Origin of the sequence: Nocardioides sp. InS609-2, from assembly GCF_023208195.1 — a bacterium.
Taxonomy (GTDB): domain Bacteria; phylum Actinomycetota; class Actinomycetes; order Propionibacteriales; family Nocardioidaceae; genus Nocardioides.
This window is the reverse complement of sequence record NZ_CP060034.1, coordinates 1,510,480-1,567,273: the sequence shown is the minus strand read 5'-3', so window position 1 is coordinate 1,567,273 and position 56,794 is coordinate 1,510,480. Positions and strand designations below refer to the sequence as shown.

The window sequence follows — 56,794 nt, the reverse complement described above, 5'->3', positions numbered from 1 at the left end:
GACCGGGTCTCCTCGTCGTCGTCGGGATCAACATCGTTCTCCGCCGGAGCGTCGGCGCCGTCGGCGAGGATGCCGTAGAGGTCACGGCGCGTGGCCACGAGCGTCTCGACGGCCGCCCGGCGCTGCTGGTCGGAGCCCTGTGTGACGATCTGCCAGACCGCGCCCATGACCTGGCCGATCTCGGCCTTCAGGTCGGGGCTCCCGCCGCGGCTCGAGTCGGCGGCGGCGGCCGCGCGCTCACGGCGTTCGAACGGCGCCCACACGGCGGCCAGCTCGTCGAGGTGCTCCGCGGCGTACGTCGCGCCGGCCTCGGTGAGGCGCAGCGTCTTGCGACCGCGCTCGTCGTCGGACTCGACGAGTCCTTCGTCCTGCAACTGCTGGATCGTCGGGTAGACGGAGCCGGGGCTCGGTCGCCACGCGTCGTTGCTGCGCTCGGCGATCTGCTGGATCACCTGGTAGCCGTTGACCGACGCGTCATCGGCGGCGGCCTGCCGGAGCACGTCGATGATCGCCATCCGGACGTCGCCGCGACGCACCTTCGGGCCCGCCTGCTGCGGCGGTGCACCGGGAGGCGTCATCCCGAAGAAGCCCTGCAGCCACGGCGGCGGTCCGCCGGGTCCACCGCGTCGTCCACCCCAGCCGGGGTTGTCGGTCCAGCCCTGCCAGTGGTTGCCGCCTCGCCCGTGCTGGGCGCGGCCCTGGACCACCTCGTTGGCGAGGTCCTGCCACATTCGCTGTCGCCCGTGTCCCATCTCGATCTCCTTGTTTTGTACGACGCATCGCGTCACTGTCGCGATATATCGCGAGCGTACGTCGACTGTTCGGGCAACACAAGGGGAATCTGGACGCTCGTTGGACGACTGGCCGTGGCGGGGCGGGCCCGGTGCGGTTACGCTCGGCCCGTCCTTACGACCAGCCCCTGAGGGAGCCAGCGAGTGCGCGAGATCGTCGTCTTCAGCGGCAGCGCACACCGGCCACTGGCCACCTCGATCTGTGACGCGCTCGGGGTCGAGCTCAGCCCGGTCGAGCTGACCCGGTTCAGCAACGACTGCCTCCAGGCCCAGCTGCTCGCCAACTGTCGCCAGCGCGACGTCTACATCGTGCAGCCGCTGTCGCCGCCCACCCAGGAACACCTGATGGAGCTGCTCTTGATGGTGGACGCGGCGCGCGGCGCCTCCGCCCAGCAGATCACCGCGGTCATCCCGTACTTCGCCTACGCGCGCTCGGACAAGAAGGACGCCTCGCGCATCTCCATCGGCGGTCGCCTGGTCGCCGACATGCTGGTCGCGGCAGGTGTCCACCGGGTGCTCACGATGAGCCTGCACGCCCCTCAGGTGCACGGCTTCTTCTCGGTGCCGGTCGACCACCTCACCGCCTTGGGTGTGCTGGCCGACCATTTCCAGGGCCAGGACCTCACCGACGCCGTCGTGGTCTCACCCGACTTCGGCAACGCCAAGACGGCGACCCAGTTCGCCCGCCTCCTCGGTCTCCCGGTCGCGGCCGGCAGCAAGAAGCGGCTGGCCGACGACCAGGTCGTCATCGACGCGATCGTCGGCGACGTCGAGGGCAAGCGCGCGATCGTCCTCGACGATGAGATCGCCACCGGTGGCTCCATCGTGGAGCTGCTCGACCGGCTCGCCGAGCGGGGCTGCACCGAGGCCGCGGTGGCCTGCACCCACGGCCTCTTCGTCGGCAAGGCGCTCGAGCGACTGCGCGAGCACCCGATGATCTCCGAGGTGATCACCACCGACTCGGTGCCGCCGCCGGCCGACTGGCCGGACCTGAAGATCCGCACCGTCGCGGGTCTCTTCGCCTCGGCCATCGACCGCATCCACGACGGCGAGTCCGTGAGCAACCTCTTCGACGGGGTCGACCCGGCGCACGGCCCTCCCCAGCCCCGCCTGTTCGACTGACGCTCAGCGCAGCCGCGCGTCGACCGACGCGGGAGCCAGCACGCCCTCGATCGCCACTGCGGCGCAGCCGACCAGCCCGGCATGCTCGCCGTGCAGGCTCGGGCGCAGGTCGAGGTCGCGCACGCTGCGTGCGGTGCCGTCGGCGTAGATCGCCTCGCGCACGCCCGCGGCGTACGTGTCGAACGCGATCGCCATGTCCCCGCCGATGACGACGGTCTGCGGGTTGAGCAGGTTGATCGCCACGGCGAGCAGCTCGCCGAGGTCCCGGCCGGCCTGACGCAGCAGCCGCCGGGCCAGGGTGTCGCCCTCGACGGCGTGGGCCGCCAGCTCGCGGATGTGGGCGGCCTCGCCGCCGCCGTCGGCGTACGTCGCGAGCAGCGCCCAGCCGCCGGCGATTGCTTCCAGGCATCCGGTGGCCCCGCACCGGCAGGGCAGCTCGTCGGCTCGCGGGTGCTTGCTGTGGCCGATCTCGCCGCTCGCCCCGGCGGAGCCGGTAAGCACCCGGCCGCCCGAGATGATGCCGAGCCCGAGGCCGGTCGACGCCTTCACGACCAGCGCCTCGCGCGGCGGGTCGGGCCGGCCGAACAGCTCCGACCGCGCCAGCGCCTGCGCGTCGTTGACGAGGAAGAGCGGGGCGTCGGTGATCTCCGCGACGTACGGCGCGAGCTCGACGCCGTCCCAGCCGCGCATGACCGGCGAGTCGACGCTGACCATCCGCACCTGGTCGACCAGCCCCGAGATGCTCATCCCGACGGCGAGGACCGGGGGAGCGACGTCGGCGAGCAGCGACGTGAGCCGGGCGACGAGCGTGGGCATCAGCTCGGCGGCGGTGATGCCGACGGCGTGGTCTCGGGAGTCGCTGGCCAGCTCGCGGCCGGTGAGGTCGAGGACCCCGAGCTGGCTGCGTGAGCGGCCCACCGCGACGGCCAGCACCACCCCGGCCTCGTGGTTGAACACGAGCGAGGCCGCCGGTCGGCCGCCCGTGGAGGTGAGCTCGTCGCCGGGCAGCACGAGCCCGGCGACGACCAGCGCCGAGACGCGGGCCAGCACAGCAGTGCGGGAGAGGCCGGTCAGCTGGCCCACTTCGGTGCGGGTGCGGGCCTGGCCGGTGCGCACCAGCTCGAGCACGTCGCCGGCGGAGGTCTGTCGGACGAGGTCCATCTCGGCTCCTCTTCGCTTACTTGGGTATCGCGGGGGCACTGTACTCGGCCCGATAAGTCTGAAAAAGTTTGAACTTACGCTTGCCAAGAGCGTAAGACCTTTCTAGCGTTGTGCACATGAGTGCTCCGCATCCGGCCCCCGCGCACCCCGAGGTCTGCGACTTCACCGTCTTCGGTGGCTCCGGCGACCTGGCCCTGCGCAAGCTGCTGCCCGCGCTCTACCTGCGCGACCGCGAGGGCCATCTGCCAGACGACACCCGGATCATCGGGGTCACCCGCAGCGACCTGGACGACGACGGCTACCGCGCACTGGTCGCCGACGCGCTCACGACGTACGTCGCGCCGGGTCTGCTCGACGACGAGTCGATCAGCCGGCTGCTGGTGCGGGTGCACCACGTGCGGCTCGACGTCCTCGACCACGACGACTGGCACCACCTGCACGGTCTGCTGAAGGACCGCCCCCGCCACGACGATGCGGTCCGGGTGTTCTACCTCGCGGTGGCACCCGGCCTCTTCGGCCCGATCTGCCGACGCCTCGACGAGATCGGCGCCGCCGACGCCAACGCCCGCGTCGTCATGGAGAAGCCGGTCGGTCACGACCTCGCCTCCGCACAGGCGATCAACGACGCCGTCGGGTCGGTGTTCGAGGAGTCGCAGATCTTCCGCATCGACCACTACCTCGGCAAGGAGAGCGTGCAGAACCTGCTCGTCACCCGCTTCGCCAACACCTTCCTCGAGCCGCTCTGGAACTTCCGCTGGGTCGACCACGTGCAGATCACGGTCGCCGAGTCGCTCGGTGTCGGGGAGCGCGGCGGCTACTACGACCACGCCGGCGCGCTGCGCGACATGGTGCAGAACCACCTGCTCCAGCTGCTCTGCCTTGTCGCCATGGAGCCGCCGACGTACGTCGGTCGCGAGACCGTGCGTGACGAGAAGCTCAAGGTGCTCCAGGCGTTGCGCCCGATGGCGGCCGACGACGTCGACCGCGACACGGTGCGCGGTCGCTACGGGGTCGGCCTGGTCGACGGCCAGCCCGTCGCGTCGTACGCCGAGGAGCTGGGGCACGACGACAGCACGACCGAGACCTTCGTGGCACTGCGTGCCGAGGTGCAGAACTGGCGATGGGCCGGGGTGCCGTTCTACCTGCGCACAGGCAAGCGGATGGACCGGCGTACGTCGGAGATCGTGGTGGTCTTCAAGGAGCCGCCGCACGCGATGTTCCCGCACAGCGAGGGCGTCACGCAGCCCAACAGCCTGCACATCCAGGTGCAGCCCGACGAGGGCATGCGCCTCCACCTGACCGCGAAGGAGCCCGGCCCCGGCGGTTACCGACTGCGGCCGGTCTCGCTCGACCTCAGCTATGCCACGGCCTTCGACCAGGCCTCGCCCGACGCCTACGAGCGGCTGCTCATGGACGTGATGAAGGGCAACCCGACGCTGTTCATGCGCCGCGACGAGGTCGAGGCCGCGTGGACCTGGATCGAGCCGATCCTCACCCGGTGGGCAACGTCGCCCGACCGGCCCTTGCGCTATGCCGCCGGCACGTCCGGCCCCACCGCTGCCGCGACCCTCATCGAGCGCGACGGCCGCACCTGGCAGGAGTCAGACCAGTGAAGACACCCATGAACCCGACGGTCCAGGCCGTCACCGACCGCGTCGTCGAACGCAGCGCGGCCTCGCGCTCGTCGTACCTGCGCCGTATCCGCGCCGCCGCAGACAAGGGCCCCGCGCGCGACAGGCTCGCCTGCGCCAACCTCGCGCACGGCTTCGCAGCCGCCGACGAGCCGGGCAAGCAGACGCTGCGCGGGCGCACCAAGCCCAACCTGGCGATCGTCACCAGCTACAACGACATGCTGTCGGCGCACCAGCCGTTCGAGACGTTCCCGCGGCAGCTCAAGAAGGCCGTCATCAAGGCGGGCGGCATCGCCCAGGTCGCCGGGGGAGTCCCCGCCATGTGCGACGGCATCACCCAGGGCCGCGACGGCATGCAGCTCTCGCTCTACAGCCGCGACGTGATCGCGATGTCGACCGCGATCGCCCTGTCGCACGACATGTTCGACGGCGCCCTGATGCTCGGCGTCTGCGACAAGATCGTGCCCGGGCTACTGATCGGGGCGCTGTCGTTCGGGCACCTGCCGACGATCTTCGTGCCGGCCGGTCCGATGACCTCCGGCCTGCCCAACGGTGAGAAGGCGCGCGTGCGCCAGCTGCACGCCGAGGGCAAGGTCGGCCGGGACGAGCTGCTGGCGGCCGAGTCCGCGTCGTACCACTCGGCAGGCACCTGCACGTTCTACGGCACCGCCAACTCCAACCAGCTGCTGATGGAGGTGCTCGGGCTGCACCTGCCGGGCTCCGCGTTCGTCAACCCGGGTACGCCGCTGCGCGAGGCCCTGACCGACGCCGCCGGGCGACGGGTGACCGAGCTGACTCGTCTCGGCGGCGAGCCCACACCGGTCGGCGAGATCGTCGACGAGCGCGCGATCGTCAACGCGTGCGTGGCGCTCCTGGCCAGTGGTGGGTCGACCAACCACACGATGCACCTGGTCGCGATCGCTCGCGCTGCTGGCGTCCACCTCACCTGGCAGGACCTCTCCGACCTCTCGGCCGTGGTGCCGTCTCTGGCGCGGGTCTACCCCAACGGCTCGGCCGACATCAACCACTTCCACGCCGCCGGCGGGGTGGCGTTCCTCGTGCACACGTTGCTGCGCGCGGGTCTGCTGCACGACGAGGTGCTCACGGTGGCAGGCCGCGGGCTGTGGCACTACACGACGGAGCCGCGTCTGTCCGGTGGCGAGGTGACGTGGGAGGAGGGGCCGAAGGCGAGCCTCGACCTCGACGTGCTCCGCCCGGCCGACGTGCCGTTCGCGCCCGACGGTGGCCTCAAGGTGCTCACCGGGGGACTCGGCACCGGCGTCATCAAGACCTCGGCGGTCAGGTCGGAGCATCGTGCGGTCACCGCACCCGCGATCGTCTTCGACGACCAGGGCGACTTCCTCACGGCCTTCGGCGCCGGTGAGCTCGACGCCCGAGACTTCGTGGCGGTCATCCGCTACCAGGGGCCGGCCGCCAACGGGATGCCCGAGCTGCACAAGCTGACGCCGGCTCTCGGCGTACTCCAGGACCGCGGCCAACGGGTTGCGGTCGTCACCGACGGCCGGATGTCCGGCGCTTCCGGCAAAGTGCCTGCGGCCATCCATGTGACTCCCGAGGCGGCGGTCGGGGGACCGCTGTCCCGGGTCCGCGACGGCGACTGGGTCACCCTCGACGCCGATGCCGGCGTGCTCGAGATCGACGCCGACCTGTCGTCGCGCGAGCCGACCGGTCGCGCCCCGCAGGGTGAGGAGTGGTCGGGCACCGGCCGCGAGCTGTTCGCCGCGTTCCGCGCCACGGTCGGACCGGCCGATGCCGGCGCGAGTGTCTTCCCGGCGTACGGCACGGCTTCTCAGGACGGCATGGAGGTGCGCGTTGTCGAGCACGCCTGAGTCACCGCCTGAGTCGCTGCTCGACCTCACCCCGGTGATCCCGGTCGTGGTGGTCGACGACGTCGCCCACGCCGTACCCCTCGCTCGTGCCCTGGTCGCCGGCGGCGTCCCAGTCATCGAGCTCACCCTGCGCACGCCCGCGGCCCTCGATGCGATCCGCGCGATCGCCGGTGAGGTGCCCGAGATCATCGTCGGCGCCGGCACGGTGCTGAGCCCCGGCCATGCGAAGCGGGCGTACGACGCGGGCGCCCGCTTCCTCGTCTCGCCCGGCGCGACGCCGGGGTTGCTGGCCGCGATGGTCGACACGGGTCTGCCGTGCCTGCCCGGCACGGCCACGGTCTCAGAGGTGCTGGCTGCCCGCGAGGCCGGGCTGACCGAGCTGAAGTTCTTCCCGGCCGAGGCCTCGGGTGGCGCGGCGTACCTCTCTGCGCTCGCCTCGGTGGTGCCCGACGCGCGGTTCTGCCCGACCGGTGGGATCACGCCGGCCACGGCAGCGAGCTACCTGGCGCTGCCCAACGTCGGATGCGTGGGTGGCTCGTGGTTGACGCCCAAGGACGCCGTGGCGGCGGGTGACTGGGAGCTGATCACCGAGCTCGCGAGGGACGCCGCGGCGCTCGTCAGCCGAACGTGACCTTGACCGAGAAGGAGCCGGTGTCGTTGTCGCTGCTCGAGCCGACGGATTTGCCGCGCAGCGTGACCTTGCCGCCCCGGTAACGGAATCCGGTCTTGGCCTGGCCCTTGTCGGTCCTCTTCTTGGCGATCTTCTGCCAGCCCTTCTTCGTCTTCTGCTGGAGCTGGAGGACCGAGGAGTCATCACGGACGAAGCCCGTCGGGGTCTCGACCATCGTCACGAGACGAACCTCGACCTGCTGGCCGGGTCTGGGGGTGTTGTCGGAGACCTCGATGAGAGTCTGGGTCGCGGGCCGGCGGACCGTGAAGGTGTCGGACGTGGTCATGAAGATGGGGCCGGCATCCGCGTTCAGCCTGCCGAAGATCGGGTACGCCCCCAGAGGCGTGCCCGTGTCACAGAACTGGAAGTAGGCGGTGCCCGCAGCGGCATTGTCGCGGCTGTCCACCTGACCATCGGTGATGCCCCACCAGCCGCCCTCGTGGTGATAGGTCGTCATGGTCCAGCGCGTACTGCCTGCCGGGTCGACGGAGTAGGTGTACGGATAGTCGTTGCAGCCGTCCCACAGCACGAAGTCCTCCATGGTGACGACGGCGGTCGGCGTCGCCGCGTGCGCCGATGTCGAGGTGGCCAGTGGGCTGAGGACGGCGAGGAGAACGGTCGACGTGCCGGCGGCGAGGCGGTGTTTCATGGGCTTTCCTTCCGAGAGGGCAGCAAGCCTTCCACAATGGGGTCGTCCCCTCCCGGCTCCTGACGCCGCCTGTGGATAACCGGATATCAGCCACATAGCCATGCGCGCATGGCGACGTACTGGACCCTCGGCTGTGACGCGAACGACCCCCATCGGCTTGCCGCCTTCTGGGCGCTGGCCCTGGGCTATATCGGCGAGCCCGGTACGACGACCCGCACGGCGCATCGCTCGTCGACCAGGAGGGCAACGAGTTCTGCGTCGCGTGACGGTCAGGGGCGGAACGCCTCGACGCTGAGCCGCACCCGTCTGAGGCCCTCGAAGTTGGCGAAGGCGGCGGCCGTGTAGGTGCCCGTGGCCCCGGGAGCGAGGGTGCTCGGGTCGGTGTAGTTGTAGCTCGTTGTGTCGATGCTGATGAGTCGGTCGTCGGCGTCGTACAGGCTCACGGAGACGGCGACGTGCTCGATCGGGAAGCTGTTGTCGTTGCGCACGCTCACCGGCACCTCGAGGGAGCCGTAGGGATCGACCGCGATCTCACCGGTCGTGACGTCGACCTTGCTCGTCACCGCCCGCAGCCTGGTCTTCTTGCTCACGAAGCGCAGCGTGTAGTGGTGCCAGCCGGCGGGGGCGTGCTCGGAGATGTAGAACGAGATCTTCTGCCCCGGCGCGACGGCGAGCTGGTCGGCGTACACCAGACCGTTGTCGATCACCCTTCCGCGCTTGTCGTAGAAGCAGACCTGGCCCCGCACCTGCGTCCGCCAGGTGCGGGTCTTGTTCTTGATGTCGGCGTAGACGCCCATGCTCCCGGACGGCTGATGCCGATAGACGCGCTTGTCGAGGGTCGTGAACGACCCGTCTGCCGGGTTGCAGTCGTACCTCTGGCTCGCCGCCGCGAGCTCCGCGGGCGCGGCCACCAGCAGTGAGGCGACCAGACAGAACAACAGACCCTGGATCGCTCGGCGCATCTCAATATCCCCTCGTGTGAACCGAGCCTAGGAGTCTGGCACAGCCGGCAGGGCTCGAGTCGAGGTCAGCGAGGTGGGAGGCCGGACGGCGTGCACAACTGCTTGGCGATGCCGTCGGTGTCGTCCTCGATGATGTGCTTGAACATCTCCTGCGACCGGTCTTCGTCCCAGTTGACGGCCAGGTCGCTGATCGGGACGCCGCACGTCAGGCCGTTCTTGCCATCGACACGCGTCATCGCGAAGCCGAACCTGCCGAGCGAGAACGCGCTGGTGCCGTCGCTGACGTCGAAGGATCGCGACGCAGCCATCGCGAGTCGGTAGTAGCGCACCGGGTTGATGACGGTCCACGGCGACACCGCCTCGCTGCCGATCGCCGAGACGACCTCGCGCTGGTGCTGGGCGCGCTTGACGTCGCCGAGCTTCTGGGAGGTGTGCCGCGAGCGGGCGTAGCCCAGTGCGGTCTTGCCGTCGGCCTCCTGGCAGCCCTTCTTGATATCCAGGTTGGCCAGCGGGTCCCTCATGGCGTTGTTGGGACAGATCTCGACGCCGCCGAGGGCGTCGACCATGCCGACGAAGCCCCCGAACCCGATTTCGACGTAGTCGTCGACGCGGATGCCGGTGTTCTGCTCGATGGTGCTGATCAGCAGCTTGGGTCCGCCGAACGCGTACGCCGCGTTGATCTTGGTGGTGCCGTGACCGGGGATGTCGACGATCGAGTCGCGCGGGATCGACATCAGCAGGTTGGGGCCGGACCCGGTGTGCAGCAGCATGATCGTGTCGGTGCGCTGGCCGACGTCGCCGCCGGTGCCGAGCTCCTTGCGCTCCGCCGCGGTGAGGTCGGCGCGGGAGTCGCTGCCGACCAGGAGGTACGTCGTGCCCGGCTGGTCCGCGGGACGGTCACCGCCCGGCATCGCGTCGACCTTCGTCACCTTGCTCCACGCCCAGAAGGGCACCGCGATCAGGAAGATCAGCCACAGGATGAGCACATACTTGACCCAGCGCAGCCGGAACCGGGGCAGTCGCCGGCCGGACGACGGTGGCCGCCCACCAGCGCCACGGCTCGTGCCGGGGTCGCGCGGAGGTGGCGGCGGGGAGACGGGGGAGGTCTGGGTGGCGCCGCCCTGCTCGCGGTCACCGCGAGCGCGGTCGCCTCGCGACATCGTCGGCATTACCCGGGTCTCGTCGGTGCGCGGACGAGTCGAGCGGGGTACGGCACGCGTGACATCGTCCGGGGGCGGGCTGTCGTTGCCCTTGCCGTAGAGCCAGTTGTATTCGGGTGTGCCCTCCTCCGGGCCACCCTTCCCCGGGGGACGTTCTGCCATGGCCGAGACGCTACCGTGCGCGCATGAGTGAACCGCGGAGCGCCCTGCCGCCGTCGTACTCCCGTGTCTCGCTGGGCGTCATCACGAGCAGCACCGAGGCCAACCTGCTGGGCAACGTGCACGGCGGCGAGATCATGAAGCTGGCCGACTCGACGGCCGGAGCCGTGGCGCAGCGACACAGTGGTGGGCCCGCCGTGACCGCGGCGCTCGACGAGATGGCGCTGCTCCAGCCGGTGCACGTCGGCGACATCGTGCGTACGTTCGCCCAGGTCAACTGGGCCGGGCGTTCGTCGATGGAGATCGGCGTGCGCGTCGAGGCGCAGCCGTGGGGGAGCGCGACCGACGAGCCGCTGCACGTCGCGTCGGCGTACTTCGTCTTCGTCGCGATCGACGCCGACGGCCGTTCGCGCCCGGTGCCGGAGCTGCTGCCGCAGACGCCGTCGGAGGTACGTCGCCAGCGCGAGGCCGAGATCCGCCGCGCCCACCGGTTGGCTCGCAAGCAGGAGATCGAGCGCGGCCGAGAAGCTTGACTGACTGACTGACGCGCCCGAGACGTATCAAGAAGCACCGTCGGCCCTCTGTATCGTCATGACGACATATCGAAGCCACACCGCCATCCTTGGCAAAGCCGCGTGGAAAGAGTTCGATGGACCCGACCCCCACAGTCTCCGCGCTGGTGGTCGCCGCGCGCGACGGGGACTCCGCCTCGTGGGATGCGCTGGTCGACCGGTTCCTGCCGCTGGTGCACGGGGTCATCTCCCGCTACCGCTTGTCTCCGGCCGATGCCGCTGACGTCAACCAGACGGTCTGGCTGCGATTGGTCGAGCATCTCGCGGATCTTCGCGAGCCCGCAGCCCTGGCCGGGTGGCTCATGACGACCGCGCGACGTGAGTCGCTGCGCCTGCTGGAAGTTCGCAACCGCTCGCTGCCGGTCGATCCGCAGGCCGCGACGCTGGACGTCGTCGACGACGAGGACGTCGCCGAGGCGCTGCTTCGCGACGAGCGCGCCCAGGTGCTGCACGCGGCGCTGTCCGAGCTTCCCGTGGAGCGCCGCGAGCTGCTCACCCTGCTGTCCACCGACCCGCCCACGTCGTACGACGAGATCAGCCGCCGGCTCGGCATCCCGGTCGGCAGCATCGGGCCCACCCGGGCCCGCGCACTGTCCCAGCTGCGCGGCACTCGTGCCTTGCGGTCCTGGACGGACTCCATGGGCTCCGGAGGAACGGGAGGGCACCGCAATGTCACACGATGCTGACGACAGTGGCGATGACGCCCTGATGGACGAGCTACGCGACGCGCTCAGGCAGGACCCTGCCGTCCCGGTGGGCTGGCGAGAGGCCGCTCGCGGTGCCTTCGCCTGGCGCACCATCGACCAGGAGCTGCTCGCCCTGACCTACGACTCCGACACGGAGGCGGGACCCGCCGTCCGCGGGGCCAGCGCCGCCCGCGTGCTGGAGTTCACCGGTGGCGAGCTGAGCCTCGAGGTAGAGCTGGTCAACCGTCAAGTGATGGGTCGGCTCACCGGCCCGGGCGCCGCCGAGGTGGCCTTCGAGTCCGCAGATGGGCGGCTCCGCTCGACCACCCCTGACAAGTCCGGCTTCTTCACCCTCGACGGGGAGGACCACGGGCTCGTGCGCTTCTCCATCGAGTCGGGAGACTCGAGGTACGTCACGGAGTGGTTCGTCCTCTGACGCCGAGTCCTCTGGTGCTCAGCAGTAGGGCTGGCGGAGCGCCTCGATCGGGCCGATCGTGGGGTCGGACATCCTGACGGCGCGGGCCACCACCGTGTCGCGGGCCTCGTGTGCCGAGCACCCGGCGGCGGAGATCTCCGCGGCGACCAGCCCGGCCACGATGGGCGCGGCGAAGGACGTGCCGCTCCAGCGAGCCATGCCGCTGTCGAAGACGCGGACGTCGCCCTTGTGCGGGGTCTCGAAGCACGTGTAGGTGCCGTCGGGGAAGGCGTTGACGATGTTGCGGCCCAGGGCGTAGACGTCGGTGGAGACCCCGTAGTTGGAGAAGTCCGACACCCGCCCGTCACGGTCGAGCGCGCCCACGCCGAGCGCCCACTCGAAGGCGGCCGGCCAGAAGGGCGCCGGTGACGTGTCGTTGCCGGCAGCCGCGACCAGGACGCAGTCGAGACCCTGGAGCTGCGTCTCGTAGAAGACCTCGAAGCTCAGCGGGGGGAGGTCGTCGCGCGTCCGGAGGCCGGCGGACAGGTTGATGACCTGCGGCTTGTGGGTGAGGGCCTCGGTCAGCTGGGTCACCATGGCGGACTCCAGGATGCCTCCGCCTCCGACCCCGCCCACCGCGAAGCCTTCGACGAAGACCCGGGTGGCCGGCGCCAGACAACGGACGACGCCTGCGATGAACGTGCCGTGGCCGGCGTACTCGCGCAGGTCGGGGCCGTTGAGCTCGTCGTCCCCGTCGACGCGCTTGAGCCAGGGAGTCCGGTTGTCGGTCGCCGAGGGCGGGTTCCAACCGGTGTCGACGACGACGACGCTGACGCCCTTGCCCCGGCCGTGGTCGGTGCAGACCGGTGGCCAGGGCTCGACGAGCCCGGTCTCCTCGGGCTCGGTCGCCGGGCAGCACGTGCAGCCCCCCGGCGTGATGTGGATCCAGTGGTCGGGCGTGACCCGGCCGGGCCCGAACCGCTCGTCCAGGTCCAGGAGGTCGAGAATGTCGGGGACTGTCTCGTTCTTGGCACGTGCGGGGAGGCGGTACCGCGCCAGCTCGCCGGGCACCGGGTCCTCACCACGCTCGGCGTTGCCGTCGAAGATCCCCTCGAGGCGCCCGAGTGCGGCTTCGAACTCCTCGACGTCCCGGACCCGGACCAGGACGTGGTCCGGGTCGTAGAGATAGGTGAAGTCCGCCGGGGCCTCGGTGTCCCAGGCCACCCGGTCGTCGTTGGCGCGTCGGAGCGCCTGGAGCTGGTCGGTGGTACGTCGCCGACCGTCGTCGCCGATCTTGAAGTCGCTCATGGCTGTCTCCGGTCACTGTCAGGATGGGCCTCCGGTTCTGGGACCGTAGCCATGTCCGGCCGGTCAGGGAAGGTCTGAGGAGGTGGTCCATGCCAGGCGCAAGTGACGAGGCCGTCGCCGACGCCCTGCTGCTGCTCGCCATCAGCGATCCTGCCGCGGCGCACGCAGCGGCTCGTGAGCTCGCCCAGTCGGCCCGCGGTGCCTGGCTCCAGTCGGTCGCCCACCATGCGGCCGGGCTGGCGCTCCGTCAGCAGGGCGATGTCGAGCAGGCGCTCCCTGAGCTGCGGCGAGCCCTGCGACTGGCGGTCTCCACCCGTGATGCCGACAGGTCCGCCGACGTGCGGGCCACGCTCGGCGCGGCGTACGCGATGGCCGGACGTGGACGCACCGGGCTCGCCCAGCTGGACCGCGCAGTCGCCGAGTCACCGTCCCCGGCGCTGCGGGCTCGGGTGCTGATGCGCCGCGGGTACGTGCTGTCAACCATCCTCGGGCGCCACCGCGAAGCCCTGACCGACCTCGAACGGGCGCTCGAGGGCGTGCAGACCGCGGGTGACCGGGTCTGGGAGGCGCGCACGCTCAACAACGTCTCCGCGCTCCACCAGGCTCTCGGGGATCCGGACGCCGCGGCTCGCGCCGCGACCCGGGCGGAGCGGATGTTCGAGCGGGAGGGCCTCCCGGTCGAGGCCGCCCAGTCGCTGCACAACCGCGCGGGCGTCGCGTTCCTGCGTGGTGACCTGCCGACGTCCCTCCGACTCTTCGACGAGGCCTCCGCCCGCTTCGAACGCTTCGGACTCGACGAGGTCGACCTGACACTTGATCGCGCGGATGTCCTGCTCGTCGCCGGGCTGGCCGAGGAGGCCGCACAAGTGGCCCAGGACCGCCTCGACCGCGGTGGGCTGGCACCGACCCGCGAGGCCGACCTACGGCTGAGACGCGCCGAGGCGCTCCTCGCCGGTGCCGACAACCAGGTGGCACTGGCAGAAGCCCGGACGGCGAGCCGGCTCTTCCGCAAGCACGGTCGGGACTGGTTCGCGATGCGCGCCGAGCTGGTCGAGCTGCGTGCGGGTGAGGCCCTCAACGGTGCCGACCGTCGTACCGCCCGGCGTGCCCTCGACCTGGCCCGTCTTCTGCAGGCCGAGGGTGCTGACGAGGCCGTGCACGCGTGGTTGCTGGTAGCGCGGCTTGCTCCGCACGACTCGGCAGAGGCACTCCGTGCCGGCGCGGCGTACCGGACGGACCATCGCCTGCCTCTGGTTCGCGCCTCCGGATGGCTGGCCCAGGGTCTGGAGTGCGGGCAACGTGGCGATCGGCGAGGTGTTCTCGCCGCGTGCCGGCGCGGGCTCGACGAGCTCGACCGGCATCGGGCCACGCTGGGCAGCTCCGAGCTGCGCGCGCTGGCCAGCAGTCATGGGGTCGACCTTGCCGAGCTCGCACTGCAGACGGCGCTCGACGGAAGTCCTCGACGACTGCTCGGGTGGAGCGAGCGCCTGCGCGCCACGTCGTTGGCGCAGCCGCGGGTCTTCCCGGGCGCGGACGAGGTGGCCGGCCCCGTCGCGGCCCTGCGCGACAACGCCCGACGACTGCGTGCCGCACGCGAGGTCAGTGGCGACATCCAGCAGCTCGAGGTGGAGCGTCGCCGGATCGAGTCGAACCTGCGGTCCCGGCTTCGTCATGCGTCGGGAGCCGACAGCAGCTCTGCCGATGCCTTCGACGCGGAGGCACTCGTTGCCGGCGTGGGCGAGGGCTCGTTCGTCGAGCTGGTGGAGATCGCCGGGACCTTGCACGCGCTCGTCGTCGCAGGTGGTCGCGTACGCCGGCACGTCGTCGGCCCGGTAGCCGATGCGGAGCGGGCCGCCGAGGCAGCGCGGTTCACGCTGCGACAGGCCGCGCGCGGTCGGCCGGCCCCGCTCGGGGAGGCCGGCGCCCGGCTCGAGCACGCCGTGCTGGGGGTCGCCGCCCGTCGACTGCCGGGTCCGGTGGTCGTGTCGCCGACGAGCCGGCTGCACGGCGCCCCGTGGGGACTCATGCCAGTGCTGGCCGACGTGCCGCACGCCGTCGTACCGTCGGGCGCGCTGTGGCTGCGGGCGCGGGAGCGCACGTCAGCGTCTGACAGCCGGGTGTTCGTGGCCGGACCCGGGCTGACCACAGGTGGCTCCGAGATCAGCGTGGTCGCCCCTCGCCACCTCGACGCCGTCGTCCTGCGCGACCAGGAGGCGACGGTCGACGGCGCGCTCGCGGCCCTCGACGGAGCCGGGCTGGCGCATCTCGCCGCGCACGGACACTTCCGTGCCGACTCGCCCCTGTTCTCCTCGCTCGACCTTGCTGACGGGCCGCTGACCGTCTACGACTTCGAGCGGCTGGTCCGGGCACCGCATCGGGTCATCCTCTCCGCGTGCGACTCCGGGGTGCTCGCGCCGGTCGGCGCCGGAGAGCTGCTGGGCCTGGTGTCGGCCCTGCTCGCGATCGGCACCGCCGGAGTCATGGCCAGCGTGGCCGTGGTCAACGACGAGGCGACCGTCGAGGTGATGGTCGACGTCCATGCCGGCCTGGACGTCGGCGAGGATCTGCCCACCGCGCTCCACCGTGCCCGTACGGCGGCGGCCGACGACCCGACGCGCGCCGCGACCGCTGCCGCGTTCCTTGCCCTGGGGGTTTGATTGTGACCGACTGGCGTCACCACCGCACCGAACGGCTCTGGCTCGACGTGGCCGCCGAGGCCGATGTCGACGACCTGCACGCGATCCACGGCGACCCCGGCACCTGGCGGCACTTTCCGCAGGGCCGGCACACCACGCGGGAGCAGTCGGCGCAGATGGTCGGCAAGGGCGAAGCCCAGTGGGACGCGCACGGGCTGGGCAACTGGTCGGTGCGCGAACGTGTCGACGGCCCGGTCATCGGCCGCGGCGGATGTGCGGTGCCCGACCACGGCCTGTGGTGGAACCTCTACTACCGGTTCGCGCCCAGCGCCCAGGGGCAGGGGTACGCCGCCGAGATGGCGCGCACCGCGATCGAGGCGGCGCACGACGTGGCACCCGAGCGGCCGGTCGTCGCCTACCTGCTCGAGCACAACCACGCCTCGGCGGCCGTCGCAGGCAAGGTCGGGCTCGAGCTGGTCTGGCGCGGGCCCGATGCCGGCAACGACGACCCCGACGCCGTACGCCTCGTCTTTGCCGACCGCGAGATAGAGGCTGCCCTGCTGCGGAGCGCGTTCGCCGGCTGACCGTTGCTCGGCGTGCCTGCACGGATGTGACCCGTGTGACTGGTGATACTTGGCCGGACCGCATCTGCCCCCTTCCCCCCAGCAGAGGTGCCCTCGATGCCTTCCGCATCAACCCAGACCCTCGGCGACGACAACCGGGTCGTCGATCGTGCTGCGCGCGTGCGGTTCCGGCGCGCCGTGTCTTTGATGCTGATGACGCTCGTCTTGCCGGGTTCGGCCCAGCTGGTGGCGGGCAACCGTCGGGTGGGGCGCATCGCGCTGCGCATCTGGTTCGCCCTCGTGCTGCTCGGTCTGGTCGCGCTTGTCACGAGCATCACGTCGAGGGACTTCGCCTTCTGGGCGGTCTCCAACACCTTGTTGCTCGGGGTGCTTCGCCTTGCCCTGATGGCGCTGGCCATCGGCTGGGCGGCCCTCTTCGTCGACGCCTGGCGGATCGGTCAGCCACTGAGCCTGCGGCAGAACCACCGGCTCGCCGTGGTCGGCGTCAACGGCGTGCTCTGCTTCTCCGTCGCCGGCACCCTGCTCATGGGCGCCCACATGGTCGGCGTACAACGCGACTTCATGATCACGATGTTCGGCGACGGCGAGGTGGTCGGCGCCCACGACGGACGCTTCAACGTGCTGCTCCTCGGCGGCGACTCCGGAGCCGGCCGGTGGGGCCTGCGCCCCGACTCGATGACGATCGCCAGCGTCGACGCCGAGACCGGCAAGTCGGTCCTGATCAGCCTGCCGCGCAACATGCAGAACTTCCCGTTCAGCCCGGGCTCGGTGATGGCCAAGGAGTTCCCCAAGGGGTTCGACTGTGACGGCTGCTACCTCAACGGCGTGAGCACCTGGGCCGGCGACCACACCGACCTGTTCAAGGGTTCCAAGCAGCCCGGCGTCGACGCCACCATCATGGCCATCGAGGGCATCACGGACCTGAAGATCAACTACTGGGCGATGGTGAACCTCGAGGGCTTCAAGGACCTCGTCGACGCCGTCGGCGGCGTCGAGCTGACGGTGCGCGACCGGATCCCGGTCGGCGGGCTCGGCAGTGACGTGACCGGCTACATCGAACCCGGCACCCGCACGCTTGACGGCCACGACACCCTGTGGTTCGCGCGGTCCCGCGAAGGGTCCGACGACTACTCCCGGATGGCACGGCAGAAGTGCGTGATGGGCGCGATGCTCGAGCAGATCAGCCCGGAGGTCGCCGTACGCAACTTCCAGAAGATCGCCAAGGCCAGCACCCAGATGATCTCGACCAACGTGCCGCAGAGCGAGGTCGACAACTTCATGGGCCTGGCGCTGCGCGCGAAGTCGCAGAAGATCGCGACGCTCTCGCTGGTGCCGCCGATGATCAACACCGCCGAACCCGACATCGCGCTGGTCCAGCAGAAGATCACCGAGGCCATCGACAAGTCCGAGGGCAAGCAGGTCGCTCTCGCTGCCGCCGAGCCCGCGCCGAGCGCTGCCTCCGGAAAGAAGAAGGCGAAGCCGACGACCCCGTCGCTCACCGGTGGCTCGATCGGCTCCCTGCGGGACGGGTACGCCGCCAACGACGCCGAGGACCTTGGCTCCGCCTGCTGACGACCCCGCCTGACGTTCCCGAGAGGCCCCGGCACCTAGGGTGTACGACGTGACGCAGGGACCGACGCAAGCGCGTGATCGACGCATCATCGCGGTCGTCGTCACGTTCAACCGGCTCGAGCTCGTGCAACGGCTGCTGGCCAGGCTGCGCGAGGTCGACGGACTCGCCCAGATCCTGGTGCTCGACAACGCCTCCACCGACGGCACGGGGGAGTGGCTGGCCACGCAGATGATGTCCGGCGCCACACCGGGGCTGCTGGCGCGGTCGTTGCCCACCAACCGTGGTGGCGCGGGCGGATTCCACGACGGCCTGGCGTGGGCGATCGACCTCGACGCCGAGCTGATCTGGCTGATGGACGACGACGGCGTGCCTGCCGCCGACTGCCTCTCCCTGCTTCTGGAGCACGCCGACGGCCTCGACTTCTGGGGTCCGGCGGTGCTGGCCGAGCAGGACACGGCGCGCCTGTGCTTCCCGATCCGGCTGCCCGGTGGCAGCAAGGTGGTGCACGACATGGGCGCCGTCGAGAAGGCTGCCGAGGACGGACTGATCCGCGACGTCGTCATCCCGTTCAACGGCGTCCTCGTCACCACCGAGCTCGTCGACCGCATCGGCCTGCCGCGCGAGGAGTTCTTCATCTGGGGTGACGACGTGGAGTACCTGTGGCGCGCCCGCGAGGCCGGCGCCCGCTGCGCCACCGTCGTCGACGCACACTTCCTGCACCCGGCCACCGACGACCTCGGCACGCCGATGATGTTCGGCCGGACGACGTACAACCACAGCCCAAGCGACCTCAAGCACTACTGCATGGCGCGCAACAACCTGGTCAACCTGCGCGACTACCGCGGCGGCCTGCACGCGACGGCGTTCGTCGTGAAGACGTTCTGGTTCTACACGTTCAGCCGACCGAGCCTGGGCCGGCTCCGCCTCAGCCTGAGTGCGATGCGCGCCGGCCTGCGCAGCGACTTCACCGGCCACGAGAGGTTCCTCGCATGAGCGCGGTCGCCGTCGTCATAGTCACCTTCAACCGTGCCGACCTGCTCACCGGGATGCTCGACGGCCTGGCTGCGCAGACGCACGTACCCGATTGCGTCTTCGTGATCGACAACGCAAGCACCGACCACACCCGCGAGGTGCTCGAGGCCCGCGCCGACCTGCCGCTGCACCTCACCCACTCACCCGACAACCTCGGCGGGGCCGGTGGATTCCACCTCGGTGTGAAGCAGGCCTACGACGCGGGCTTCGACCGCATCTGGCTGATGGACGACGACGTGGTGCCCGCACCCGAGTGCCTGGCGGTCCTGCTGGCGCACGGCGGCCCGTGCCTGATGGCGGTGCGCGAGGACCTGACCGGCACGCTGGTCGAGAAGGCGGCGGTCCGCTTCGACCTGCGCAACCCGCTCGCGATCCGCCCCAAGACGGCCAGTGTGGACTCGACCTGGACCAGCCGGGCCGACCTGCCGGCAGAGGTGCCCATCGAGAACGTCGCCTTCGAGGGGTTCATGGTCGCCCGCGAAGTGGTCGACGCGATCGGGCTGCCCGACTCGTCGTTCTTCATCTTCTACGACGACGTCGACTACGCCATCCGGGCCCGCCGCGCGGGGTTCCCGATCGTGGCCGTGCGCGACGCCGTACTCGTGCGCCAGCTCGACTTCAACCAGCAGCACGACCTCTCGGGCTGGAAGGGGTTCTATATGTACCGCAACCTCTTCGCCGTCCACTTCCGCCACGGCGAGAATGTGCTGGTCCGGCTCAAGCCCTACCTCATCGCGCTCGGTGTGGTGGCTCTCAGCCCGGTGCGTGGGGGACGCGGCGAGGCCGCCAACGTCCTGCGGGCGCTGAGGTCCGCACGCGGGATGCGATCAGTGCCGCGATGACCGGCGACCGGCCGGCGTGCTGCGCGCCCGCCCGTGACGGGGCGCCGCCGCCTGCCCGGACGACGCCCTCTCGGGGCGGCACTCTTCGCGGTGTCCTCGACGTCCCGGCCGGCCGGTTCGCCATGGGCGACGCGTTCGACGAGGGCTACGCCGGCGACGGCGAACAGCCGGTCCACGACGTCGAGCTGCCGGCGTACCGCATCGGCGAGACGGCGGTCACCAACGCCCAGTTCGCCACGTTCGCCAAGGCCACCGGCCACCTCACCGACGCCGAGGAGTTCGGTGTCTCGGCCGTCTTCCACCTCGCGTTCGCGGGCGACCCGGCCGACGTCGTGGGAACGGCTGCCGGCACGCCCTGGTGGCTGGCCGTCCGCGGTGCCGACTGGCGGCACCCCGAGGGCCCCGGCTCCGACGTGTCGAAGCGGCCCCAGCACCCCGTCGTGCACGTCTCGCATCGCGATGCCGAGGCGTACGCCGCCTGGGTCGGCGGTCGGCTGCCGACCGAGGCCGAGTGGGAGCGCGCCGCCCGCGGAGGCCTCGCGGGGGCGCGGTTCCCGTGGGGTGACGAGCTCACGCCGGATGGCCGCTTCCGCTGCAACATCTGGCAGGGCACCTTCCCGACCACCAACACCGGCGACGACGGCTTCGTCACGACCGCGCCGGTCAAGACCTATGCCCCCAACGGCCTCGGCCTCTGGCAGACCTCGGGCAACGTCTGGGAGTGGTGCGCCGACTGGTTCGACCCGCACTGGTACGCCGCGTCGCCGGTGCTCGCCCCTACGGGGCCGGGGGAGGGCACCCACCGCGTGATGCGTGGCGGCTCCTACCTCTGTCACGACTCCTACTGCCATCGCTACCGCGTGGCCGCGCGCTCGGCAAACACCCCGGAGTCGGCGGCAAGCAACGTCGGCTTCCGCGTCGCGGGGTGAACAGGTGGGGTCGACGTGACGAGAACGACGCGCGCGAGGGCTCGGCCGACTCGGAGCCAGCACCCTGCCGCCCGTAGACTGACCGCCGCCCCAGACTCAGGAGAGCCCTGCCTTGACCTCGCCCGAATCCAGCACGACGTCGTCCATGTCCGATAGCACCGACCTCCCCGACCTCGTGGTCGTCGGCTCCGGATTCTTCGGACTGACCATCGCCGAGCGGTGCGCCAACGACCTCGGTCTCAAGGTGCTTGTGCTGGAGCGTCGCCACCACCTCGGCGGCAACGCCTACAGCGAAGCCGACCCCGAGACCGGCATCGAGATGCACGTCTACGGCGCGCACCTCTTCCACACCTCCAACGAGAAGGTCTGGCAGTACGTCAACCGCTTCACCAGTTTCACCAACTACCAGCACCGCGTCTTCGGCCAGTACGACGGCCAGGTCTACTCGCTGCCGATGAACCTCTCGCTCATCAACTCGTTCTTCGGCAAGATGCACACCCCCGACGAGGCGCGCGCGCTGATCGCCGAGCAGGCCAGCGAGTTCGACACCGCTGACGCGGGCAACTTCGAGGAGAAGGCGATCTCGCTGATCGGGCGCCCCCTCTACGAGGCGTTCATCAAGGGCTACACCGCGAAGCAGTGGCAGACCGACCCGACCAAGCTGAGCGCCGACATCATCACGCGCCTCCCGGTCCGCTACAACTTCGACAACCGCTGGTTCAACGACACCTACGAGGGCCTCCCGGTCGACGGCTACACCGCCTGGCTCACCAAGATGGCCGACCACCCCAACATCGAGATTCGCCTCGAGACCGACTTCTTCGACGTGGCCGACCGCTTCAAGGGACAGGTCCCGATCGTCTACACCGGCCCGGTCGACGAGTACTTCTCGCATTCCCAGGGCCGCCTGTCGTGGCGAACCGTGGACTTGGAGGCCGAGGTCAAGGAGGTCGACGACTTCCAGGGCTGCGCGGTGATGAACTACAACGACCAGGACGTGCCCTGGACCCGCATCCACGAGTTCAAGCACTTCCACCCCGAGCGCACCTACATCTCGGGCAAGACCGTGATCGTGCACGAGTACTCCCGTGCGGCCACCGACGACGACGAGCCGTACTACCCGATCAACACCGCCGAGGACCGACAGACGCTGCTCAAGTACCGCGAGCTCGCGAAGCGCGAGCCGAAGGTCCTCTTCGGCGGCCGCCTCGGCACCTACAAGTACCTCGACATGCACATGGCGATCGGCTCGGCGCTGTCGATGTTCGAGAACAAGCTCAAGCCGCACTTCGCTGACGGCGCCGAGCTCAAGAGCGGAGGGGTCGACGAATGACCACAGCACAGACCACCAGGCGGCTTCTCCAGCGGCAGATCCTGCCGATCGACAAGGACACCGACGTCTTCGCCCTGTACGTCGACCCCGAGGAGGCCCGCCTCGACGCCGATCGCTACGAGATCGGCGGCGACCGCGCGGCCAAGGACCTCAACAACGCGGCGATCCGGCAGACCACCTCGACCGGCGCGAGCATCCACCCCGACCAGATCGAGTCGCGTACGTCGCTGCGCATCCCGCAGGGTCGCAAGCTGTCGTTCGGCACCTACTTCAACGCGTTCCCGGCGTCGTACTGGCGCCGCTGGACCATCGTCGACGAGGTCCGGCTCACCGTCGAGCTCACCGGCGCCGGCGCCGGCCTGACGGTCTACAAGTCGATGGCCAACGGCCGTTCGCAGCGCGTCGACTCCGCAACCGTCGGTCGCGAGGGCCAGGCCACGTTCACCTTCGACCTCACCCTGACGCCGTTCGTCGACGGCGGCTGGTACTGGTACGACGTCGTCTCCGGTGAGGAGGACGCAGTCGTCGTCTCGGCCGAGTGGTCCGCCGAGGTCCCCGCCGACCGGGCGGAGCACGGCAGCGTCGACATCGCCATCACGACGATGAACCGCCCCGACTTCTGCGCCAAGCTGATCAGCCAGCTGGCCGACGACGAGACGCTGCGGCCCTACCTCGACCAGGTGCTGGTCATGGAGCAGGGCACCAAGCTCGTCACCGACTCCGAGTTCTTCCCGGCTGCCGAGAAGTCGCTGGGCGACCAGCTGCGGGTCATCGTGCAGGGCAACCTCGGTGGCTCCGGCGGCTACGCCCGCGGGCAGCTCGAGAGCGTCCGCAAGGGCACCGCGACCTACGCAATGATGATGGACGACGACGTCGTCTGCGAGCCCGAGGGTGTCGTCCGCGCTGTCACGTTCGGTGACCTCGCCACGCGCCCGACCATCGTCGGCGGCCACATGTTCAGCCTCTACTCCCGGGCCCGCCTGCACTCGTTCGGCGAGATCGTCCAGCCGTGGCGCTTCTGGTGGATGACGCCGCTCGACGGCTTCAGCGACTGGGACCTCGCCGCCCGCAACCTGCGCTCCTCGCGCTGGCTGCACAAACGGGTCGACGTCGACTTCAACGGCTGGTTCATGTGCCTGATCCCGCGCGTCACCCTCGAGCAGATCGGCCTCTCCCTGCCGCTCTTCATCAAGTGGGACGACTCCGAGTTCGGCCTGCGCGCCAAGGCGGCGGGGTTCCCGACCGTCACGTTCCCCGGCGCGGCCGTGTGGCACGTGCCGTGGACCGACAAGAACGACGCGCTCGACTGGCAGGCCTACTTCCACCACCGCAACCGCTTCGTCGCGGCGCTGCTGCACTCGCCGTACCCCAGGGGCGGACGGATGCTGCGCGAGAGCATCAACCACCAGATCGCGCACCTGGTCTCCATGCAGTACTCCACCGCTGAGCTGCGTCACCAGGCCATGGAGGACGTGCTGGCCGGCCCCGGCCACCTGCACGAGATGCTGCCCGGCAAGCTGGCCGAGGTGAACGCGTTCCGCAAGCAGTTCACCGACGCGCAGCTGCGCCCCGACCGCGAGTCCTTCCCGGACGTACGCCGCAAGAAGCCGCCGCGCAAGGGCCGCGACATCGTCGAGATCCCGGGTCGGTGGGCACAGCTGGTCACCGCCGGGCTCGCGCCGATCCGTCACCTCAAGCCGGCGCGTGACCTGGCCAAGGAGCACCCCGAGGTCGAGATCCGGGCGATGGACGCGAAGTGGTACCGCCTCGCGTCGTACGACTCGGCCGTGGTCTCGATGAACGACGGCACTTCGGCGGCGTTCTACAAGCGCGACTCAGCCCACTTCCGCGAGCTCGTCAAGAAGACCATCGAGATCCACGAGCGGTTCCGCCGCGAGTGGCCCCGCCTGGCCGAGGAGTACCGAGCCGCGCTGGGCGACATCACCTCGCCCGAGGCCTGGGACAAGACGTTCGAGCCCTGGACGCGTGATCAAGAGGAACGCGATGACTGACACCGTCAAGGGGCCGGGCCCCGACTACGACAACGTCGGCGTCCGTCACGACCTCGAGCACATGCCGCTGATCGACCCGGCGGCGTCGGCGGGCCTTCTGGAGGTGTTCCGGCGGCGCTACCTGCTGCGCCTGCTCGTGTCGCGGGAGATCAAGGCGCGCTACCTGGGCTCCCGGTTCGGACTGTTGTGGTCCTACATCAACCCGCTGGTGCGGTTCCTGACGTTCTTCTTCGTGTTCGGGATGATCGCCGGGCGCGGTGCCGGCATGCAGAACTTCGCCATCCATCTCTTCTCGGGGATGGTGATCATCAACTTCTTCACCGAGAGCTACTCCTCGGGCATGCGCTCGATCATCGCCAACAAGAGCCTCGTGCAGAAGATGTCGATCCCCAAGGAGCTCTTCCCGGTCGCCTCGATGTTGGTTTCGCTCTACCACACGGGACCGCAGCTGGTGATCCTGGTCGGCGCCTGCTTCATCGCCGGTTGGCACCCCGACATGCTCGGCTTCGCCGCGGCCGTCATGGGATTCCTGATCATCCTGATCCTCGCCACGGCCATGGCGCTGCTGTTCTCCGCGCTCAACGTGATGTTCCGCGACTTCGGACGCCTGGTCCAGAACATCACCCAGGTCGTGCCGTTCAGCGTCCCGATGATGTACCCCTACGAGCTGGTCGTCGACCGCTTCCCCAACGAGCTCGCCCACTCGATCTACATGGCCAACCCCGCCGTCGAGGCGGTGCTCCTGATGCAGCGCGGCTTCTGGGTCACCACCACCGATCCTGAGCTGGACCTTCTGTCGCGGTCTTTTCCGAGCGACCTCATCTCGCGTGGCTTCGTGGTGCTCGGCTTCTGTCTCGCCTTCCTGGTCTTTGCCCAGTGGACCTTCAACAAGCTCGAGCGTCGGCTTCCCGAGATGATCGGCTGAATGATGGGCTCCACCTCTGCCACGCAGTCCATCGTGGTCGAACACGTGACCAAGGAGTTCCGCCTCCAGTACCACCGCACCCTCAAGCAGATGGCGGTGGCCAAGACCCGCGGCCAGAAGATCAGCGACACGTTCCTCGCCGTCGATGACGTGTCCTTCACCGTCGCGCAGGGGGAGTCCATCGGGCTGATGGGCCTCAACGGCTCGGGCAAGTCCACGCTGCTGCGCATGGTCAACGGCAGCATGGTCCCCGACGGCGGCACCGTGCGCACGCGCGGCCGCATCTCCGGCCTGATCGCCACCGGCGCCGGATTCCACAGCCAGCTCACCGGCCGCGAGAACATCTATCTCAATGCCGCGATCCTGGGCATGACGGAGAAGGAGACCAGCGCGAAGTTCGACGAGATCGTCGAGTTCGCCGACGTCGGCCGCTTCCTCGACACCCCGGTCGGCGTCTACTCCTCGGGCATGTACTCCCGCCTCGGCTTCTCCGTCGCCGTGCACGTCGACTGCGACGTGTTCATCGCCGACGAGGTGCTGGCGGTCGGTGACAAGCCCTTCAAGAAGAAGTGCATCGCGAAGATGGAGGAGGTGCGCCAGAGCGGCGTCACCCTCTTCTACGTCAGCCACGCCGCCGGCTCGGTCAAGAAGGTGTGCGACCGCGTGCTGGTGCTCGAGAAGGGCCGGCTCGCCTTCGACGGCGACGTCCAGGAGGGCATCGATTTCCTCGAGTACGACGGCGACGACGAGAACGAGGACGAGGAGCTCGGCGCCGACATCTGACCGAGCAGGAGTCTGCGAGGCACGAGCAGGCTCCGTGGGCGAGAGCAGGTCGAGCAAGCCCCGCGGCCGAGGTACGAGGCTGCGATGGACGCGTCGAGACTGAGCGCGCGGCACGTCGACCTCGACCGACGAAGAGCCTCTCGACGACTTGACAAAGTCGGACTCGTCCGGCGTGTCGACTGGAAATTACAGCATTGTAGTTACTCAGAAACCATCGCGTAACCAATGTGACTGGTGTGAAACTTGCTATCCCGTGTGAATCTTCCCCTTCACTGGAGTAGCCACCTATGCGTCAGTCTCAGGTCCGTTTCATCACCGCGTGTCAGCAGTTGCTGGCGTTGGGCGTGGTGCTGGCCGTGCTCACCCCCGCCGCCAGCATCGTGTCGCTGGACGTGGTGGGTCAGCACCCCAGCCAGGCCGGCCAGGCCGGCTCCACGGCGTACCTCTCGTCCGCTCGGGCGAAGGTGCCGACGAAGGCGGTCGAGCCCGAGGTCACCGACTACGCGCTGGGGCCATCAGCCGCGGCCAAGGACGCGTCGGGCATCCGGAAGCAGGCGGTGGCCGTGCACGAGGTGGTCAGCGAGCCGGCCCCGGTGGTCGGCTACGGCGCCGTCGGCGTCACCTGGGACCCGAGCGAGAAGATCGGTGCCGACGAGATCGCGGTGACGGTGCGCACGCGCACCGGTGACGACTGGTCCGACTGGATGACCGTCCCGTACGACGACGACCACGACCCCGACCCGACCAGCCCCGAGGCGCGTAACGACCGCCCGGGCACCGACGCCGTGCTGGTCGGCGACGTCGACCAGGTGCAGGTCAAGGCAGTCACCGACGCCGACGCGAGCCCGCTGCCGGACGACCTCCAGCTTTCGGTCGTCGACCCCGGCAAGGAGACCGCCACCGCCGAGGAGGAGCCCGAGCTCGAGACCGGTCCCGCCGGGCTCTCGACCGCGCCGGCGAAGGCCCAGACCGCCGCGCGGTCCGAGACCGACGGCCAGGACGGCATCGCCCTTCAGGCCGCCGCGACCACCGCGGTCATGCCGACGATCTACTCGCGTGCCCAGTGGGGCGCCGACGAGAAGATGCGCGACGCCGGGTCGCTGCGCTACGGCACCATCAGTGCCGGCTTCGTGCACCACACGGTCAACGCCAACGACTACACCGCCGACCAGGTGCCCGCGCTCATCCGCAGCATCTACGCCTACCACGTGCAGTCCCGTGGCTGGAGCGACATCGGCTACAACTACCTCGTCGACCGCTTCGGCCGGATCTGGGAGGGCCGGTACGGCGGCATCGACAAGGCCGTCGTCGGCGCCCACACCCTGGGCTACAACGACTACTCGTTCGCTATGTCGGCCATCGGCAACTTCGAGACCGTACAGCCGCCCGAGGAGATGATCCAGGCGTACGGCGCGCTGTTCGCGTGGAAGCTCGGCCTGGCCGGCGTCAACCCGGCCTCGACCTCGCAGCAGGTCGGCAGCAAGGTCTTCCAGGCCATCAACGGCCATCGGGACGCCGGCAGCACCGCCTGCCCGGGCAAGTACCTCTATGCCCAGATCCCGCGGATCCGTCAGTTGGCCGCCAGCGCGCAGTCGGGGTGGGCCTCGAAGTCCCTGCAGTCGAACCTCGCCGGCTCGCCGCACCCGGACCTGATCGTGCGCCGGGCCAGCGACAAGCGCGGCTTCGTGATCCCGACGGGCGGGTTGTCGGCATTCGCCAAGCCGGTCACGATCGGCGCGCGTGGCTGGAAGGCCAAGAAGCAGGTGCTGGTGTCCGGCGACCTCACCGGTGACGGCCACGCCGACCTGGTGATGACCTCACGCAAGGGGGTCGCCAACATCAAGCCAGGCAACGGGGCCGGCAAGTTCGGCGCGGTGAGCCGGAGCGTGAAGGCGATGAAGGGCCACAACCTGGTCACGTCCGTGGGCGACATCAACCGTGACGGCCGCAACGACCTGATCGCGAAGATCAAGGGCGGCGCCCGTGTCGACGCGTTCCTCGGCACCCGCAAGGGCGGCCTCAAGCTCGCCAGGACCGACAGCAAGTGGGGCCGATTCGTCGACCTCACCTCAGCGGGCGACGTCACGGGCGACGGCAAGCCCGACGTGCTCGGACGCGACAAGGGGGGTCAGCTCTGGCTGCGCGCCGGCCTCGGGGCGGCGACGTTCGACAAGCCCCACAAGGTCGTCGGCAACTGGGCGCCGTACAACCAGGTCATCGGTGGCAGCGACTACACCGCAGACGGTCGTCCGGATCTGGTCGGCCGGATGAAGAACGGCAAGGTCTACCTGCTCGCAGGTCGTGGAGACGGCACGTTCGCAGCGCCTGTGGGGGCGCTACGCAACCTCTCCGGGCTGCGCGACCTGGGCGGCGCGGGGCAGATCTCGGGCGACCCGGCACCCGACCTGATCGGCCGCAAGGGCGACCAGCTGCTCGTAGTGCCCAACGCCGGCACCTTCGACCTCGGCAACCCGATCGACACCGGCGCCGACCTCTCGGCCTCCGACGTGCTTCTCAACGTCGGCGACTGGGACCGCGACGGCTTCGGCGACGTGATCACCCGCCAGACCGACGGCACCATGCAGCTGCGGCGCGGTGACGGCCAGGGCCACCTTGCTGCGCCGACCCAGGTCGGCACCGGCTACGGCCCGGTCACGGGGCTCATGGCCGTCGGTGACGTGACGGGTGACGGGCTCCCCGACCTCGCCGGTGTCGTGAACGGTGTCACGAACCTCTGGGCCGGCACCGGGGGGGCGCTGGCGCGCGGCCAGACGGGGGGACCGGTGAGTGCGCGGACCGCGCTCAAGTTCGACTTCACGCCCTACGACTGGGTGATCGGCATCAGCGACATCAAGGCCAACGGCCACGCCGACCTGCTCGCGCGCGAGCTGGCCACCGGCTACCTCTACGTGCTCTATGCGACCGACACCGGGGTCACCGGCCGCCGGTTCCTCGGTGAGGGAATGGGGAGCTACGACCTGGCCGGGTGACCGGCGCGGGACAGGTTTCACGCGCGGGTGGTCGCCCGCTCCTCGACGTACAACAGGTCGAGACGAGCGGAGTCGGCCCGGGCCACGAGGACCACGGAGCCGCCCCTTGCGAGCGGCTCGGTGAAGGCAGCGACATCTGGTGGGGAAGCCGGGTTCGCTGTCGTGAGAAGACGGCCGCCGTCGGTGAGAGAACTCCCGACGGCGGCCGTCCCACGCGTCGGGGCGAACAGCTCGGCCTGGGTGAGTACGTCGGTCGCGCGGTCGTCGGGCCCGGGCGGGTCCCACGCCGTGAACGCGTCGGGCTGGCCCCAGATCTCGGCACCGACGTCGTGCACTCCCGGTGGCACGCCCTCGGCAAACCGCCCACCCAGTGGCAGCAGGCTGCACGCCAGCACCGGCAGGTCGTCGGCGCGGTCGGCCCAGTCGGCGAGCGTCTCGGGTCCGCAGATGACCGCATCCGGGGCGTCGTCGGTGGTGACGACCAGCCCGATCGTCCAGGCCGCGCCCAGGAACACCGGCCCGAGCCAGTGCGTGGGCAGGTCTATGCGCAGCGACTGGCCGCGCTCGAGGTCGCACTCCTCCACGAGCAGGCCGGCCGCCTTTGCCACCCAGTTGGCGTACGTCGTCACCGACAGCTCGATGCGCTCGCCGGGCGTCTCGCCGTAGAACGTCACGAGGGGGCGGCCGGCGTCGCGGGCCAGCTGGTCGCGGAGCACGGTGCTGAAGGTGGTCACCGAGTCAGCCTAGGAGGACGACGGGTCTCGTACGCTCGCTGGCGCTCGCCACTCGACCTCCGAAATCGCTGCGCTCGCTACTCGACCTCCGAAATCGCTACTCTCGCGCCCATGACCTCCAGCCAGGACACCGCGCTCGACCACTTCTGGGCGGTGATCCCCGCAGGCGGTGCCGGCACCCGGTTGTGGCCGCTCTCGCGGCGCGCGTCCCCGAAGTTCCTCCACGACCTCACCGGCAGCGGGCGCACCCTGATCCAGGGCACGGCCGACCGGCTCGTGCCGCTGGTCGCCGACCGGGTGCTGGTCGTGACGGGCGCGGCCCACCGCGACGCCGTACTCGCCCAGCTGCCGGGGCTCTCGCCCGCAGACGTCGTCGCCGAACCCTCGGCCCGCGACTCGATGGCCGCGATCGGGCTGGCCGCCGCGCTGTTGGAGCATCGAGATCCCGAGGCGGTGATGGGCTCGTTCGCCGCCGACCACGTGATCGGCGACGCGGAGGCCTTCCGGTCGGTGGTGGCCGAGGCGGCCGAGGTTGCGCGCGACGACTGGCTCGTCACGGTCGGCATCACGCCGACCCGGCCGGCGACCGGCTTCGGCTACATCCGGCTGGGCGAGGCGATCACCGGGAGTGCGTGCCGCGTCACCGAGTTCGTCGAGAAGCCGCCGCGCGAAGTCGCCACGGGGTGCGTCGCCGAGGGGATGCTCTGGAACGCCGGCATGTTCGTCTGCCGGCCCTCGGTGATGCTCGACCTGCTGGCAGAGTCCGATCCGGGGTTCGCCGCGGCGTTGCGCGGCATCGCCGCCGACCCGGCAACCCTCATCGAGGTGTGGCCGCGGCTGCCGAAGATCGCCGTCGACCATGCCGTCGCCGAGCCCGCCGCGGCGGCCGGACGAGTCGCGGTCGTGCCGGGTGCGTTCGGCTGGGACGACGTGGGTGACTTCGCGTCCCTGCTCGACATCGTGGGCGCCGGCGACGACGTCACCGTGCTCGGTGACCGGAGCCTGGTGCGCACCGTGGATGCCTCAGGGCTCGTCGTGCCGGCTGGCGGACGGATCGTGGCGGTGGTGGGCCTCGACGACGTGGTCGTCGTCGACACGGGCGACGCCCTGCTCGTGACGACGCGCGAGCGGGCGCAGGACGTGAAACGCATCGTGGCCGCCCTCGAGGAGGACGGCCACGGCGAGCTGACCTGAGATCGAACAGGTCAGCGGGAGATCAGAGGACGCTCGGCTCGGGGGAGTCGAGGTAGGGGTAGTCGAGCATGAACTTCTCGAGTGCCGCGCCGCTGGGAGCCGAGCAGTACTGGAAGATGCCCTTCTGCTTGGCCGGGTCGGTCTCGCCCTCACCACCGGCGGACCAGTGGGTGAAGGCGATGTGGGCGTCGTCGGGGAACGCGTCGCCGTCGGCCTTGGTCCACGGCACGGCCTTGAACTTGTCACGCAGGTTGGTGTCGCTGGTGAACTTCGAGGCGATGCCGCGGATCTCGTCCATCTCCTTGGCGTCCTTGGCGGCGGTGTCGTCGTACCAGAGGATCGTGTAGCCGTGCTCGAGGTTGTGCACGAGCATGCCCAGCTCGGGACGATCGGAGGTGTAGAGCTTCTTCTCGATCGAGTCCCACACGTTGTAGTGCTGGCCGAAGGCCGGCGGTGAGTCCTGGAAGGCGAGCGGGGTGCCGGGCTCGACGTGGTCCTGGTTGCCCTCGGCCGTCTTCTTCACGACCTTCTGGCAGGCGTCGGCCGCGGGGCCGATGTCCGCCAGGTTCTTGTCGTTGAACGCGCGGAGGTCGAACCAGTCCTTGACCGGCTTGTACGCCGCGGCGCCGATGATCAGCAGGCCGACGAGCACCGCCACGCCCAGGATCATGCCCCCGCGACGCCGCTCAGCGCTCTTCTGCTTGTTGCGGATCTCGTCGATGACAGCCTGACGGCTGGTCTTGTCCTGCTTCGCCACGTGAAGGTCCTCGGTCGTCTGGGTCGGTTCGCGGGCAGAGTCTACGTAGTGACGGGTGACACCAGCACGGCGATGCCGGAAGTCGTGTCGTCGAGCGCGTCGACCTGCCACCCGAATGCGAAGCAGGTGGCCGCGACGGCGGTGCCGACCGTGCGGTCGGCGCCGGCCACCCGTGCACGGGCGCCTTCTTCGGAGACCTCGCTCACGCCGGGCAGCTGCGCCAGCGCGGCCGCGAGGTCGTCGAGGGTGGCCGGCGTCCCGAACGGGGCGCGGTCGTCCGGCTGCCCGGCCAGGGCACGGACGACGGCCTCGCGGGCGCCGTACCCGAACATGTCGGTGGCGTCGTCGCGCACCAGCGCCTGCGCCCCCGGGCCGTGCTCGCCGGCGGGCAGCACCAGGTCGGCCCGCCCGCGGAGTACGGCGACCGGCCGGCCGTGCAGCTTGCCCTGGACCAGCTCGGCGGCGCCCGCGATCTCGTCGGCCACCGCCGGCATGGTGACCGCCAGCTCGTTGCCGTGGCCGTCGAACCGGCCGACGAAGTCCTCGAGCGGGGTCAGCCCGGCGACGCCGATCGCCATGTCGGTCTGCCCTTCGCGCCAGGCCCGGCCGGCGGTGTCGGTGACGACGACGCCGACGTTGACGCCGGTGAGGTCGAGCAGCCGCTCGCGCAGCGCTCGTGCGGAGGCATCGGGATCCACGGGCAGGAGTACGACGGTCCCGGTGGCCACGTTGGACGCGTCGACCCCGGCAGCGGCCATCGTCAGGCCGTGGTGGGTGCGCACGATCAGCACCGGACCTCGCCTGGCCACGATGCGGGCGGTCTCCCCGGCAACCGCGTCGTCGCGGTCTCCGGGGCGCACCCGGCCCTCGGCCTTGGCGACGACCTTGCTGGTCACCGCCACCACGTCGCCGTCGTGCAGGTCGGCGCGGTCGGCCACCAGCCGGGCGAGGTCGTCGCCGGCGGTGATCTCGGGCAGGTCGTCGGGCGCGAAGACCTCGAGCCGGGCGGTCACGAGACCAGGGCGACGGCGGCTGCCGCCATCTCGGCGGTCGCTTCGGGCGAGGTCATCATCAACGGCACTGCGACGGCCTTGATGCCGGCCGCCGCGAGGGCCGGGAGGTGGCTCGCGTCGCGCTCGTCGACCAGCCAGCCGTCGAGCACCCCGCCGGCGCTGCGCGCGCCGTAGTGGAGGCCGACCCCGCCGGCCGACACCTCGACCCCGATGCTGTCGAGCAGCTGGTGGGCCATGCCGCGGACATGGGTGTCGCCGACGATGGGGGACAGGCCGACCACGGGCGCGCTCGTCGCCACCAGGGCTTCGCGGATGCCGGGCACACCGAGGATGGTGCCGACCGAGACGACCGGGTTGGACGGCGGCAGGATCACCAGGTCGGCGCCGGTGATGGCCTCGACGACACCGGGCGCGGGCTTCGACTCGTCGAGCCCCACGACCACGACGGCCTCGGCCGGCACCTGGGCGCGGAGGCGCACCCAGTACTCCTGGAAGTGCACGACCTTGCGACCGCTGGGTGACTCGGCGTCGGCGATCGCGATGTGCGTCTCGACCCGGTCGTCGGTCATCGGCAGCAGGCGCACCCCGGGCTGCCAGCGTTGGCACAGCGCTTCGGTGACCTCCGAGAGCGAGTAGCCCGCCTCGAGCATCTGCGTGCGCACGAGGTGGGTGGCGATGTCGCGGTCGCCGAGCCCGAACCACGTCTTGTCGACGCCGTACGCCGCGAGCTCGTCCTTGATGCTCCATGTCTCGTCGCGTCGGCCCCACCCGCGTTCGGTGTCGAGCCCGTCGCCGAGGGTGTACATCACCGTGTCGAGATCTGGGCACACCTTGAGCCCGTGGATCCACAGGTCGTCGGCGGTGTTGGACACCACCGTGACGGTCGCGTCCTGGTCGACCTGTGACAGGCTGCCGGAGCTGAGGGCGTGGCGCAGGCCGCGGAGGAACGTGGCTCCGCCGAAGCCGCCGGAGAGCACGGTGATGTTCTGCATGCGGATACTGTGCCGGACCACCCGATCCGACTACGCACCCCCTAGTCACTGTGGGCCAGAACGCATAGCAGATCTGGGCTTGACTTCCGGGTACGACAGGCATGTAATTCCCATAGTGTTCTTCCACCAGGGGGCTGGCACTGCCAGGCGGTCCGCGAGGGCCATCTGGGACACGTAGGGTCGAAAGGGCGAAGGCCGATGCGAGAACTGTTTCTCCTTGATTCCGACGCCGACGAGATGGGTTGGCAGGACCGCGCACTGTGCGCGCAGACCGATCCGGAGGCGTTCTTTCCCGAGAAGGGCGGATCCACGCGAGAGGCCAAGAAGGTCTGCCTCACGTGCGACGTCCGCGATGACTGTCTTGAGTCCGCACTGATGAACGACGAGCGCTTCGGCATCTGGGGCGGGCTCTCCGAGCGAGAGCGCCGCAAGCTGAAGAAGCGCGCAGTCTGAGCTCGACCCGACCACGACGGGGTGGGCCGATCGGCTGTCTTCTGAGCTGATTCGGACCTCACGTGGGTGGTCGTTAGGCTGCCCCGGTGATCGTCACCGCAGTTCTCGTCAGCCATGACGGGGCCCGCTGGCTGCCGGCGGTCATCGAGGGCCTCAGCGCTCAGACGAGTGCCGTCGACCGCGTCGTCGCGATCGACACCGGCAGCAAGGACACCAGCCCCAGCCTGTTGACCGAGGCGTTCGGCGCCGAGGCCGTGCACGTCGTCACCGGCGCCACCACCTGGCCGCAAGCCGTCGACCTCGCCCTCGAGCAGGCCCCGCCGCTCGATGGCGACGAGTGGGTGTGGCTGCTCCACGACGACGCGAACCCCGAACCCGGTGCCCTCGCCGCCCTGCTGGCCGTGGCCGCCGACCGTCCCGACGCCGCGATCCTCGGCCCGAAGCTGCGCGAGTGGCCCACGCTGCGCCGGCTGCTCGAGCTCGGCGTCACCATCTCCGCCACCGGCCGGCGCGAGACAGGTCTCGAGACCGGCGAGTACGACCAGGGCCAGCACGACGAGGTGCGCGAGGCGCTCGCGGTCAACACCGCAGGCATGCTCGTGCGCCGTCGTACTCTCGAAGAGCTCGGCGGCTTCGACGCCGACCTGCCGATCTTCGGCAACGACATCGACTTCGGCTGGCGGGCGGCCCAGGCCGGGCACGCCACGGTCGTGGTGCCGCAGGCCGTCGTGTTCCACGCGGAGGCCGCCCACCGTGGCGTTCGTCGTACGCCGCTCACGGGCCGGCACACGCACTACCAGGAACGTCGCGCCGCCCTGTTCACGCTGCTGGCCAATGCTCCGTCGCGGCGGCTGCCGTGGCAGATCGTCCGGCTGTTCTTCGGCACCCTGCTGCGGGTGCTCGGCTTCCTGTCGGTCCGCTCCGTCGGAGAGGCCCTCGACGAGCTGGCCGCAATGGTCTCGATCTACTCCCGGCCGCGACACCTGCTCGCCGCGCGGCGGTGGCGGGCCGCCCGTCGTACGGGCGAGGCGGCAGACGTCCGGTCCCTGCTCGCGCCGGTGTGGGTGCCATACCGGCACGGTCTCGACTTCCTCAGCGACCTCGCGAGCGCAGTCACCAGCCAGGCGCAGGACGTCGCCGAACGACGACGCGCGGCCAAGCTCGTCGAGTCGGGTGCGGGGGCTGAAGCCCGTCCCGAGGGCCGGCACGCGGTGTCGCACCGCAGCCACACAGACGACGAGGACGACGAGCTGCTGGCCGACACCGGCTTCGTGGCCCGCTTCTTCACCAACCCGGTTGCGCTCACCCTGACCCTGGTGGTCGTGCTCGCCCTGGTCTCGGCCCGGGTGGCCTTCGGCTCCGTGGTGGGCGGCGGACTGGCGCCCGTGCCCGAGACGGTCTCGGACTGGTGGCGGCTGCACGTCGAGGCCTGGCACCCGCTCGGCACCGGCACCGGCGTGCCGGCCCCGGCGTACCTCCTGCCGTTCGCGTTCGTCGGCCCCCTCATCGGCGGTCCGGGCCAGGTGGTCTCGGCGCTGATGCTGCTGGCCGTGCCGTTCGCGCTGTGGGGGGCGTGGCGGCTGCTCAAGGTCGTAGGCCACCTCGTCGACGCGCGCGGCGTGCCGCGCTGGCTGCTGGTCTGGGGCTCGGTGACCTACGCACTCGTGCCCGCGACATCCGGCGCCTGGGGCGAAGGTCGCTTCGGCACCGTCGCCGTGACCGCGCTGCTGCCCTGGCTGTCGCACGCGGCCCTCGGCTTCGCCGACCCCGAGCCCGACCGCCGGTGGCGCGCAGCCTGGCGCACCGGCCTCCTGCTGGCACTCGCGACGGCGTTCGTGCCGGAGGTGTGGCTCTTCGCCGTCCTGGCCGCCGTGATCGTGGTCGCGGCCGGCTTCGCGATCGCGCCGCGCCTGCTGCGCGACCGCTCTGCCTGGGGTCCTCCGGCCGCCGCACTCGGCGTCGTGCCGGTGCTGCTCGCGCCCTGGCTGCTGCCTCTGATCACCACCGGTTCGGCCGCCGGGCTGCTGCTCGAGGCCGGCCGGCTGCCGGTGGCCGGCGTCGACCAGCTCGACCTGCTCACCGGCCGGATGGGCGACCTCGGCGCGCCCTGGTGGCTGGGCGCCGTCATCGGCCTGCTCGCCGTGCTCGCGCTCGTGCCGCGCGCCACCCGGGTGCCGGTGCTGGTCTGCTGGGTCGTCGCCCTGGCCGCTGCCCTGGTCGCTGCTGCGCTCGGCTTCGTCACGCTCCAGCTTCCCGCGACCACGACCTCGCCCAGCCTGGGCTTCCTGGTCGTCGTACTCCAGGGGCTGGCGGTGGTCGCGACGGTGCTCGGCGCCGAGGCCTGGCTGCGCCGCCTCCAGGACCACCACCCGCTCTGGCAGCGTGCGCTGGCCACGACGCTCGCGGTCGTCGCCGCCATTGTGCCGCTGGGCGGTCTGGTCTGGTGGCTGACCGACTCGCCCCACGACCTCGACCGTGCCCCCGACGCCGTCGTGCCCGCCTACATGGAGCAGAGTTCCCGCACCGGCGCCGAGCACGGCGTGCTGGTCGTGCGCGGCAGTGTCGACGACGGCCTGACCTATCGCGTACGACGCGGCGACGGCGTCACCATGGGCGAGGACGAGATCCTCGCGCTGGCCGACGAGGACGCCGCGTTCTCCGCCGAGATCACCGAGCTCGTCTCCCGGCCGACCTCCGACTCGGTGGCCTCGCTCGCCGCCGCCGGCATCGAGTACGTCGTCATGCCGGCGCCCGCAGACGGCCGGGTCGCCTCCGGGCTCGATGCGACGACGGGGCTCGTGCAGGCCAGCGCCGAGGACCGGGAGACCCGGGCCTGGAAGGTCGATCGACCGCTCGACCCCGACGCGGTCGCCGGGCCCGCCTCGGCGCTACGCGTCGTACTCCTGATCTTGCAGGCGATCGCCATCACCGTCGTCTCCGTGCTGGCCGGCCCGACCGTGCGGAGGCGGGAGTCGTGAACACCGACGACAGGGCAGCCGGTCCCGGCCGCCGCGCCGCCACCTCGACCTCGCGCCGACCCACGCCGACCGCGGTGCTCGGTATGCTCGTGCCGCTGCTGACCGTCGGCGCGCTGGTGCTCGTGCAGCCCGACACCGTGCCCGACCTCACCCGTGACCCCGCGAGCACCTCACTGACGCGGACCACGATCGTCTGCCCGTCGGCCGTGCCCGATGCAGAGACGGTCGCGGTCGCCAACGCCGATCCGGAGGTTGCCGGTCAGCTCGAGCTCGACGACGACGGCGAGGTCCTCGACATCGGGGCCGGGGAGGTCCCCGACACCGATTCCGATGCCCCGCTGGTGATTCGCGGCGCGGACGACCTGGCTCCCGGGCTCCTGGCCGGCCGCACCGGGCCCGCGGCGGCGACCGCCTGTGTCAGCCCCCAGCCGGAGGCGTGGTTCACCAGCGTCGGCGCTGGTGCCGAGCACCGCTCGGTGCTCGAGCTGGTCAACCCCGACGGTGGCCCGGCGGTCGCCGACATCACGGTGATGGGGCCCGACGGCCTGCTTGACGTGCCGGCCCTGCGCGGCGTGACCGTGCGCGGCCATCGCACCGAGCGCCTCGACCTGGCCGACGTGGTGCCCTCGCGCGACGACCTCAGCCTGCACGTGCAGGTCACCCGCGGCCGGCTCGCGTCGTCCGTGCTCGACACGGTCGAGGACCTCGGCACGGACGAGGTCGCCCGCGAGTGGCTGGCGAGTCAGGCGGAGCCCGCCTCTACGTCGTACCTCCTCGGGCTCGGCGCGGGCAAGGGTGACCGCGTCCTCGCGGTCGCCAACCCCAGCGACGACGAGGTGCGGGTGGAGATCCGGCTGGTCGCCGCGCGCAGCGAGTTCGCACCAGCCGGCATCGAGGAGCTCACCGTCGCCCCCGGTGCCACGGCCACCGTCGACCTCTCGAAGGTGCTCGCCAGCAAGGCTGCCCGCGACGCTCTTGGCGTCCGCATCGACGCCACCGGCCAGGTCACCTCGACCATCCGCACCCTGGTCGACGGCGACGTCACCCACGCGGTCGCCGGCCTGCAGCTCACCGACCGCTCGGCAGCAGTCGTGCCCACCGGAACCAAGCGCATCGTGCTGGCAGGCATCACCCGGGTGGGCGAGGCCACCGTCGTCATGCGCACGTCGTCCGGCAAGCTCCTCGAGCCCGAGGTCGTCGACCTCGACGTCGGCGCGGCAGCCCGGATCCGTCTTCCAGCGAAGGCCACGTACGTCGAGGTGCAGCTCGCGCGCACCACTGCCGTGGGCAACATCGAGCTCGGATCGCGCGGACTGGCGGTCCTGCCCCTCGAGCCGCTGGTGCTCAGCGGCCAGATCGCCGACGTCCGGCCAGCACTGCAGTGAAGCAGTCGCACATTCCAAGTGCGTTGTCGCAGGGCGACCTGGTCGCACTGATCTCACCGGCCAGCTGGTCATCGGAGGAGTGGATCGCGACCAGCACAGCTGCCGCGGGCGTGCTCACGCTCGCGGCCGCCCTGCAATGAGCGCTCAGCCGGCGTAGCGCGGGTCGACGTCCTCCGCGTCGAGCCCCAGCAGCTCGGCGATCTGCTCGACGACCACCGTCAGCACCAGCGCCTGCAGGTCGTCACGGGTCTCGCAACGGTGCTCGATAGGCCGGCGGAACAGCACCAGTCGGGTCGCCTGACCGCCCTGCCCTCGGATCAGCGACGACAGCGGCACCGTCTCGGCCGACCAGTCGTCGGGCACGAGCGGGGTGTCCTCGACGGCGTACTCCACGATCCCGAGCTGCTGGTGCCACCGGTCGTCGATCTCGGTGACCAGGTCGAGCACGAGCGCGTCGAAGCGCTCGCGAGCGGAACGCAGCGCGGGCGTGCCGAGGCGGCTCGGCATGATGCCGGGGCCGCGCATGCCGCGGCCGCGACGGTCCCGGGTGCGTCGTACGGGTCGCTCCTCGACGCTGCTCTCATCCACGCCGCGAGCCTAGACCGGCACCGCCACCCTGCGGGGTAGCCTGCCCGTGTGAGCCTTGCCCGACGCTGTTCGCGCACCGCCTGTGGCCGTGCCGCGGTGTGCACGTTGACCTACGTGTACGCCGACCAGACGGCTGTCCTGGGGCCGCTCGCGACGTACGCCGAGCCGCACGCCTACGACCTGTGCGAGCGGCACAGCGAGCGCCTTTCGGCACCCCGTGGCTGGGAGGTCATGCGCCTAGCGCCCGACACCTCGTCGCGCGGTCCGAGCGGCGACGACCTGCTCGCGCTGGCCGACGCCGTCCGCGAGGCCGCCCGCCCGCCCGAGCCGGCGCCGGCGATCCACCCCGCCGACAACCCCCAGCACGGCACCAAGCGCGGCCACCTCCGCGTGCTCTCATCAGACTGACCACTAGGCTGCGGGGCATGGCCTCCGGCACCCTGGACGCCGCCAACCTCGACGCCATCTTCAAGGCGTACGACGTCCGCGGCACCGTCCCCGACCAGCTCGACGAGGCCCTCGCCCGCGCCACCGGGGCGGCCTTCGTAGCCGTGACCGGCGCCCGCGAGGTGGTGGTCGGCCACGACATGCGGCCGAGCTCGCCGGGCATGGCCGGTGCGTTCGCCGACGGCGCCACGTCGGCAGGCGCCGACGTCGTGCTCATCGGCCAGGCGTCGACCGACCAGCTCTATTTTGCGTCGGGCCACCTCGACCGGGCAGGCGTGATGTTCACCGCCAGCCACAACCCGGCCCAGTACAACGGCATGAAGATGTGCCGCGCCGGCGCCGTGCCCATCGGACTCGACACCGGGCTGGCCGAGATCCGCGACCTGGTGGCGGCCGGCACGACCCCGGAGGCGCCGATCACCGGTTCGATCTCCCACCACGACGTGCTCGCGGCGTACGCCGCCTACCTGCTGTCCCTGGCGCCTGTCGCGGGCCGCAAGCTCAAGGTGGTCGTCGACGCCGGCAACGGCATGGCCGGTCTCACCGCGCCGGTGGTCTTCGAGCGGATGGGCGCCGACCAGGTCGAGCTGGTGTCGATGTACTTCGAGCTCGACGGCACGTTCCCCAACCACGAGGCCAACCCGATCGAGGCGGCCAACATCGTCGACCTGCAGGCCCGCGTCCTGAAGGAGGGCGCCGACATCGGGCTCGCCTTCGACGGGGACGCGGACCGCTGCTTCCTCGTCGACGAACACGGGCAGGGAGTCTCGCCGTCCGCACTGACTGCGCTGATCGCCGCCCGAGAGCTGGCCAAGGAGCCGGGCAGCACGATCATCCACAACCTCATCACCTCCCGCGCTGTGCCCGAGATCGTCATCGAGCTGGGCGGCAAGCCGGTGCGCACCCGCGTCGGCCACTCCTTCATCAAGGCGACGATGGCCGAGACCGGCGCCATCTTCGGCGGCGAGCACAGCGGCCACTTCTACTTCCGCGACTTCTGGCGAGCCGACTCCGGCATGCTCGCGGCCCTGCACGCGCTGGCGGCGCTGGCCGAGACCGATCGGCCGCTGTCGCAGCTGCTCGCGCAGTACGCCCGCTATCCGTCGAGCGGCGAGATCAACTCCACGGTGGGCGACCAGGCCGGGGTGCTCGCCGAGCTCGAGTCGGACTATGCCGGCCTCGACGGCGTCACCATCGACGACCTCGACGGCTACACGGTGACCCACGACGACTGGTGGTTCAACGTGCGTGCCTCCAACACCGAACCACTGCTGCGCCTCAACGCCGAGGGCAAGGACGAGGCCACGATGGCCAGGGTCCGCGACGACGTACTGACCACCATCAGGAGTGAACGATGAATCTCGACCCGAAGCTGCTCGACATCATCCGCTGCCCGGGCTGCCGGGAGACCCTGTCTCCGGAGGGCGAGGAGCTCGTCTGCTCCGGCTGCGGCAACGCCTACCCCGTCCGCGACGACATCCCGGTGTTGTTGCTCGACGAGGCTCGCAAGCCGGCCTGATGGCGACCTGGTTCGACGAGTCCAGGCTGGACGACGAGGCCACCCTCGCCGCGGCCGACGGTGCCCTGCGCCCGCTGGCCGAGGCGGGAGCCCGGGTACGCCGAGAGGCGCACGAGGCCCAGGAGGCAACCCGTGAGGCGCTGAGCCGGAGCCGCGACCTGTCTCGCCCGCGCGCGGTGATCGCCGCCGGCCCCGACTCGCGGCTGCTCCGCGCCGTACTCGAGCCGTGGTGCCCGGTGCCGTTCGTGGCCTGGCCCGGACCCGCCCTGCCCGGCTGGGCCGGCAGCCTCGACCTGGTCGTGATGCTCGCCCCCGTGGGCTCCGACGCCGCCTCCGCGGCCGCCGTCGCCGAGGCCGTACGCCGTGGCTGCCAGGTCGTCGTCGCGTGCCCGCCGACGTCGCTGGTCGCCGAGCACGCGCTGGGACGCGACGTCACCATCTTGCCGACCGTGACGGGCGACCAACTCGCCATCGCGGTGGTGATGCTGGAGTTCCTGGAGCAGATCCACCTCGGTCCGCGCGCCGACGCCGAGGTGGTCGCCACCGCCCTCGAGGCCGTCGCGATCTCGTGCTCCCCGCACCGCGACCTCGCGGTCAACCCCGCCAAGATGCTGGCGATCGCGCTGGCCGACACCAACCCGATCGTCTGGGGCGGATCCGTGCTGGCTGCCCGTGCCGCCCGACGCGTCGCCGAGTCCATCCGACGGGCCAGCGGCCGGTCGGCCATCGCCGGCGACATGGAGCACCTGCTCCCCGTGCTCGAGGCGACCCAGCAGCACGACGTCTTCGCCGACCCGTTTGCCGACGGACCCCGAGGCGACCTGCGCCCGCTCCTGCTCGTGCTCGACGACGGTGCCGAGGAAGCCGTGGTTCGCGAGGAGCGCGGCCGGCTGCTGGCTGGCGCCGCCTCACGCGGCGTACGCGTCGAGACCGTCAGCACCGATGCCGACACCGAGCTCGCCCGCTACGCCTCACTGCTGCTCAGCGGCACCTACGCCGCGCAGTACCTCCGCATCGGGCTCGTCGAGGACTGAGCCGACGCGCCCGCGTTTGTGTCTACGACTTGGGCCTGCAACGGTGGAGGAGTCCTGACCGCCACGGAAGGAGAGCACATGCTCACCCTCACCGAGAACGCCAGCACGATCGTCCGCGAGATCACCACCACGGCCAGCGAGGCCGAGGATGCCGGACTCCGGATCGCCACCGAAGACTCGCCCGAGCCCTCGTTCGCCATCAGCGCCGTACAGGTGCCTGAGCCCGGCGACGCGAAGGTCGAGCAGGACGGTGCGACCGTCTACCTCGATCCCACCTCGGCCCAGCAGCTCGACGAGATGGTGCTCGACGCCAGCCTGGAACCGAACGGCGGGGTGCAGTTCGCGCTCGGCCAGCAGGTCTGACGCAGCACAGTCTCAGCGCACGACCAACGCCGAGGGCGGCCGGGAGCGATCCCGGCCGCCCTCGCTCTGTTCACCCACGCCGTTAGGCTGAGCCGCGTGATGACGCACAGCTCCCGGGCCACGGCATGAGTGCCGGACTCTTCGCACTCCTCGACGACGTTGCCGTGCTGGCGCGCCTCGCCGCTGCGTCGATCGACGACGTCGGTGCCGCCGCAGGCCGGGCGAGCGTGAAGGCCGCCGGCGTCGTTGTCGACGACACAGCAGTCACCCCGCAGTACGTCCACGGCGTCGCCGCCGAGCGTGAGCTGCCGATCATCAAGAAGATCGCCATCGGCTCGCTGCGCAACAAGCTGCTGTTCATCCTGCCCGCGGCCCTCCTGCTCAGCCAGTTCGTGCCGCGGCTGCTCACCCCGATCCTGATGCTCGGCGGCACCTACCTCTGCTACGAGGGCGCCGAGAAGATCTGGGAGAAGCTCAGCGGCCACGAGGAGCACCAGGAGCTCGCCAGCGAGATCAGCCCCGAGGCCGAGCAGTCAATGGTGACCGGGGCGATCCGTACCGACTTCATCCTCTCGGCGGAGATCATGGTGATCTCGCTCAACGAGGTCGCCGACGAGTCGTTCCTGCCACGGGCGATCATCCTGACCCTGGTCGCCATCGGCATCACGATCCTCGTCTACGGCGTGGTCGGCCTGATCGTGAAGATGGACGACATCGGCGTCAGCCTCAGCGAGCGCAAGTCCGCAGCGGCCCAGAAGATCGGCCACGGCCTGGTCAGGGGCATGCCCGGCCTGCTCAACGTCATCTCGATCGTCGGCACCGCCGCGATGCTGTGGGTCGGTGGGCACATTCTGCTCGTCGGCACCGACGACCTCGGCTGGCACGGCCTGTACGACATCGTGCACCACCTCGAGGAGGGCGCCCACGACGCGCTGCCCGCCATCGGCGCGGTCGTCGGCTGGCTGACCAACACGGCACTGTCAGCTGTCATCGGGCTAGTCGTCGGCGCGGTGGTAGTCGCGGTCATGCACTTCCTCCCGTTCGGGCCCGGTCACGGCAAGGAGGACGCCGACGTCGAGGCCGACAGCAACAGCGACGCTGAATCCGAAAACCACCCGTCAGCGCCGCCGTCGGCGGAGTGACCTCGGCCCGTCCGACAGCCAGGGCAAGGTCCCAGTTCCATCACTGCACCGGTGGAGTGGGTCACGTCCTGACCCTGCGCCACGCGTCATCGGCCAGCTCGGCAGCGTCAACCAGCTGCTGTTCGCTGGCAGGGCGGCGTCGAGGCACCGGTGCGGCGTGCTGCGTGCCATGGTCAAGGAAGCCCTGCACCCCGACAACGCCCGCAAGGCGTTGGCGAAGATGTGCACGCTGCCGCTGCTGGCCGGTGAGACCTACCCCGTAGGTATTGGCGACGGTTGAGCGGGGGAGTGCGCATCACCCCCCGTTGGTGTCGGGTAAAGCCTGGGAGTTATGACGCCCCCGCGGCGAGCAGTTCGGCGAAGGTGATGGCGGTGTCGTCTTCGTAGCGGGGGCCGATGATCTGTATCCCGATCGGCAATCCGCCTGCGGTGGTTCGGATCGGGGCCGAGACGGCGGGGAGTCCGGGTAGTGAGGCGTGTGCGGTCCAGAACGATTGGTCGGTGTAGGGGCGGGGCCCTGAGGTGGTCGCGACCCTGCGCTGCTCGAAGGGCCGGTCGTCGTGTGGGATCGCGGTGGTGAAGTTCACCGGGCACAGGAACACATCGACGTCGCGGTGGTAGGCCTGCCAGGCCGCACGAATCGACATCCGGCGATGCTCGTGTTCGATGAACTCGCCGAAGTCGATATCGGTCGGTCCAGGCTGGGCGTAGGCGAGGAACACATTCAGCAGGAACCCGAACGTCTCGAACACCTCATCTGCCTGCACGCCGTGTGGCCAGCCCGGCACGATCTGCGCGCCTGTTCTTGCGAGCGCGTCGATAGTGTCTGACAGCGCGGCACCGACCTCGTCGGTGACCGGAACTCGCGGGTCATCCGTGACCACACCCACTCGATAGTCCGCTACTCGACTGTGCCGGGCGGCGGGCAGTGACCACGAGTAGCCGGTGGATGTCTCCGGTCCGGCCGTGACGCGCAGCGCGGTCCGCAGATCCTGCGCGGTGCGGGCCATCGGCCCCAAACACGAGAGCTAGGACATTTCGTTCGGTGGCGTCGGCGCCCCCGGTGGCTGGGACCCGCTCAGCGGGACGATCCCGGAACTCGGCTTCAAGCCGTAGATACCGTAGTTTGCCGCCGGTATCCGGATCGAGCCTGCGAGGTCGGATCCGAAGTCCAGGTAGGTCATGCCGGCAGCCAGCGCGGCGGCCGCGCCGCCACTGGATCCACTCGGTGCCCGGTCGAGATCGTGCGGGTTGCGGGTTGTGCCGTAGAGCGGGTTGGTGGTCTGGGCGAAGTCGGCCAGCATGAACGCGACGTTGCTCTTGCCGACCAGCACCGCACCCGCGTCCCGGAGTCGCGTCACCACCGTGGCATCCCAATCTGAAACGTGGTCTGCCCAGTCGGGGTTGCCCCAGGTGGTGTGCATGCCCGCGACGTTCAGCGCCTCCTTGACCGTGATCGGTACGCCGTGCAGCGGGCCGACGGTTGCGCCAGTCGCGAGGGCGGCATCGGCCTCATCCGCCTCGCTGAGCACGTCCTGGCTGCGTAGCTCGGCGAGCGCGTTCACCGACGGGTTCACCTCCTCGATCCGCTTCAGCGCGGCGGCGAGTTCCCGGGAGGACACCTCGCCACGGGCGATCGCTGCCGCTGCCTCGGTCGCCGACCAGTTGCTCGTCATCACATGCCTCGCTCGCAACTTAACCGTCCAGACGGTACAGTAGCGGCATGACTTCGAAACGAGAAGCGATACTCGACGCGTATCGAGACGAGATCGCCGAGCATGGCATCAGCACCGTCACCCTGGAATCCGTGGCCGCGCGGGCAGGGGTCTCCAAAGGCGGACTGCTCTACCACTTCCCGTCCAAACAAGCACTGACCGACGCTCTCGCGCAACGGCTGCGCGACTACACCGACGCCAATCTCGCCCTCGCTGACACACGTGGCACGGCCCGCGCGTTCCTGCAAACCTCACGGCCGGCAACCGCCGAAGCCCAGCACTACTGGGCCGTCATCACCGCGGTCCAATCCGACACCGCGGCCGTGTCCGAGCACACTAGACAGATCGTGCATGACGTGTTCGCCGACTGGTCGGTTCGACTGAAAGCAGACATCAGCGACCCGGTACTGGCCGACATCATCCGACTCGTCGGCGACGGCCTCTACCTCGCCGCCGTCACCGGGCTGCCCGCGCTCCCAGCCCGACGGGCCAACCGCGTGATCAACCACCTGATCGCCGCCGCGGAGACCAGCGACCACTGAACCTCACCCGTCTGAGGGAGGGGGCGAGTTGTCGATCGGCCACGCCTCGTGCGCCCTGCACTACGTGCCCCCTCTCCTTCGCGCTCTGATTCGGCGGCCTTGGGCGAACCTGCTCACGTCCCGGTCGCGGATCGGCTGCCGGCTAACGGCGTTTGATGGGTCGATTGATCTACACGTGCCCCGAGACCGGGCGTAGTCCCTCGCACCCGACCGCCGTTCCCCGCACAGGCCATTCGAGAGCGCCTGCGTGCCGCGCACAGTGGCACTGCGTGCGGCTTGCTGAACCCCTTTGACGCCCCGCCGCCAAGCGTTGGAGGCGGCGGGGCGCCCTCTCGGGTGGAGAGAGGCAAATAACGATGGCAGCGGGCACGCGTGCCGGGGAAGGGGCTTGGGCTCGAAGCCACGAGTATCACCGCGACCTCGTAACAGTCGACCTCCTGACGCTCGCCTCTGGTAACGGTGCTCAGGCCACCTCAACCTGAAAAGACTTCAGAAGTAGTCGAGCGCGGTGGCGGGGCGGACGCGTCGGATCGCGGGATCGTTTGAGCCGGTGGTCACGGTCCGTACCGAGGTACTGGCGGCTGCGAGACGATGCACTGCTTCGGTCAGCACTCCTGCTGGCGCGCGCGCATAGCTGGCGATCAGGCTGTGCGGTGCGGGCAGTGAGCCGTACATTGCACGGGTGCCCTGGACGGCGAGGCCTCTGTCCGCTGCGGCTGCACATACCCGTTCCTCGTCCACGCCGGCCGGAAGGCGGAGCATGACGTGCAGTCCGCCGCCCCGACCAGACATCTCCCAGTCAGGCAGCTCTTCGGCCAGAGCGGTGACGAGGGCGTCGCGTCGCTCCATGTATCGGCGCCGGGTACGACGGATGTGTCGGTCATAGGCGCCGTTGGCCAGCAGCCGGGCCAGCACGTGCTGGCTGAGCACGGGGCTGCCGAAGTCGTCGTCGCGCTTGGCCGCCAGCAGCATCTCGTGCAGCACCAGTGGCGCGACCACCCACCCGAGCCGCAGGCCGGGGGCGAGGGACTTGCTCGCCGAACCGACCAGCGCCACATGTTGTGGGTCGAGCCCCTGTAGGCAGCCGATCGGGCCACGGTCGAAGCGGAACTCGGGGGCGTGGTCGTCCTCGAGGATGACACCGTCGACGCGTTGAGCCCACCTGATGAGTTCACTGCGTCGGGCAGGGGACAGCGTGACCCCGCTCGGATACTGGTGGGAAGGTGTGACGAGCACCGCGCGGCACGCGGTCCTCTCCAGCTCGGTCACGACGAGCCCTTCGTCGTCGACCGGTATATCTAGGATGTTTGAGATGTGACGACCGAGTACGCGTCGCTGACTCGCGTTGCTGGGCGACTCGACCGCGAGGATCGTGTGCCCGGTCTCGGCGAGCATCCGGACCAGCAGGGTCAGTCCCTGGGTGGCGCCGGTGACGATGACGAGGTGGTCAGGCTCCACCATCGCCGCGCGGACCCGTTTCAAATAGTCCGCGAGCTCCTCTCTGAGGGCCATCGCGCCCCATGGAGCGACGTACCCCAGCTCCTCGTCGGGCAGCGAGCGCAGCACGTCGCGGGTTGCAGCCAGCCACACGGCACGAGGGAACGAGGCCAGGTCGGGCAGCCCAGGGCGCAGATCGATGTCGTACGGCGGTGCCTCGACGCGGCCGGCTGGGGCCGAGACCGACGGACGCGAGGGGGGTCGGGCGACGTCTCTCACCACGGTGCCCGAGCCGGCGCGGCCGACGAGGAACCCCTCCGCGACCAACTGTGCATAGGCGTCGACGACCACTCCCCGCGAAACCCCGAGGTCGCCGGCGAGCGCGCGAGACGACGGAACCGTCGAACCAGCAGGCAGCAGTCCAGCGCGGATTGACTGCTTCATCGCTTCGCTCAACTGCTGCCGCAGCGTCCGCCCCGGCTGGTCGCTCAACGACCCAGGAAGCCACGACGCCCGCCGCCGTCCCGATCGCTCAGCCAACTGGTCCTACTTTCTCGCCCGGAACAGGACCTGTCGTCAGGACCTAGGAGCACTAGCGTAATTCCAAGGGCGAACACCGGAACCCGACATTCGAAGGAGCTCTCGCATGACTCACATGCATACGTCCCGGCGCTGGGCGATGGGGGCCGTGGCGCTCGCCGCGTCGGCGACGGCACTCGGGCTCGGGCTCGGGCTGTCCAACCCTTCGACGGCGACGTCGTCGGCTGGCACCGCCGGCCAGTCCACCGGGCTCCTGCCCAAGAGCAAGATCATCCTCGAGAGCACTGTGGAGGTGAACCTCACCCATCACAGCGCCACCTTGCCGCTACACAAGGGACGCTTCCACGGCGAGACCGTCTGGTACGTCATCACCGAAGCCTCCGATGAGGGCGCAGCGCGCAACCTGAACGTCAACTTCGCGCCGAAGCTCGCCAACGTGGGAATCGGCTGCCCGGTCTGCGTGCAGGATGTATCGCTCACGACGCCACCGGGCAACAAGTTCGGCGAGGCGGTGGCGCAGTTCCAGGGTGCGCCCGACTTCAGCCCCACCCGGGTCCTCAAGGCCGGCCCGAACGCGTTTCCGCCGGCAGTGGCAAAGCCGGGCGGCGTGGCTAGCCGCCGCTACAGCCCGTTCATCAAGTTCCGCGGCTCGACCACCGTCTACAACACCCCGATCGTCGCCACGGGGAACGGCCCCTTCGACGTGGTGCATCATTCCGACACGGCGGATCGGGTCCTCAAGATCAACCCTGCGAAGAAGGCGGGTCCGGGTCAGTTCTTCGCACCTTCGGTCGAGCTGCTGATCATCAACGGCTTCGACTCGGGCCAGCCCATCCTCTACATCAGCACGGAGTCATCCGACGCGATCACCGCCACCCTCGAGCGTGCCACGTTCGTTCCATCGCTGGGCAAGACGCCGTTCAGCGGTGGCGACGACTTCGCAGGCTCGGTCCGCGAACGCATCTTCCCCTTCGTCAACGGTCAGACCGGAGCCGACAACCCACAGGCCCAAGGACTGGCCCATCTCATCCTCGACGGGCACGCCGACGAGGACGCCGACCTCGGCAACACCGCCTTCATCCAGTCCCAGCGCAACGGCGGTGACTCCCTCAACGTCCAAGGGGACTTCCCGACCCTGACCGATCCACACCGCAAGTTTGCCTACAGCCCCCTGTGGGAGGCGCAGCTCTCCCAGTGGACGGACAAGGCAGTCAGTCTCGGGCTCAACACCCGCCAGACAGACGAGTTCGAGATCCTCAACCTCGCCGCCAGCCGTCCCGACCTGCTGACCGGACCCGAGGGCGTCCCGTTCGGCTCCACGAACGTGCTGATCAATTGCCCCGTGATCGCATTCACCGACCAGATGCCCACCGAAGACCTGGTCGAGCCCATAGCCGGAGCCCAGGTCGAGACCGACCGATCCTTCGTGCGCTGACCGTGGGCGACCTGGAGTCAGAGCAAGCCGCATACGGGTTCCCCGCTGCACTGTGGCGTGCCCTCGAACGGCATCGGCCACCGGGCATGGGAGATAGGCATGCGTGGCGGAGCCCCGTTGCGGGGACCCTGGCTCACGTCTGTGTTCGGCGCGACGCTTCTGTGGTCGGTAGTGCCCAAGCTGTTCGACTGGCCACCGGCGGTGGGGTGGGGGTGGCTACTAGGAGCGGGCATGATGTGACTGTTCGGCCCGAGCTGCTGCACCTGCGGCCCGCGGGAGCACCGGACCGCGTCGCCCTGGACCCCGGCGGCCAGCTTTGTCGTCTTGGCATGGGGGACCGACGATGGGTCGATCCCCCCGACACGTCGCGGTTCGCGCTCCTCGGGCGCGGACCAGATCCGGACGGGAGGTTGCCGTGATCGAACGAGTGGCGGCTGCGGTGGGGGAGGGCCTGTTCGCAGGCATGGTTGGGACGGCGGCGATGACCGCCTCCAGCGCGCTGGAGGCCAAGCTTCGTGACCGGGAGGGCAGCACAGCACCCCTCGACGCGGCGGCCAAGGTTCTGGGCTTCCAGCCGATCGGGGAGACGGAGAAGGCCCGGCTGTCCACAATGGTGCACTGGGCGTACGGCACGCTGTGGGGAGCGCCCCGCGGCGTTCTCGCCGTCGCCGGCATCGCTGCTCCGGTTGCAACGCTCGTCCATCTCGGCGCGGTCTGGGGCGGCGAGGTGACCATGCTTCCCAGGCTGGGGGTGGCACCACCGATCACGGAAATGGCGCCGACCGAGGTCGCCATCGACGTGTGGCACCACCTCGTCTACGCCACCGCGACCGCGCTGGCCCTGTCCTATCTCAACCGTCCTACCTCAACCGCCCTTCCTCATGGGTAACGGCCCGGCCGCGTCCGAAACCCGTCGCCGTCCGCCGATCGCCGACTACGGGTTCCTCTCCGACTGTCACTCTGCGGCGCTCGTCGACCGGCGCGGTTCGATGGACTGGTGGTGCGTGCCGCGTTTCGACTCCCCCTCCGTCCTCGGCAGGCTGCTCGATCCCGACGCCGGACACTGGTCGCTGTGTCCCGCGGAAGAGATCCAGACCTGGGAGCATCGGACGGAGCGCTACTACGTCGGTGACACACTGGTTCTGCGCACCCTCTTCCGCACCGACGTCGGCGAGGTGGCGGTCTCCGACACCCTCGCGCTGGAGCGCGGCGCCCGCGGGCACGACATCGGCCTGCGCAGCCCGCACATGCTGCTTCGTCGCGTCGAGGGACGCTCCGGTCTGATCCAGATGCGCACCGAGCTGGTGCCACGGATGGAGTACGGGCGCACCCAGCCGCACGTGCGCGCGCGGATCGGGGGAGTGGAGTTCCGTGGCGGGCCGGTGCGGCTGCACTGCACCGGACCGGTGAGTTGGGAGTGTCAGGACGGCGCCGCCGCGGCGACGTTCCCGGTCGCTGCGGGCGAGAGCGTCGAGCTGCGCCTGAGCTACTTCCCGTCGTTCGGCACGGTCTCCCACGCCGACGAACCCTCGCTCGAGGATACCCTCGTGGGCTGGGAGTCCTGGTCCGCTCTGCACACCGGCTACGACGGCTGCTTCCCCGACGAGGTGCGCCGCAGCTCGCTGGTCCTTCAGGGCCTGACCTTCCAGCCCTCCGGAGCCGTGGTAGCCGCCGCGACGACCTCGCTGCCGGAGCAACTCGGTGGCGAGCTCAACTTCGACTACCGCTTCGCCTGGCTGCGCGACCTGAGCCTGACCATGCGCGCGCTGTGGGTGGCCGCCTGCCCGGACGAGCCCGGTCGAGTGTTCGACTGGTTCGCCAACGCCGCCGGGCACCTCGGCGACGAGCTCGTGCAGATCATGTACGGCGTCGAGGGTGAGCGGGACCTCACCGAACATGCGCTGGAGCACCTGTCCGGATACCAGGACAGTCGACCAGTACGAGTAGGCAACCAGGCATGGCAGCAGCAACAGCTCGACGTCCTTGGCGAGGTGCTCGAAGCCGCTCACCTTCTGCGCGAACAACTCGGGGAGCTCGCCCGTCCCATCCAGGACATGCTGGTGACCTTGGCCGACCGGGCAGCGGAGGGATGGGCCGAGCCCGACGCCGGGATGTGGGAGTCCCGCGCGAAGCCACGCCACTACGTCTCCTCGAAGGTCATGTGCTGGGTGGCGCTCGACCGGGCTGTCCAGCTGGCACCAGCCCTCGGGCCCGACGCCGACCCGACGCGATGGGCGGTCGCGCGGGACGAGGTGCACGCCGCGGTCCTTGACCAGGCCTGGAGCCGCACGGCCTGCGCCTATGCCGGCGCCTTCGCCTCCGACGACCTCGACGCCTCGGTGCTGCTGCTTCCACTCGTGGGTTTCTTGCCCGCGAGCGACCAGCGCATGTGGGCCACCATCGAGGCGGTCGAGCGCGAGCTGGGCACCGGTGGGCTGGTCCGCCGGTGGCCCGACGATCCCAGCGGTTTCCTGATCTGCACATACTGGCTCGTCGAGTGCCTGGCACTGGGCGGGGAGACCGACCGGGCCACGTCCTGGTTCCGCAGTGCCACCGCGCATGCCAACGACCTGGGGCTGCTCTCCGAGGAGGCCGATCCCGCCAGCGGCGAGCTGCTGGGCAACTTCCCGCAGACGTTCTCCCACGTCGGGCTCATCAACGCCGCGTGGCGGCTCGCGCACGCCACGACAGAACAGACAACAAGGAGCGAACCATGACGGCAGGACGGCTGGACGGCTTGGTGGCCCTGATCACCGGCTCCGACTCCGGGATCGGTCAGGCAAGCGCGATCGAGTTCGCGCACGAGGGCGCCGACGTCGTCGTGCATTACCTGCACGACTCCAACGGCGCCGAGGACACCCGCAAAGAGATCGAGGCGGCAGGTAGGCGAGCAGTCGTCGTGCAGGCCGACATCAGCGACGAGCAGCAGGTGGAGGCGATGTTCGACACCGCGCTCGCAGCCTTCGACACCCTGGACATCCTGATGAACAACGCCGGGGTCGACGCCTCCGGCACACCTGTCGCCGAGCTGTCCACCGAGGTTTTCGACACCGCGATCCGCACCAACCTCTACGGCGCCTTCTTCTGCTGCCGGCGCTTCGCCCAGCTGCGCATCGCGGCCGGCGGTCGCGGAAAGATCATCAACGTCACGTCGGTGCACGAGGACATCCCCAACGCCGGGGGCGCGGACTACGACTGCTCCAAGGGCGCCGTGCGCAACCTGACGCGCGCCCTCACCCTCGAGCTCGCGCCGCAGCAGATCAACGTCAACAACCTGGCTCCCGGTATGGTCCTGACGCCGTTCAACCAGCCGGCCATCGACGACCCGACGCTGCTCGAGGAGCAGGTGCAGTCCATCCCCTGGAAGCGGGCGGCCCAGCCGTCGGAGATCGCCCGGCTCGCGGTGTTCCTTGCGTCCAGCGACGCCGACTACGTCACCGGCGCGACGTACGCCATGGACGGCGGTCTGATGCGCAACCTCGGCCAGGGAGCCTAGGCATGGCTCGGGACGGTCTCATCACATCTGTCGCCTGCGAGGTCTACGAGATCCCCACCGACCGTCCGGAGGCCGACGGCACGCTCGCCTGGTCGGCCACCACGATGGTTCTGGTCATTATCCGCGCGGGTGGGTCAGAGGGTCTCGGATGGACCTACGCTGGCGCAGGCTGCAAGGCCGTCGTCGAGGACCAGCTCACCGGTGTACTGCACGGCAGGGACCCGATGGACATCCCAGGGTTGTGGGGTGGCATGGTCCGGGCCTGCCGCAACCTCGGCCGCCCCGGGCTGGTGTCCTGTGCCCTCTCGGCGGTGGACATCGCGCTGTGGGACCTCAAGGCGCGCCTGCTCGGCGTCGCCCTCTCCACCCTGGTGGGTCGCTGCCGCGACACGGTGCCCGTCTACGGCAGCGGCGGCTTCACCACCTACGACGAAGCCACCACATGCGCACAGCTGACCCATTGGGTGCACGAACTCGGCATTCCCCGGGTGAAGATCAAGATCGGCGAGTCGTGGGGCGGCGAGGAGCGACGCGACCTGGCCCGGGTCGTGCTGGCGCGGGATGTGGTGGGCGCGGGCGTCGAGGTCTACGTCGACGCCAACGGCGGCTATACCCGCAAGCAGGCGGTGCGCGTCGGCCGGGCGCTGCGCGATGCCGGCGTCATCTGGTTCGAGGAGCCGGTGTCCTCCGACGACCTGGACGGGCTGCGCGAGATCCGCGACCGGTGCGACGCCGACGTCGCCGCCGGGGAGTACGGCTACGACCTCGCCTACTTCGCGCGGATGGTGGCCGCGCAGGCGGTCGACTGCCTGCAGGTTGACGTCACTCGTTGCGGTGGCGTCACGGAGTTCCTGCGCGCGAGCGCGGTGGCCGCGGCTCACGGTCTGCAGATCTCCGGGCACTGCGCACCGAACCTGCACGCCCATGTCGCCGTCGGCGTGCCGAACCTGCGGCACCTGGAGTACTTCCATGACCACGCCCGCATCGAGGACCTGCTGTTCGACGGCGCGCTGTCCCCGCGGGGCGGCGCGCTGCGTCCCGATCCGGACCGACCCGGTCACGGATTGTCCCTGAGAAGTTCCGACGCGGAGCAGTTCCGGGCCGCATGAGTAAGGAGCACCTGTCATGACCCAAACCGTCGCCGACTACTTGCTGGAGCGCCTGCGGGCCTGGGAGGTCGAGAAGGTTTTCGCCTACGCAGGCGACGGGATCAACGGGATCCTCGCCGCGTTCGGCCGCGCTGACAACAAGCCCGCCTTCATCCAGTCCCGGCACGAGGAGATGTCCGCCTTCGAGGCGGTGGGCTACGCGAAGTTCAGTGGCCGGGTCGGGGTCTGCATGGCCACCTCGGGTCCTGGTGCGATTCACCTGCTCAATGGCCTCTACGACGCGCTGCTCGACCACGTGCCGGTCGTCGCGATCGTCGGGCAGACCAACCGCTCCGCAATGGGTGGGGCCTACCAGCAGGAGGTCGACCTGCTGTCGCTGTTCAAGGATGTCGCCCACCACTACGTGCAGATGGCGACTGTGCCCGAGCAGCTGCCCAACCTTCTCGACCGGGCCATCCGGACGGCGCTGACCCACCGCGCCCCGACCTGCATCATCATCCCCGCCGACGTCCAGGATCTCCCGTACAACCCGCCCGGTCACGTGTTCAAGCAGGTGCCCTCCAGCCTTGGCATCCGCTGGCCGACGTCGCGCCCGGACGCCGCCGGCGTCGCGCACGCGGCAGAGATCCTCAACGCCGGGGAGAAGGTCGCGATCCTCGTCGGGCAGGGCGCCCGCGGGGCACGCGCGGAGGTGGAAGAGGTGGCCGAGCTGCTCGGCGCCGGTGTCGCGAAGGCACTTCTCGGCAAGGACGTGCTGTCCGACGACCTGCCGTTCGTCACCGGGTCGATCGGACTGCTCGGCACCCGGGCGAGCTACGAGATGATGCAGGGCTGCGACACGTTGCTCACCGTCGGGTCGAGCTTTCCCTACACCCAGTTCCTGCCCGAGCTCGACCAGGCCCGTGCCGTGCAGATCGACCTCGACGGGGGCCTGGTCGGGCTGCGCTACCCCTACGAGGTCAACCTCGTCGGCGACTCGGCCACCACGCTGCAGGCCCTGCTACCCGCCCTGATCCGCAAGGCCGACCGGTCCTGGCGCGAGAAGGTGGAGTCCGACGTTGCCCACTGGTGGGGGGTGATCGAGCGCCAGTCCACGACCGAGGCCGACCCGGTCAACCCGATGCGGCTGGTCTGGGAGCTCAACGGACGCATCCCCGACGACACGATCGTCACCGCGGACTCGGGATCCTCGGCCAACTGGTACGCCCGCTGCCTGAAGATGCGCGGCAGCATGCGCGGATCCCTCTCGGGCAACCTGGCCACCATGGGCCCCGGGGTGCCCTACGCGATCGGCGCGAAGTTCGCCCACCCCGACCGCCCCGTCCTGGCCATCGTGGGCGACGGGGCGATGCAGATGAACGGCCTGGCCGAGCTGATCACCATCGCGCGCTACTGGCGGGAGTGGAGCGATCCCCGGCTGGTGGTCGCGGTGCTGCACAACAACGACCTCAATCAGGTCACGTGGGAGCTCCGCGCGATGGAGGGCGCGCCGAAGTTCGTCGAATCCCAGACCCTGCCCGACGTCGACTACGCGCACTTCGCCGCCAGCCTGGACCTGCTTGCCATCCACGTGGACAAGCCCGAAGACGTCGGGCCGGCCTGGGACCGGGCCTTCGCCGCCGATCGCCCCACCCTGCTCGACGTCCGCACCGATCCCGACGTGCCGCCGATCCCGCCGCACGCCACCGTCGAGCAGATCAAGGACGCCGCGGAGGCGATGATCAAGGGTGACGAGGACGCCCTCGGCGTCGTCCGCACCGGCCTGAAACAGAAGCTGCAGGAGTTCCTGCCCGGCAAGGGTGGATCATGAGCACGGGCCTGGCGGGCCGGGTCTCCCGGTACCCGGCGCAGGAGGGGGTTACCGGCATCGACCGGCTGCTGCGCGACGTCCGCACCGGCCGCTTTGAGCGCACGCTGTCCGCGCTCACCGCCGCCGGGGCGGTCATCACCGCGGCCGAGATCTGGCTGGAGCACGACAGCGCCAGCTTCGGCAACAAGATGATGTGGTGGCCGATCGTGATCGTGCCGACGCTGGCCCCCGCGGGCATCGCGGCGGTGTTCTCCCGCCGGGCCGCGAAAACTGTACTGCCGGTGGCATCGGTGATCGTCGTCGCCAACGGCCTGCAGGGCACCTACCTGCACTGGCGGGGGATCATCGCGAAGCCCGGCGGCTGGCACAACCTGCGCTACAACCTCGAGATGGGACCACCTGCCTTCGCGCCGCTGCTGGCCAGCGTGGTCGGCGGCATGGGCCTGCTCGCTTCCGTCCTGCGCCGCGAGGAGGACTGACGTGCCCAGCGGGATCACCCCCGGCGGGCATGGCCGCTTCGACGGCTTCGACGTGCCCGCCCAGGCGCGACACTGGGACGAGGTGACCGCCGGGGTCGTGCTGGCTCGCCTCGAACCGCCCGGTGAGCTGGTCTTCTTCACCGCAGCGGAGCGGCTCACCGCGGACGCGCTGTTCGACCTGCTGCTCGGGCAGGACCGCGAACCCCGGATCCCGGTGCTGCACATTGTCGACGCGCGGCTGGCCCGTAACGAGACCGACGGCTGGCGCTACGCGGATCTCCCCGAGGACCGGCAGGCGTGGCGCGACACCCTGGCCGCGCTCGACCGGGATGCGAGCCCGGCCCGCTTCCACACCCTGGACACCGACAAGCAAGCCACGCTGGTGCAGGCGGTGAAGGACGCGACCGAGTGGCACGGCTGGCAGGCAGCCCATGTGTGGAGCCTATGGGGCCGCTACGCGTGTGCCGCGTTCTACTCCCACCCCTGGGCGTGGAACGAGATCGGCTTCGGCGGCCCGGCGTACCCCCGCGGATACAAGAACATCGGCGCCGGCAGGCGAGAGGGCTGGGAGGTTGCCGAGCGCGACCCCCGCGACCCGGTGACCCACTGATGGGGCGCACCCTGACCGACGTCGCCGTGCGCCGCCGCAACGCGTCGGCCTGGCTGCTGCCTACCGGCGACGAGCGAACCAACCACCAGCTGCGCCGCGACATGCGCCGGTTCGACGACGATGACGAGGTCGACCTCGTCATCGTGGGCTGCGGCGCGGGCGGGGCGACGGTGGCGCAGCGGCTTGCCCGGGCCGGGTGGCGGGTGGTTGCACTGGACGCCGGGCCGTTCTGGGACCCCGACGTCGA

General features: G+C 70.1%; 52 protein-coding genes and 1 pseudogene (2 of these 53 running past the window's edge). 39 read left to right on the top strand and 14 right to left on the bottom strand.

Features of this window, described 5'->3' with window-relative positions; all coding sequences use genetic code 11:
- Positions 1-752 carry the 5' portion of a PadR family transcriptional regulator gene (locus tag H4Q84_RS08260; RefSeq protein WP_248582909.1) on the bottom strand. The gene continues 4 nt to the left of window position 1, outside the view, so 752 of the gene's 756 nt are visible here — the first part of the coding sequence; the start codon lies at positions 750-752; its stop codon lies beyond the left edge, outside the window.
- 183 nt (positions 753-935) lie between these two features.
- On the opposite strand from H4Q84_RS08260, the gene H4Q84_RS08255 reads away from it, so the two are divergent.
- A complete protein-coding gene (locus H4Q84_RS08255) occupies positions 936-1,913 on the top strand; it encodes a ribose-phosphate pyrophosphokinase (protein ID WP_248582908.1) in 978 nt (325 codons plus the stop codon).
- A gap of 3 nt (positions 1,914-1,916) precedes the next feature.
- Here H4Q84_RS08255 and H4Q84_RS08250 read toward each other — a convergent pair whose 3' ends face one another.
- On the bottom strand, positions 1,917-3,074 hold the full coding sequence (locus tag H4Q84_RS08250) for an ROK family protein (protein WP_248582907.1): 1,158 nt from the start codon (positions 3,072-3,074) through the stop codon (positions 1,917-1,919).
- 116 nt (positions 3,075-3,190) lie between these two features.
- Here H4Q84_RS08250 and zwf point away from each other — a divergent pair, with 116 nt between their 5' ends.
- From zwf to eda, 3 genes are read left to right on the top strand one after another with little or no spacing between them, the layout of a single operon-like run.
- Entirely contained in the window at positions 3,191-4,687 is a 1,497-nt protein-coding gene (gene zwf / locus H4Q84_RS08245; protein WP_248582906.1) for a glucose-6-phosphate dehydrogenase, read from the top strand.
- 8 nt (positions 4,688-4,695) lie between these two features.
- Positions 4,696-6,555: a phosphogluconate dehydratase gene (gene edd, locus H4Q84_RS08240; protein WP_349238423.1), complete on the top strand. Its 1,860-nt coding sequence runs from the start codon at positions 4,696-4,698 to the stop codon at positions 6,553-6,555.
- Positions 6,539-7,186 carry a bifunctional 4-hydroxy-2-oxoglutarate aldolase/2-dehydro-3-deoxy-phosphogluconate aldolase gene (gene eda, locus H4Q84_RS08235; protein WP_248582904.1) on the top strand — a complete coding sequence of 216 codons (648 nt, stop codon included), beginning with the start codon at positions 6,539-6,541 and terminating at the stop codon, positions 7,184-7,186. Before edd ends, eda begins: the two co-directional genes overlap by 17 nt.
- Here the strand turns inward: eda and H4Q84_RS08230 are convergent.
- The 3 genes from H4Q84_RS08230 to H4Q84_RS08220 all read right to left on the bottom strand — a co-directional run bounded on the left by H4Q84_RS08230 (position 7,173) and on the right by H4Q84_RS08220 (position 10,158).
- Entirely contained in the window at positions 7,173-7,874 is a 702-nt protein-coding gene (locus H4Q84_RS08230) for a hypothetical protein (RefSeq protein WP_248582903.1), read from the bottom strand. The genes eda and H4Q84_RS08230 overlap by 14 nt on opposite strands.
- 269 nt (positions 7,875-8,143) lie before the next feature.
- Positions 8,144-8,836, bottom strand: a complete 693-nt coding sequence (locus H4Q84_RS08225; RefSeq protein WP_248582902.1) for an FxLYD domain-containing protein — start codon at positions 8,834-8,836, stop codon at positions 8,144-8,146.
- 65 nt (positions 8,837-8,901) lie between these two features.
- On the bottom strand, positions 8,902-10,158 hold the full coding sequence (locus H4Q84_RS08220) for an LCP family protein (protein WP_248582901.1): 1,257 nt from the start codon (positions 10,156-10,158) through the stop codon (positions 8,902-8,904).
- Positions 10,159-10,181: 23 nt separating this feature from the next.
- Between H4Q84_RS08220 and H4Q84_RS08215 the strand changes: the two genes are divergently transcribed.
- The 3 genes from H4Q84_RS08215 to H4Q84_RS08205 all read left to right on the top strand — a co-directional run bounded on the left by H4Q84_RS08215 (position 10,182) and on the right by H4Q84_RS08205 (position 11,849).
- Positions 10,182-10,688 (top strand): acyl-CoA thioesterase, encoded by a 507-nt coding sequence (locus H4Q84_RS08215; RefSeq protein WP_248582900.1) that lies wholly within the window; start codon positions 10,182-10,184, stop codon positions 10,686-10,688.
- A 116-nt stretch (positions 10,689-10,804) separates the two neighbouring features.
- Complete coding sequence (locus H4Q84_RS08210) at positions 10,805-11,413, top strand: sigma-70 family RNA polymerase sigma factor (RefSeq protein ID WP_248582899.1); 609 nt, start codon at positions 10,805-10,807, stop codon at positions 11,411-11,413.
- Positions 11,414-11,435: 22 nt separating this feature from the next.
- Positions 11,436-11,849, top strand: a complete 414-nt coding sequence (locus H4Q84_RS08205) for a hypothetical protein (protein WP_248582898.1) — start codon at positions 11,436-11,438, stop codon at positions 11,847-11,849.
- Between the two features lie 18 nt (positions 11,850-11,867).
- On the opposite strand, the gene H4Q84_RS08200 is transcribed toward H4Q84_RS08205, so the two are convergent.
- Complete coding sequence (locus H4Q84_RS08200; RefSeq protein ID WP_248582897.1) at positions 11,868-13,136, bottom strand: S8/S53 family peptidase; 1,269 nt, start codon at positions 13,134-13,136, stop codon at positions 11,868-11,870.
- 89 nt (positions 13,137-13,225) lie between these two features.
- Between H4Q84_RS08200 and H4Q84_RS08195 the strand changes: the two genes are divergently transcribed.
- The 11 genes from H4Q84_RS08195 to H4Q84_RS08145 all read left to right on the top strand — a co-directional run bounded on the left by H4Q84_RS08195 (position 13,226) and on the right by H4Q84_RS08145 (position 28,775).
- On the top strand, positions 13,226-15,793 hold the full coding sequence (locus H4Q84_RS08195; protein ID WP_248582896.1) for a CHAT domain-containing protein: 2,568 nt from the start codon (positions 13,226-13,228) through the stop codon (positions 15,791-15,793).
- Positions 15,794-15,795: 2 nt separating this feature from the next.
- Positions 15,796-16,356 carry a GNAT family N-acetyltransferase gene (locus H4Q84_RS08190; RefSeq protein WP_248582895.1) on the top strand — a complete coding sequence of 187 codons (561 nt, stop codon included), beginning with the start codon at positions 15,796-15,798 and terminating at the stop codon, positions 16,354-16,356.
- A 96-nt stretch (positions 16,357-16,452) separates the two neighbouring features.
- The gene (locus tag H4Q84_RS08185) at positions 16,453-17,928 is read left to right on the top strand and encodes an LCP family protein (RefSeq protein ID WP_248582894.1); all 1,476 of its coding nucleotides are present in this window, start codon (positions 16,453-16,455) and stop codon (positions 17,926-17,928) included.
- A gap of 49 nt (positions 17,929-17,977) precedes the next feature.
- Positions 17,978-18,922, top strand: coding sequence for a glycosyltransferase family 2 protein (locus H4Q84_RS08180; protein WP_248582893.1), 945 nt, complete (start codon positions 17,978-17,980; stop codon positions 18,920-18,922).
- The gene (locus tag H4Q84_RS08175; protein WP_248582892.1) at positions 18,919-19,803 is read left to right on the top strand and encodes a glycosyltransferase family 2 protein; all 885 of its coding nucleotides are present in this window, start codon (positions 18,919-18,921) and stop codon (positions 19,801-19,803) included. The genes H4Q84_RS08180 and H4Q84_RS08175 overlap by 4 nt, the downstream gene beginning before the upstream one ends.
- Positions 19,800-20,732 carry a formylglycine-generating enzyme family protein gene (locus H4Q84_RS08170; RefSeq protein WP_248582891.1) on the top strand — a complete coding sequence of 311 codons (933 nt, stop codon included), beginning with the start codon at positions 19,800-19,802 and terminating at the stop codon, positions 20,730-20,732. The genes H4Q84_RS08175 and H4Q84_RS08170 overlap by 4 nt, the downstream gene beginning before the upstream one ends.
- 145 nt (positions 20,733-20,877) lie before the next feature.
- Positions 20,878-22,065 carry a UDP-galactopyranose mutase gene (gene glf, locus H4Q84_RS08165; RefSeq protein WP_248582890.1) on the top strand — a complete coding sequence of 396 codons (1,188 nt, stop codon included), beginning with the start codon at positions 20,878-20,880 and terminating at the stop codon, positions 22,063-22,065.
- The gene (locus H4Q84_RS08160) at positions 22,062-24,077 is read left to right on the top strand and encodes a glycosyltransferase (protein WP_248582889.1); all 2,016 of its coding nucleotides are present in this window, start codon (positions 22,062-22,064) and stop codon (positions 24,075-24,077) included. Before glf ends, H4Q84_RS08160 begins: the two co-directional genes overlap by 4 nt.
- Positions 24,070-25,002 (top strand): ABC transporter permease, encoded by a 933-nt coding sequence (locus H4Q84_RS08155; RefSeq protein WP_248582888.1) that lies wholly within the window; start codon positions 24,070-24,072, stop codon positions 25,000-25,002. The genes H4Q84_RS08160 and H4Q84_RS08155 overlap by 8 nt, the downstream gene beginning before the upstream one ends.
- Positions 25,003-25,785, top strand: a complete 783-nt coding sequence (locus H4Q84_RS08150; protein WP_248582887.1) for an ABC transporter ATP-binding protein — start codon at positions 25,003-25,005, stop codon at positions 25,783-25,785. It begins immediately after the preceding gene.
- A gap of 287 nt (positions 25,786-26,072) precedes the next feature.
- On the top strand, positions 26,073-28,775 hold the full coding sequence (locus H4Q84_RS08145; protein WP_248582886.1) for an FG-GAP-like repeat-containing protein: 2,703 nt from the start codon (positions 26,073-26,075) through the stop codon (positions 28,773-28,775).
- Positions 28,776-28,792: 17 nt separating this feature from the next.
- Here the strand turns inward: H4Q84_RS08145 and H4Q84_RS08140 are convergent, their stop codons facing one another.
- Positions 28,793-29,509: a TIGR03089 family protein gene (locus H4Q84_RS08140; protein ID WP_248582885.1), complete on the bottom strand. Its 717-nt coding sequence runs from the start codon at positions 29,507-29,509 to the stop codon at positions 28,793-28,795.
- A gap of 111 nt (positions 29,510-29,620) precedes the next feature.
- On the opposite strand from H4Q84_RS08140, the gene H4Q84_RS08135 reads away from it, so the two are divergent.
- On the top strand, positions 29,621-30,703 hold the full coding sequence (locus tag H4Q84_RS08135) for a sugar phosphate nucleotidyltransferase (protein ID WP_248582884.1): 1,083 nt from the start codon (positions 29,621-29,623) through the stop codon (positions 30,701-30,703).
- A 22-nt stretch (positions 30,704-30,725) separates the two neighbouring features.
- Here the strand turns inward: H4Q84_RS08135 and H4Q84_RS08130 are convergent, their stop codons facing one another.
- The 3 genes from H4Q84_RS08130 to cofD are packed head-to-tail and all read right to left on the bottom strand — an operon-like array spanning position 30,726 to position 33,465.
- Positions 30,726-31,460, bottom strand: a complete 735-nt coding sequence (locus tag H4Q84_RS08130; RefSeq protein WP_248582883.1) for a DUF3105 domain-containing protein — start codon at positions 31,458-31,460, stop codon at positions 30,726-30,728.
- A gap of 41 nt (positions 31,461-31,501) precedes the next feature.
- Complete coding sequence (gene cofE / locus H4Q84_RS08125) at positions 31,502-32,473, bottom strand: coenzyme F420-0:L-glutamate ligase (protein ID WP_248582882.1); 972 nt, start codon at positions 32,471-32,473, stop codon at positions 31,502-31,504.
- A complete protein-coding gene (gene cofD / locus H4Q84_RS08120) occupies positions 32,470-33,465 on the bottom strand; it encodes a 2-phospho-L-lactate transferase (RefSeq protein ID WP_248582881.1) in 996 nt (331 codons plus the stop codon). The genes cofE and cofD overlap by 4 nt, the downstream gene beginning before the upstream one ends.
- 198 nt (positions 33,466-33,663) lie before the next feature.
- Here cofD and H4Q84_RS08115 point away from each other — a divergent pair, with 198 nt between their 5' ends.
- From H4Q84_RS08115 to H4Q84_RS08105, 3 genes are all read left to right on the top strand, one after another.
- A complete protein-coding gene (locus H4Q84_RS08115) occupies positions 33,664-33,918 on the top strand; it encodes a WhiB family transcriptional regulator (protein ID WP_248582880.1) in 255 nt (84 codons plus the stop codon).
- A gap of 86 nt (positions 33,919-34,004) precedes the next feature.
- Positions 34,005-36,896 carry a glycosyltransferase family 2 protein gene (locus tag H4Q84_RS08110; RefSeq protein ID WP_248582879.1) on the top strand — a complete coding sequence of 964 codons (2,892 nt, stop codon included), beginning with the start codon at positions 34,005-34,007 and terminating at the stop codon, positions 36,894-36,896.
- On the top strand, positions 36,893-38,281 hold the full coding sequence (locus tag H4Q84_RS08105) for a DUF5719 family protein (protein ID WP_248582878.1): 1,389 nt from the start codon (positions 36,893-36,895) through the stop codon (positions 38,279-38,281). Before H4Q84_RS08110 ends, H4Q84_RS08105 begins: the two co-directional genes overlap by 4 nt.
- Positions 38,282-38,425: 144 nt before the next feature.
- Here the strand turns inward: H4Q84_RS08105 and H4Q84_RS08100 are convergent, their stop codons facing one another.
- The gene (locus H4Q84_RS08100) at positions 38,426-38,869 is read right to left on the bottom strand and encodes a metallopeptidase family protein (protein ID WP_248582877.1); all 444 of its coding nucleotides are present in this window, start codon (positions 38,867-38,869) and stop codon (positions 38,426-38,428) included.
- A 48-nt stretch (positions 38,870-38,917) separates the two neighbouring features.
- On the opposite strand from H4Q84_RS08100, the gene H4Q84_RS08095 reads away from it, so the two are divergent.
- From H4Q84_RS08095 to H4Q84_RS23135, 7 genes are all read left to right on the top strand, one after another.
- On the top strand, positions 38,918-39,277 hold the full coding sequence (locus tag H4Q84_RS08095; RefSeq protein ID WP_248582876.1) for a DUF3499 domain-containing protein: 360 nt from the start codon (positions 38,918-38,920) through the stop codon (positions 39,275-39,277).
- Positions 39,278-39,294: 17 nt separating this feature from the next.
- Positions 39,295-40,674, top strand: coding sequence for a phosphomannomutase/phosphoglucomutase (locus tag H4Q84_RS08090; protein WP_248582875.1), 1,380 nt, complete (start codon positions 39,295-39,297; stop codon positions 40,672-40,674).
- Complete coding sequence (locus tag H4Q84_RS08085; protein ID WP_248582874.1) at positions 40,671-40,835, top strand: Trm112 family protein; 165 nt, start codon at positions 40,671-40,673, stop codon at positions 40,833-40,835. The genes H4Q84_RS08090 and H4Q84_RS08085 overlap by 4 nt, the downstream gene beginning before the upstream one ends.
- Entirely contained in the window at positions 40,835-41,869 is a 1,035-nt protein-coding gene (locus H4Q84_RS08080) for an SIS domain-containing protein (protein WP_248582873.1), read from the top strand. The genes H4Q84_RS08085 and H4Q84_RS08080 overlap by 1 nt, the downstream gene beginning before the upstream one ends.
- Before the next feature lie 78 nt (positions 41,870-41,947).
- Positions 41,948-42,232, top strand: coding sequence for an iron-sulfur cluster biosynthesis family protein (locus H4Q84_RS08075; RefSeq protein WP_248582872.1), 285 nt, complete (start codon positions 41,948-41,950; stop codon positions 42,230-42,232).
- Positions 42,233-42,357: 125 nt separating this feature from the next.
- Positions 42,358-43,374: a DUF808 domain-containing protein gene (locus tag H4Q84_RS08070; RefSeq protein WP_248582871.1), complete on the top strand. Its 1,017-nt coding sequence runs from the start codon at positions 42,358-42,360 to the stop codon at positions 43,372-43,374.
- 157 nt (positions 43,375-43,531) lie between these two features.
- The gene (locus H4Q84_RS23135) at positions 43,532-43,654 is read left to right on the top strand and encodes a hypothetical protein (protein WP_282580324.1); all 123 of its coding nucleotides are present in this window, start codon (positions 43,532-43,534) and stop codon (positions 43,652-43,654) included.
- 49 nt (positions 43,655-43,703) lie between these two features.
- On the opposite strand, the gene H4Q84_RS08065 is transcribed toward H4Q84_RS23135, so the two are convergent.
- Together H4Q84_RS08065 and H4Q84_RS08060 are read right to left on the bottom strand one after the other, a co-directional pair.
- Complete coding sequence (locus H4Q84_RS08065; RefSeq protein ID WP_282580346.1) at positions 43,704-44,096, bottom strand: amidase family protein; 393 nt, start codon at positions 44,094-44,096, stop codon at positions 43,704-43,706.
- A 72-nt stretch (positions 44,097-44,168) separates the two neighbouring features.
- Positions 44,169-45,050 (bottom strand): annotated as a pseudogene (locus H4Q84_RS08060) (amidase family protein); the annotation flags it as partial.
- 47 nt (positions 45,051-45,097) lie between these two features.
- On the opposite strand from H4Q84_RS08060, the gene H4Q84_RS08055 reads away from it, so the two are divergent.
- A complete protein-coding gene (locus H4Q84_RS08055) occupies positions 45,098-45,631 on the top strand; it encodes a TetR family transcriptional regulator (protein WP_248582870.1) in 534 nt (177 codons plus the stop codon).
- Positions 45,632-46,120: 489 nt separating this feature from the next.
- Here H4Q84_RS08055 and H4Q84_RS08050 read toward each other — a convergent pair whose 3' ends face one another.
- Positions 46,121-47,524, bottom strand: a complete 1,404-nt coding sequence (locus H4Q84_RS08050) for a PLP-dependent aminotransferase family protein (RefSeq protein WP_282580345.1) — start codon at positions 47,522-47,524, stop codon at positions 46,121-46,123.
- Positions 47,525-47,714: 190 nt separating this feature from the next.
- Here H4Q84_RS08050 and H4Q84_RS08045 point away from each other — a divergent pair, with 190 nt between their 5' ends.
- From H4Q84_RS08045 to H4Q84_RS08005, 9 genes are all read left to right on the top strand, one after another.
- On the top strand, positions 47,715-49,043 hold the full coding sequence (locus tag H4Q84_RS08045) for a hypothetical protein (RefSeq protein WP_248582868.1): 1,329 nt from the start codon (positions 47,715-47,717) through the stop codon (positions 49,041-49,043).
- Between the two features lie 415 nt (positions 49,044-49,458).
- Positions 49,459-49,932, top strand: a complete 474-nt coding sequence (locus H4Q84_RS08040; protein ID WP_248582867.1) for a hypothetical protein — start codon at positions 49,459-49,461, stop codon at positions 49,930-49,932.
- Positions 49,925-51,760 carry a glycoside hydrolase family 15 protein gene (locus tag H4Q84_RS08035; RefSeq protein WP_248582866.1) on the top strand — a complete coding sequence of 612 codons (1,836 nt, stop codon included), beginning with the start codon at positions 49,925-49,927 and terminating at the stop codon, positions 51,758-51,760. Before H4Q84_RS08040 ends, H4Q84_RS08035 begins: the two co-directional genes overlap by 8 nt.
- Positions 51,757-52,539 (top strand): SDR family oxidoreductase, encoded by a 783-nt coding sequence (locus H4Q84_RS08030; RefSeq protein WP_248582865.1) that lies wholly within the window; start codon positions 51,757-51,759, stop codon positions 52,537-52,539. Before H4Q84_RS08035 ends, H4Q84_RS08030 begins: the two co-directional genes overlap by 4 nt.
- A gap of 2 nt (positions 52,540-52,541) precedes the next feature.
- Entirely contained in the window at positions 52,542-53,648 is a 1,107-nt protein-coding gene (locus H4Q84_RS08025) for an enolase C-terminal domain-like protein (RefSeq protein ID WP_248582864.1), read from the top strand.
- 16 nt (positions 53,649-53,664) lie between these two features.
- Positions 53,665-55,458 (top strand): thiamine pyrophosphate-requiring protein, encoded by a 1,794-nt coding sequence (locus tag H4Q84_RS08020; protein ID WP_248582863.1) that lies wholly within the window; start codon positions 53,665-53,667, stop codon positions 55,456-55,458.
- On the top strand, positions 55,455-55,937 hold the full coding sequence (locus H4Q84_RS08015; RefSeq protein WP_248582862.1) for a hypothetical protein: 483 nt from the start codon (positions 55,455-55,457) through the stop codon (positions 55,935-55,937). The genes H4Q84_RS08020 and H4Q84_RS08015 overlap by 4 nt, the downstream gene beginning before the upstream one ends.
- Position 55,938: 1 nt before the next feature.
- Positions 55,939-56,547: a gluconate 2-dehydrogenase subunit 3 family protein gene (locus tag H4Q84_RS08010; protein WP_248582861.1), complete on the top strand. Its 609-nt coding sequence runs from the start codon at positions 55,939-55,941 to the stop codon at positions 56,545-56,547.
- Positions 56,547-56,794, top strand: partial view of a GMC family oxidoreductase gene (locus tag H4Q84_RS08005; RefSeq protein ID WP_248582860.1) — the beginning only. The gene runs 1,435 nt beyond the window's last position; only the first 248 of its 1,683 coding nucleotides appear in the window; the start codon lies at positions 56,547-56,549; its stop codon lies beyond the right edge, outside the window. The genes H4Q84_RS08010 and H4Q84_RS08005 overlap by 1 nt, the downstream gene beginning before the upstream one ends.

Bases quoted from the DNA above. Each gene is read 5' to 3' on its own strand.
- H4Q84_RS08250 (WP_248582907.1), bottom strand. From the start codon at position 3,074: ATGGACCTCGTCCGACAGACCTCCGCCGGCGACGTGCTCGAGCTGGTG.
- zwf (WP_248582906.1), top strand. From the start codon at position 3,191: ATGAGTGCTCCGCATCCGGCCCCCGCGCACCCCGAGGTCTGCGACTTC.
- edd (WP_349238423.1), top strand. From the start codon at position 4,696: ATGAACCCGACGGTCCAGGCCGTCACCGACCGCGTCGTCGAACGCAGC.
- H4Q84_RS08230 (WP_248582903.1), bottom strand. From the start codon at position 7,874: ATGAAACACCGCCTCGCCGCCGGCACGTCGACCGTTCTCCTCGCCGTC.
- H4Q84_RS08225 (WP_248582902.1), bottom strand. From the start codon at position 8,836: ATGCGCCGAGCGATCCAGGGTCTGTTGTTCTGTCTGGTCGCCTCACTG.
- H4Q84_RS08220 (WP_248582901.1), bottom strand. From the start codon at position 10,158: ATGGCAGAACGTCCCCCGGGGAAGGGTGGCCCGGAGGAGGGCACACCC.
- H4Q84_RS08215 (WP_248582900.1), top strand. From the start codon at position 10,182: ATGAGTGAACCGCGGAGCGCCCTGCCGCCGTCGTACTCCCGTGTCTCG.
- H4Q84_RS08210 (WP_248582899.1), top strand. From the start codon at position 10,805: ATGGACCCGACCCCCACAGTCTCCGCGCTGGTGGTCGCCGCGCGCGAC.
- H4Q84_RS08205 (WP_248582898.1), top strand. From the start codon at position 11,436: ATGGACGAGCTACGCGACGCGCTCAGGCAGGACCCTGCCGTCCCGGTG.
- H4Q84_RS08200 (WP_248582897.1), bottom strand. From the start codon at position 13,136: ATGAGCGACTTCAAGATCGGCGACGACGGTCGGCGACGTACCACCGAC.
- H4Q84_RS08195 (WP_248582896.1), top strand. From the start codon at position 13,226: ATGCCAGGCGCAAGTGACGAGGCCGTCGCCGACGCCCTGCTGCTGCTC.
- H4Q84_RS08185 (WP_248582894.1), top strand. From the start codon at position 16,453: ATGCCTTCCGCATCAACCCAGACCCTCGGCGACGACAACCGGGTCGTC.
- H4Q84_RS08175 (WP_248582892.1), top strand. From the start codon at position 18,919: ATGAGCGCGGTCGCCGTCGTCATAGTCACCTTCAACCGTGCCGACCTG.
- H4Q84_RS08170 (WP_248582891.1), top strand. From the start codon at position 19,800: ATGACCGGCGACCGGCCGGCGTGCTGCGCGCCCGCCCGTGACGGGGCG.
- glf (WP_248582890.1), top strand. From the start codon at position 20,878: ATGTCCGATAGCACCGACCTCCCCGACCTCGTGGTCGTCGGCTCCGGA.
- H4Q84_RS08160 (WP_248582889.1), top strand. From the start codon at position 22,062: ATGACCACAGCACAGACCACCAGGCGGCTTCTCCAGCGGCAGATCCTG.
- H4Q84_RS08155 (WP_248582888.1), top strand. From the start codon at position 24,070: ATGACTGACACCGTCAAGGGGCCGGGCCCCGACTACGACAACGTCGGC.
- H4Q84_RS08150 (WP_248582887.1), top strand. From the start codon at position 25,003: ATGATGGGCTCCACCTCTGCCACGCAGTCCATCGTGGTCGAACACGTG.
- H4Q84_RS08145 (WP_248582886.1), top strand. From the start codon at position 26,073: ATGCGTCAGTCTCAGGTCCGTTTCATCACCGCGTGTCAGCAGTTGCTG.
- H4Q84_RS08135 (WP_248582884.1), top strand. From the start codon at position 29,621: ATGACCTCCAGCCAGGACACCGCGCTCGACCACTTCTGGGCGGTGATC.
- cofD (WP_248582881.1), bottom strand. From the start codon at position 33,465: ATGCAGAACATCACCGTGCTCTCCGGCGGCTTCGGCGGAGCCACGTTC.
- H4Q84_RS08115 (WP_248582880.1), top strand. From the start codon at position 33,664: ATGCGAGAACTGTTTCTCCTTGATTCCGACGCCGACGAGATGGGTTGG.
- H4Q84_RS08090 (WP_248582875.1), top strand. From the start codon at position 39,295: ATGGCCTCCGGCACCCTGGACGCCGCCAACCTCGACGCCATCTTCAAG.
- H4Q84_RS08085 (WP_248582874.1), top strand. From the start codon at position 40,671: ATGAATCTCGACCCGAAGCTGCTCGACATCATCCGCTGCCCGGGCTGC.
- H4Q84_RS08080 (WP_248582873.1), top strand. From the start codon at position 40,835: ATGGCGACCTGGTTCGACGAGTCCAGGCTGGACGACGAGGCCACCCTC.
- H4Q84_RS08075 (WP_248582872.1), top strand. From the start codon at position 41,948: ATGCTCACCCTCACCGAGAACGCCAGCACGATCGTCCGCGAGATCACC.
- H4Q84_RS08070 (WP_248582871.1), top strand. From the start codon at position 42,358: ATGAGTGCCGGACTCTTCGCACTCCTCGACGACGTTGCCGTGCTGGCG.
- H4Q84_RS08055 (WP_248582870.1), top strand. From the start codon at position 45,098: ATGACTTCGAAACGAGAAGCGATACTCGACGCGTATCGAGACGAGATC.
- H4Q84_RS08045 (WP_248582868.1), top strand. From the start codon at position 47,715: ATGACTCACATGCATACGTCCCGGCGCTGGGCGATGGGGGCCGTGGCG.
- H4Q84_RS08035 (WP_248582866.1), top strand. From the start codon at position 49,925: ATGGGTAACGGCCCGGCCGCGTCCGAAACCCGTCGCCGTCCGCCGATC.
- H4Q84_RS08030 (WP_248582865.1), top strand. From the start codon at position 51,757: ATGACGGCAGGACGGCTGGACGGCTTGGTGGCCCTGATCACCGGCTCC.
- H4Q84_RS08025 (WP_248582864.1), top strand. From the start codon at position 52,542: ATGGCTCGGGACGGTCTCATCACATCTGTCGCCTGCGAGGTCTACGAG.
- H4Q84_RS08020 (WP_248582863.1), top strand. From the start codon at position 53,665: ATGACCCAAACCGTCGCCGACTACTTGCTGGAGCGCCTGCGGGCCTGG.
- H4Q84_RS08015 (WP_248582862.1), top strand. From the start codon at position 55,455: ATGAGCACGGGCCTGGCGGGCCGGGTCTCCCGGTACCCGGCGCAGGAG.